The organism is Ruegeria sp. AL1 (genome assembly GCF_056540905.1).
The window spans coordinates 55,502-108,108 of sequence record NZ_JBQFXP010000007.1 but is presented as its reverse complement, the minus strand read 5'-3'; the positions used below and the strand labels follow the sequence as shown (position 1 = coordinate 108,108).

62 protein-coding genes (2 of these 62 running past the window's edge) are annotated in these 52,607 nt (G+C 59.6%); 33 read left to right on the top strand and 29 right to left on the bottom strand.

The features are described from left to right. The 3 genes from purH to ACRZ9X_RS12605 form a co-directional block, all read right to left on the bottom strand. Nucleotides 1-1,551 carry the 5' portion of a bifunctional phosphoribosylaminoimidazolecarboxamide formyltransferase/IMP cyclohydrolase gene (purH, locus tag ACRZ9X_RS12615; protein ID WP_480519328.1) on the bottom strand. The gene continues 39 nt to the left of window position 1, outside the view, so only the first 1,551 of its 1,590 coding nucleotides appear in the window; the start codon lies at nt 1,549-1,551; its stop codon lies off the left edge, out of view. 22 nt (nt 1,552-1,573) lie between these two features. Further along, on the bottom strand, nt 1,574-3,313 hold the full coding sequence (locus ACRZ9X_RS12610; protein WP_480519326.1) for a heparinase II/III family protein: 1,740 nt from the start codon (nt 3,311-3,313) through the stop codon (nt 1,574-1,576). Between the two features lie 88 nt (nt 3,314-3,401). Then, complete coding sequence (locus tag ACRZ9X_RS12605; RefSeq protein ID WP_480519324.1) at nt 3,402-4,658, bottom strand: RsmB/NOP family class I SAM-dependent RNA methyltransferase; 1,257 nt, start codon at nt 4,656-4,658, stop codon at nt 3,402-3,404. A gap of 89 nt (nt 4,659-4,747) precedes the next feature. On the opposite strand from ACRZ9X_RS12605, the gene ACRZ9X_RS12600 reads away from it, so the two are divergent. After that, complete coding sequence (locus ACRZ9X_RS12600; RefSeq protein ID WP_480519322.1) at nt 4,748-4,930, top strand: DUF1674 domain-containing protein; 183 nt, start codon at nt 4,748-4,750, stop codon at nt 4,928-4,930. Here the strand turns inward: ACRZ9X_RS12600 and ACRZ9X_RS12595 are convergent, their stop codons facing one another. Further along, nucleotides 4,931-5,791, bottom strand: a complete 861-nt coding sequence (locus tag ACRZ9X_RS12595; protein ID WP_480519320.1) for a LysR family transcriptional regulator — start codon at nt 5,789-5,791, stop codon at nt 4,931-4,933. A gap of 99 nt (nt 5,792-5,890) precedes the next feature. Here ACRZ9X_RS12595 and tmpA point away from each other — a divergent pair, with 99 nt between their 5' ends. The 4 genes from tmpA to ACRZ9X_RS12575 all read left to right on the top strand — a co-directional run bounded on the left by tmpA (nt 5,891) and on the right by ACRZ9X_RS12575 (nt 8,841). Beyond that, the gene (tmpA, locus tag ACRZ9X_RS12590) at nt 5,891-7,027 is read left to right on the top strand and encodes a 2-trimethylaminoethylphosphonate dioxygenase (protein WP_480519318.1); all 1,137 of its coding nucleotides are present in this window, start codon (nt 5,891-5,893) and stop codon (nt 7,025-7,027) included. Next, nucleotides 7,024-7,614: a (R)-1-hydroxy-2-trimethylaminoethylphosphonate oxygenase gene (gene tmpB, locus ACRZ9X_RS12585; protein ID WP_480519316.1), complete on the top strand. Its 591-nt coding sequence runs from the start codon at nt 7,024-7,026 to the stop codon at nt 7,612-7,614. The genes tmpA and tmpB overlap by 4 nt, the downstream gene beginning before the upstream one ends. Beyond that, nucleotides 7,611-8,279, top strand: a complete 669-nt coding sequence (locus ACRZ9X_RS12580) for an ureidoglycolate lyase (protein WP_480519314.1) — start codon at nt 7,611-7,613, stop codon at nt 8,277-8,279. Before tmpB ends, ACRZ9X_RS12580 begins: the two co-directional genes overlap by 4 nt. 94 nt (nt 8,280-8,373) lie before the next feature. Beyond that, nucleotides 8,374-8,841, top strand: a complete 468-nt coding sequence (locus ACRZ9X_RS12575; protein ID WP_480519312.1) for a hypothetical protein — start codon at nt 8,374-8,376, stop codon at nt 8,839-8,841. Here the strand turns inward: ACRZ9X_RS12575 and ACRZ9X_RS12570 are convergent. Then, on the bottom strand, nt 8,838-9,521 hold the full coding sequence (locus ACRZ9X_RS12570) for a DUF2306 domain-containing protein (protein ID WP_480519310.1): 684 nt from the start codon (nt 9,519-9,521) through the stop codon (nt 8,838-8,840). The genes ACRZ9X_RS12575 and ACRZ9X_RS12570 overlap by 4 nt on opposite strands. Before the next feature lie 545 nt (nt 9,522-10,066). Continuing rightward, nucleotides 10,067-10,876 carry a 4-hydroxy-tetrahydrodipicolinate reductase gene (dapB, locus tag ACRZ9X_RS12565; protein WP_480519308.1) on the bottom strand — a complete coding sequence of 270 codons (810 nt, stop codon included), beginning with the start codon at nt 10,874-10,876 and terminating at the stop codon, nt 10,067-10,069. Between the two features lie 92 nt (nt 10,877-10,968). On the opposite strand from dapB, the gene rbfA reads away from it, so the two are divergent. From rbfA to ACRZ9X_RS12530, 7 genes are all read left to right on the top strand, one after another. After that, nucleotides 10,969-11,364: a 30S ribosome-binding factor RbfA gene (gene rbfA / locus ACRZ9X_RS12560; protein WP_170453633.1), complete on the top strand. Its 396-nt coding sequence runs from the start codon at nt 10,969-10,971 to the stop codon at nt 11,362-11,364. Then, nucleotides 11,361-12,095: a phosphodiester glycosidase family protein gene (locus ACRZ9X_RS12555; RefSeq protein WP_480519307.1), complete on the top strand. Its 735-nt coding sequence runs from the start codon at nt 11,361-11,363 to the stop codon at nt 12,093-12,095. Before rbfA ends, ACRZ9X_RS12555 begins: the two co-directional genes overlap by 4 nt. Nucleotides 12,096-12,155: 60 nt before the next feature. Continuing rightward, complete coding sequence (truB, locus tag ACRZ9X_RS12550; RefSeq protein ID WP_480519305.1) at nt 12,156-13,061, top strand: tRNA pseudouridine(55) synthase TruB; 906 nt, start codon at nt 12,156-12,158, stop codon at nt 13,059-13,061. A 21-nt stretch (nt 13,062-13,082) separates the two neighbouring features. Then, nucleotides 13,083-13,586, top strand: coding sequence for a DUF1643 domain-containing protein (locus ACRZ9X_RS12545; protein WP_480519303.1), 504 nt, complete (start codon nt 13,083-13,085; stop codon nt 13,584-13,586). 95 nt (nt 13,587-13,681) lie between these two features. Continuing rightward, nucleotides 13,682-14,698: a calcium-binding protein gene (locus ACRZ9X_RS12540; RefSeq protein WP_480519301.1), complete on the top strand. Its 1,017-nt coding sequence runs from the start codon at nt 13,682-13,684 to the stop codon at nt 14,696-14,698. A gap of 143 nt (nt 14,699-14,841) precedes the next feature. Beyond that, nucleotides 14,842-15,111 (top strand): 30S ribosomal protein S15, encoded by a 270-nt coding sequence (rpsO, locus tag ACRZ9X_RS12535; RefSeq protein WP_008757925.1) that lies wholly within the window; start codon nt 14,842-14,844, stop codon nt 15,109-15,111. Nucleotides 15,112-15,345: 234 nt separating this feature from the next. After that, a complete protein-coding gene (locus ACRZ9X_RS12530) occupies nt 15,346-16,878 on the top strand; it encodes an EF-hand domain-containing protein (protein ID WP_480519299.1) in 1,533 nt (510 codons plus the stop codon). Nucleotides 16,879-16,888: 10 nt separating this feature from the next. On the opposite strand, the gene ACRZ9X_RS12525 is transcribed toward ACRZ9X_RS12530, so the two are convergent. After that, complete coding sequence (locus ACRZ9X_RS12525) at nt 16,889-17,266, bottom strand: winged helix-turn-helix transcriptional regulator (RefSeq protein WP_480519297.1); 378 nt, start codon at nt 17,264-17,266, stop codon at nt 16,889-16,891. Between the two features lie 182 nt (nt 17,267-17,448). Here ACRZ9X_RS12525 and ACRZ9X_RS12520 point away from each other — a divergent pair, with 182 nt between their 5' ends. Next, a complete protein-coding gene (locus ACRZ9X_RS12520; protein WP_480519295.1) occupies nt 17,449-18,219 on the top strand; it encodes a nuclear transport factor 2 family protein in 771 nt (256 codons plus the stop codon). Nucleotides 18,220-18,305: 86 nt separating this feature from the next. Beyond that, on the top strand, nt 18,306-19,124 hold the full coding sequence (locus tag ACRZ9X_RS12515) for a DUF2189 domain-containing protein (protein WP_480519293.1): 819 nt from the start codon (nt 18,306-18,308) through the stop codon (nt 19,122-19,124). Nucleotides 19,125-19,294: 170 nt separating this feature from the next. Here the strand turns inward: ACRZ9X_RS12515 and ACRZ9X_RS12510 are convergent, their stop codons facing one another. Further along, nucleotides 19,295-20,896 carry a BCCT family transporter gene (locus ACRZ9X_RS12510; protein WP_480519291.1) on the bottom strand — a complete coding sequence of 534 codons (1,602 nt, stop codon included), beginning with the start codon at nt 20,894-20,896 and terminating at the stop codon, nt 19,295-19,297. 325 nt (nt 20,897-21,221) lie between these two features. Here ACRZ9X_RS12510 and ACRZ9X_RS12505 point away from each other — a divergent pair, with 325 nt between their 5' ends. From ACRZ9X_RS12505 to ACRZ9X_RS12490, 4 genes are all read left to right on the top strand, one after another. Next, the gene (locus tag ACRZ9X_RS12505) at nt 21,222-22,100 is read left to right on the top strand and encodes a hypothetical protein (RefSeq protein WP_480519289.1); all 879 of its coding nucleotides are present in this window, start codon (nt 21,222-21,224) and stop codon (nt 22,098-22,100) included. A gap of 231 nt (nt 22,101-22,331) precedes the next feature. Then, entirely contained in the window at nt 22,332-24,482 is a 2,151-nt protein-coding gene (gene pnp, locus ACRZ9X_RS12500) for a polyribonucleotide nucleotidyltransferase (RefSeq protein WP_480519287.1), read from the top strand. Nucleotides 24,483-24,593: 111 nt separating this feature from the next. Then, nucleotides 24,594-25,097, top strand: coding sequence for a hypothetical protein (locus tag ACRZ9X_RS12495; protein ID WP_480519285.1), 504 nt, complete (start codon nt 24,594-24,596; stop codon nt 25,095-25,097). 11 nt (nt 25,098-25,108) lie between these two features. Continuing rightward, complete coding sequence (locus tag ACRZ9X_RS12490; RefSeq protein ID WP_480519283.1) at nt 25,109-25,471, top strand: hypothetical protein; 363 nt, start codon at nt 25,109-25,111, stop codon at nt 25,469-25,471. A 3-nt stretch (nt 25,472-25,474) separates the two neighbouring features. On the opposite strand, the gene ACRZ9X_RS12485 is transcribed toward ACRZ9X_RS12490, so the two are convergent. After that, nucleotides 25,475-26,110 (bottom strand): DUF1326 domain-containing protein, encoded by a 636-nt coding sequence (locus ACRZ9X_RS12485; RefSeq protein ID WP_480519282.1) that lies wholly within the window; start codon nt 26,108-26,110, stop codon nt 25,475-25,477. Nucleotides 26,111-26,429: 319 nt separating this feature from the next. Between ACRZ9X_RS12485 and ACRZ9X_RS12480 the strand changes: the two genes are divergently transcribed. Beyond that, entirely contained in the window at nt 26,430-26,588 is a 159-nt protein-coding gene (locus ACRZ9X_RS12480; protein ID WP_480519280.1) for a chlorhexidine efflux transporter, read from the top strand. A 6-nt stretch (nt 26,589-26,594) separates the two neighbouring features. Then, nucleotides 26,595-26,990, top strand: coding sequence for a chlorhexidine efflux transporter (locus ACRZ9X_RS12475; protein ID WP_480519279.1), 396 nt, complete (start codon nt 26,595-26,597; stop codon nt 26,988-26,990). On the opposite strand, the gene ACRZ9X_RS12470 is transcribed toward ACRZ9X_RS12475, so the two are convergent. Beyond that, nucleotides 26,960-27,610 carry a peroxiredoxin gene (locus ACRZ9X_RS12470; protein ID WP_480519277.1) on the bottom strand — a complete coding sequence of 217 codons (651 nt, stop codon included), beginning with the start codon at nt 27,608-27,610 and terminating at the stop codon, nt 26,960-26,962. The genes ACRZ9X_RS12475 and ACRZ9X_RS12470 overlap by 31 nt on opposite strands. A 213-nt stretch (nt 27,611-27,823) precedes the next feature. On the opposite strand from ACRZ9X_RS12470, the gene ACRZ9X_RS12465 reads away from it, so the two are divergent. Continuing rightward, on the top strand, nt 27,824-29,263 hold the full coding sequence (locus tag ACRZ9X_RS12465; protein ID WP_480519275.1) for an aldehyde dehydrogenase family protein: 1,440 nt from the start codon (nt 27,824-27,826) through the stop codon (nt 29,261-29,263). Between the two features lie 52 nt (nt 29,264-29,315). Here the strand turns inward: ACRZ9X_RS12465 and ACRZ9X_RS12460 are convergent, their stop codons facing one another. Continuing rightward, on the bottom strand, nt 29,316-30,158 hold the full coding sequence (locus ACRZ9X_RS12460; RefSeq protein WP_480519273.1) for a methylated-DNA--[protein]-cysteine S-methyltransferase: 843 nt from the start codon (nt 30,156-30,158) through the stop codon (nt 29,316-29,318). Nucleotides 30,159-30,277: 119 nt separating this feature from the next. On the opposite strand from ACRZ9X_RS12460, the gene nth reads away from it, so the two are divergent. Beyond that, complete coding sequence (nth, locus tag ACRZ9X_RS12455) at nt 30,278-30,922, top strand: endonuclease III (RefSeq protein ID WP_480519271.1); 645 nt, start codon at nt 30,278-30,280, stop codon at nt 30,920-30,922. Further along, nucleotides 30,919-31,908, top strand: coding sequence for an adenosine kinase (locus ACRZ9X_RS12450; RefSeq protein ID WP_480519269.1), 990 nt, complete (start codon nt 30,919-30,921; stop codon nt 31,906-31,908). The genes nth and ACRZ9X_RS12450 overlap by 4 nt, the downstream gene beginning before the upstream one ends. 5 nt (nt 31,909-31,913) lie before the next feature. Here ACRZ9X_RS12450 and ACRZ9X_RS12445 read toward each other — a convergent pair whose 3' ends face one another. The 3 genes from ACRZ9X_RS12445 to ACRZ9X_RS12435 form a co-directional block, all read right to left on the bottom strand. Further along, complete coding sequence (locus ACRZ9X_RS12445) at nt 31,914-32,753, bottom strand: DUF547 domain-containing protein (RefSeq protein WP_480519268.1); 840 nt, start codon at nt 32,751-32,753, stop codon at nt 31,914-31,916. Further along, a complete protein-coding gene (locus ACRZ9X_RS12440) occupies nt 32,750-34,123 on the bottom strand; it encodes a radical SAM protein (RefSeq protein WP_480519266.1) in 1,374 nt (457 codons plus the stop codon). Before ACRZ9X_RS12440 ends, ACRZ9X_RS12445 begins: the two co-directional genes overlap by 4 nt. A gap of 78 nt (nt 34,124-34,201) precedes the next feature. Beyond that, nucleotides 34,202-34,687, bottom strand: a complete 486-nt coding sequence (locus ACRZ9X_RS12435; protein WP_480519264.1) for an RNA pyrophosphohydrolase — start codon at nt 34,685-34,687, stop codon at nt 34,202-34,204. 131 nt (nt 34,688-34,818) lie between these two features. On the opposite strand from ACRZ9X_RS12435, the gene ACRZ9X_RS12430 reads away from it, so the two are divergent. Next, nucleotides 34,819-36,846: an FAD-dependent oxidoreductase gene (locus ACRZ9X_RS12430; RefSeq protein ID WP_480519262.1), complete on the top strand. Its 2,028-nt coding sequence runs from the start codon at nt 34,819-34,821 to the stop codon at nt 36,844-36,846. A 47-nt stretch (nt 36,847-36,893) separates the two neighbouring features. On the opposite strand, the gene ACRZ9X_RS12425 is transcribed toward ACRZ9X_RS12430, so the two are convergent. Further along, complete coding sequence (locus ACRZ9X_RS12425; RefSeq protein WP_480519260.1) at nt 36,894-37,334, bottom strand: DUF4399 domain-containing protein; 441 nt, start codon at nt 37,332-37,334, stop codon at nt 36,894-36,896. A gap of 229 nt (nt 37,335-37,563) precedes the next feature. On the opposite strand from ACRZ9X_RS12425, the gene ACRZ9X_RS12420 reads away from it, so the two are divergent. Beyond that, nucleotides 37,564-38,469: a LysR family transcriptional regulator gene (locus ACRZ9X_RS12420; RefSeq protein WP_480519258.1), complete on the top strand. Its 906-nt coding sequence runs from the start codon at nt 37,564-37,566 to the stop codon at nt 38,467-38,469. A 113-nt stretch (nt 38,470-38,582) separates the two neighbouring features. On the opposite strand, the gene ACRZ9X_RS12415 is transcribed toward ACRZ9X_RS12420, so the two are convergent. The 4 genes from ACRZ9X_RS12415 to ACRZ9X_RS12400 are packed head-to-tail and all read right to left on the bottom strand — an operon-like array spanning nt 38,583 to nt 41,494. Beyond that, entirely contained in the window at nt 38,583-39,485 is a 903-nt protein-coding gene (locus tag ACRZ9X_RS12415; protein WP_480519256.1) for an OmpA family protein, read from the bottom strand. Further along, nucleotides 39,482-40,072, bottom strand: coding sequence for a peroxidase-related enzyme (locus tag ACRZ9X_RS12410; RefSeq protein WP_480519254.1), 591 nt, complete (start codon nt 40,070-40,072; stop codon nt 39,482-39,484). Before ACRZ9X_RS12410 ends, ACRZ9X_RS12415 begins: the two co-directional genes overlap by 4 nt. After that, the gene (locus tag ACRZ9X_RS12405; protein ID WP_480519252.1) at nt 40,065-40,775 is read right to left on the bottom strand and encodes a GNAT family N-acetyltransferase; all 711 of its coding nucleotides are present in this window, start codon (nt 40,773-40,775) and stop codon (nt 40,065-40,067) included. Before ACRZ9X_RS12405 ends, ACRZ9X_RS12410 begins: the two co-directional genes overlap by 8 nt. Continuing rightward, nucleotides 40,772-41,494: a competence/damage-inducible protein A gene (locus tag ACRZ9X_RS12400; protein ID WP_480519250.1), complete on the bottom strand. Its 723-nt coding sequence runs from the start codon at nt 41,492-41,494 to the stop codon at nt 40,772-40,774. Before ACRZ9X_RS12400 ends, ACRZ9X_RS12405 begins: the two co-directional genes overlap by 4 nt. Nucleotides 41,495-41,545: 51 nt before the next feature. On the opposite strand from ACRZ9X_RS12400, the gene sfsA reads away from it, so the two are divergent. After that, nucleotides 41,546-42,253, top strand: a complete 708-nt coding sequence (sfsA, locus tag ACRZ9X_RS12395; protein ID WP_480519248.1) for a DNA/RNA nuclease SfsA — start codon at nt 41,546-41,548, stop codon at nt 42,251-42,253. Between the two features lie 6 nt (nt 42,254-42,259). Here sfsA and ACRZ9X_RS12390 read toward each other — a convergent pair whose 3' ends face one another. After that, nucleotides 42,260-42,625, bottom strand: a complete 366-nt coding sequence (locus tag ACRZ9X_RS12390) for a hypothetical protein (protein WP_480519246.1) — start codon at nt 42,623-42,625, stop codon at nt 42,260-42,262. A 204-nt stretch (nt 42,626-42,829) separates the two neighbouring features. Here ACRZ9X_RS12390 and map point away from each other — a divergent pair, with 204 nt between their 5' ends. After that, a complete protein-coding gene (map, locus tag ACRZ9X_RS12385) occupies nt 42,830-43,642 on the top strand; it encodes a type I methionyl aminopeptidase (RefSeq protein ID WP_480519244.1) in 813 nt (270 codons plus the stop codon). On the opposite strand, the gene ACRZ9X_RS12380 is transcribed toward map, so the two are convergent. Genes ACRZ9X_RS12380 through ACRZ9X_RS12365 form a run of 4 tightly spaced genes read right to left on the bottom strand, consistent with a single transcriptional unit; the run spans nt 43,630 to nt 46,243 of the window. Next, a complete protein-coding gene (locus ACRZ9X_RS12380) occupies nt 43,630-43,815 on the bottom strand; it encodes a hypothetical protein (protein ID WP_480519242.1) in 186 nt (61 codons plus the stop codon). The genes map and ACRZ9X_RS12380 overlap by 13 nt on opposite strands. 25 nt (nt 43,816-43,840) lie before the next feature. Beyond that, nucleotides 43,841-44,476 (bottom strand): HAD family hydrolase, encoded by a 636-nt coding sequence (locus ACRZ9X_RS12375; protein ID WP_480519240.1) that lies wholly within the window; start codon nt 44,474-44,476, stop codon nt 43,841-43,843. A 1-nt stretch (nt 44,477) separates the two neighbouring features. After that, complete coding sequence (gene rsmD, locus ACRZ9X_RS12370; protein WP_480519238.1) at nt 44,478-45,035, bottom strand: 16S rRNA (guanine(966)-N(2))-methyltransferase RsmD; 558 nt, start codon at nt 45,033-45,035, stop codon at nt 44,478-44,480. Further along, complete coding sequence (locus ACRZ9X_RS12365) at nt 45,032-46,243, bottom strand: NAD(P)/FAD-dependent oxidoreductase (protein ID WP_480519236.1); 1,212 nt, start codon at nt 46,241-46,243, stop codon at nt 45,032-45,034. Before ACRZ9X_RS12365 ends, rsmD begins: the two co-directional genes overlap by 4 nt. A 99-nt stretch (nt 46,244-46,342) precedes the next feature. Between ACRZ9X_RS12365 and ACRZ9X_RS12360 the strand changes: the two genes are divergently transcribed. The 4 genes from ACRZ9X_RS12360 (at nt 46,343) to ACRZ9X_RS12345 (ending at nt 47,872) form a co-directional block, all read left to right on the top strand. Next, nucleotides 46,343-46,828 (top strand): redoxin family protein, encoded by a 486-nt coding sequence (locus ACRZ9X_RS12360; protein ID WP_480519234.1) that lies wholly within the window; start codon nt 46,343-46,345, stop codon nt 46,826-46,828. Nucleotides 46,829-46,929: 101 nt separating this feature from the next. Beyond that, nucleotides 46,930-47,175, top strand: coding sequence for a glycine zipper 2TM domain-containing protein (locus tag ACRZ9X_RS12355; protein ID WP_480519232.1), 246 nt, complete (start codon nt 46,930-46,932; stop codon nt 47,173-47,175). A gap of 10 nt (nt 47,176-47,185) precedes the next feature. Further along, nucleotides 47,186-47,533, top strand: a complete 348-nt coding sequence (locus ACRZ9X_RS12350) for an EF-hand domain-containing protein (protein WP_480519230.1) — start codon at nt 47,186-47,188, stop codon at nt 47,531-47,533. Nucleotides 47,534-47,563: 30 nt separating this feature from the next. Further along, the gene (locus ACRZ9X_RS12345) at nt 47,564-47,872 is read left to right on the top strand and encodes a hypothetical protein (RefSeq protein WP_480519228.1); all 309 of its coding nucleotides are present in this window, start codon (nt 47,564-47,566) and stop codon (nt 47,870-47,872) included. On the opposite strand, the gene ACRZ9X_RS12340 is transcribed toward ACRZ9X_RS12345, so the two are convergent. Genes ACRZ9X_RS12340 through ACRZ9X_RS12325 form a run of 4 tightly spaced genes read right to left on the bottom strand, consistent with a single transcriptional unit; the run spans nt 47,869 to nt 50,611 of the window. Then, on the bottom strand, nt 47,869-48,162 hold the full coding sequence (locus ACRZ9X_RS12340; RefSeq protein ID WP_480519226.1) for a 4a-hydroxytetrahydrobiopterin dehydratase: 294 nt from the start codon (nt 48,160-48,162) through the stop codon (nt 47,869-47,871). The two genes, ACRZ9X_RS12345 and ACRZ9X_RS12340, sit on opposite strands and share 4 nt — an antisense overlap. Next, the gene (locus tag ACRZ9X_RS12335) at nt 48,159-49,346 is read right to left on the bottom strand and encodes a GNAT family N-acetyltransferase (protein WP_480519224.1); all 1,188 of its coding nucleotides are present in this window, start codon (nt 49,344-49,346) and stop codon (nt 48,159-48,161) included. The genes ACRZ9X_RS12340 and ACRZ9X_RS12335 overlap by 4 nt, the downstream gene beginning before the upstream one ends. 45 nt (nt 49,347-49,391) lie before the next feature. After that, nucleotides 49,392-50,159 (bottom strand): glycerophosphodiester phosphodiesterase family protein, encoded by a 768-nt coding sequence (locus ACRZ9X_RS12330; RefSeq protein ID WP_480519222.1) that lies wholly within the window; start codon nt 50,157-50,159, stop codon nt 49,392-49,394. Then, nucleotides 50,156-50,611, bottom strand: a complete 456-nt coding sequence (locus ACRZ9X_RS12325) for a RidA family protein (protein WP_480519220.1) — start codon at nt 50,609-50,611, stop codon at nt 50,156-50,158. Before ACRZ9X_RS12325 ends, ACRZ9X_RS12330 begins: the two co-directional genes overlap by 4 nt. Nucleotides 50,612-50,936: 325 nt before the next feature. Here ACRZ9X_RS12325 and ACRZ9X_RS12320 point away from each other — a divergent pair, with 325 nt between their 5' ends. Both ACRZ9X_RS12320 and ACRZ9X_RS12315 read left to right on the top strand, forming a co-directional pair. Continuing rightward, nucleotides 50,937-51,722 carry an MlaA family lipoprotein gene (locus ACRZ9X_RS12320; RefSeq protein WP_480519218.1) on the top strand — a complete coding sequence of 262 codons (786 nt, stop codon included), beginning with the start codon at nt 50,937-50,939 and terminating at the stop codon, nt 51,720-51,722. Next, nucleotides 51,712-52,314 carry an MlaC/ttg2D family ABC transporter substrate-binding protein gene (locus tag ACRZ9X_RS12315; RefSeq protein WP_480519216.1) on the top strand — a complete coding sequence of 201 codons (603 nt, stop codon included), beginning with the start codon at nt 51,712-51,714 and terminating at the stop codon, nt 52,312-52,314. Before ACRZ9X_RS12320 ends, ACRZ9X_RS12315 begins: the two co-directional genes overlap by 11 nt. Nucleotides 52,315-52,530: 216 nt before the next feature. Here the strand turns inward: ACRZ9X_RS12315 and fliP are convergent, their stop codons facing one another. Beyond that, nucleotides 52,531-52,607, bottom strand: the final stretch of a protein-coding gene (fliP, locus tag ACRZ9X_RS12310) for a flagellar type III secretion system pore protein FliP (RefSeq protein WP_480519214.1). It continues 655 nt past the right edge of the window; 77 of the gene's 732 nt are visible here — the last part of the coding sequence; its start codon lies beyond the right edge, outside the window; it ends in the stop codon at nt 52,531-52,533.

Sequence of the window (52,607 nt, the reverse complement as noted above, 5' to 3'; positions counted from 1 at the left end):
CAGACCGGCCTCGTCCGCCGCTGCGATCACTTCGTCGTCGCGCATGGAGCCACCGGGCTGGATGACGCAGGTTGCACCCGCCTGTGCCGCCTCCATCAACCCGTCAGGGAAGGGGAAGAACGCGTCCGACGCCACCGCCGAACCGATGGTCAGCGGTTGCGACAGGTTCAGCGAGTCAGCCATGCGCTCGGCCTTCTTGGCCGCGATCAGGGCCGAGTCGAAGCGGCTCATCTGCCCGGCACCGACGCCCACGGTTGCACCGTCTTTGACATAGACGATGGCGTTCGACTTGACGTGTTTCGCAACTTTCCACGCGAACAGAAGATCGCGCATCTGATCCTCGGTCGGGGCCTTCTTGGTGACAACCTTCAGATCGTCCATGCCCACAAAACCATTGTCCTTATCCTGAACCAGCAGACCTCCGGCGACCTGGCGCACGGTTTTGCCGCCCGCGGTCACATCGGGCAGGTCTTCTGTGGTCAGCAGACGCAGGTTCTTCTTGGCAGCAAAGATCGCCTTGGCCTCATCCGATGCGCCCGGAGCGATCACGACTTCTGTGAAAATCCCAGTGATCTCCTGCGCGGTTTCCGCATCCAGCGGCTGGTTCAATGCCACGATCCCACCAAAGGCCGAGGTGCGGTCACAGTCGAACGCGGCCTTATAGGCCTCAAGCAGCGTCGCGCCTTTGGCCACGCCGCAGGGGTTGGCGTGTTTGATGATGGCACAGGCGGCACCTTCCGCCGGGTCGAATTCGGCCACCAGTTCGAACGCGGCATCGGTGTCATTGATGTTGTTATAGCTCAACTCCTTGCCCTGATGCTGCACGGCAGTCGCCACGCCGGGGCGACCCGAGCCATCGGTGTAGAATGCCGCCGTCTGATGGCTGTTTTCGCCATAGCGCAGAGTCTGTTTCAGTTCACCAGCAAAGGCGCGGCGTTTCGGGGCCTCAAGCTCCAGCGCGCCGGCCAGCCAGTTCGACACGGCGGTGTCATAAGCGGCGGTGCGGGCATAGGCCTTTTGTGCCAGCTTGCGGCGGAATTTCGGGCAGGTCGCGCCGTTATGCTGGTCCATGTCGCCCAGCAGCTTGTCATAATCCTCGACATCCACGACCACGTTCACAAAGGCATGGTTCTTGGCCGCCGCGCGGATCATCGCCGGGCCGCCAATGTCGATATTCTCGACACATTCGTCATAGCCTGCACCTTTGGCCACGGTCGCCTCGAACGGATAGAGGTTCACCACCAACAGGTCGATCGCGCCGATCCCGTGCTCGGTCATCGCCGCCACATGCGTGTCGTTGTCCCGCAGCGCCAGCAGCCCGCCATGCACCATCGGGTGCAGCGTTTTCACCCGGCCATCCATCATCTCGGGGAAACCGGTGACCTCGCTGACATCCTTCACATCCAGCCCCGCATCGCGCAGCACGCGCGCCGTGCCGCCGGTCGACAGCAACTCGACCCCGCGTTCGGCCAAGGCCTTGCCCAGCTCGATCAGCCCGGTCTTGTCGGAAACGGAAAGCAACGCGCGGCGCACGGGGTGAAGGTCGGTCATGGGTCCAAAGGTCCTTTTGGCGTCAGTCGAAAACGGGCTCGTCCCGGTGCAGGTCGCGCACGGCATAGGCTGTATCCTGTGCCTTGCTCAGCGTCCACCGGGTGCGCGTCGCATACTCCATTGCGCGGCCAGATAGAACGATCTGTTTTGTCGCGCGTGGCTTCAGGCGGCCTTTTTCCAGATAAACGCTTGGTTCAACGGACAATCTGGCCGCGCCGTCATGACGGAAAACCCAGATTTCGCCGCTTTTTAGGGCCATCGACACCGCAGCTCCGCCGAGATCCAGCGCCGCGTCCACGTCGGGATGCAGGTGAAACCGGATGTCATAGCGCACGCCAGACAGGCCCGAAGCATCCATCGCCTTGTCAAACTGCTTTTTCGACTTGTCGGTGGACGTCAGCAAAATATCCTCGCCGATCAGTTCCCGCCCGTCAAAGCGCAGCTCGAAGGTGCGGGCATGGGTCAGGCCGAACACTTTGGCATAACCGTCATGCCCCGCCATGAACCGCGTGCCCTCAAAAGCGTCTTCGAAATCGGTCGGCACGTCTTTTGGGCCATCCACCAGAGCTTCAGAGGCCGAGCCTTTCATCGGCGGCGCAAGACGGGCGCTGGAGAACCCATCGACGCATAGAGTGGAATGCGACGGCGTGGCCCGACCGGCCCGGCGCCATTCCTGACCAAAACTTGCGCCTGATCCGCAATTCACGATCAAGGGCCGCCGCCCCGAGGTCAGCTCGAATGCAAGCGCCGAAGCGTGAGCGTTATATGAGGCAGCCCCTTTGGGCGGCAAACTGGCATCAACGATCACCGTTGTACGTGAGGCGGATAAACGGGCAAAGCCCATGGACAAGTCCGAATGCTGCCGCGGCTTCACACCGCTTTGCGCCAGCGCCTGATCCAGCCGCCCTTCCAGGCCGCGCCCGCCACCGTGGAAGCGGGCCAGCGCCCCATCGGCATGGCGCAGGTTGCGCAATGTCGGAGCGATCCGGCGGATCGCTTCGGTCTGCGCTGCCGGGGTCCCGCGCCCCACTTCGCTCAGCGCGGCCGAAGTCCAGGCAAGCAAGGTAAAGACCTCCAACAGCTCTTCGGGGTTACGGGTCGGAATACCACCTTCGGCATCCACCTGTTTCCCGCATTCATAGGCCAGGGCGCGCAGGGCCGGGTCGGCCAACTGCTCGCGCCCTTCCAGCGCCAGACCCGCCTGCACCAGACCGGCCAAAGCCTCGAACCGGGGCAGGCCCGGCGTGGCCGAAGGCCAGCGTTTTGAAAGAAACCACGTTTGTTGCGCCAAAGACCGGAAGAATGCCTTGCTTTGTGCCTCGTCCACGCCGCGCAACAGGAATAGTGCGTGGTTGATCCAGCGCATCACGCGGCGGCCGGTCAGATCGGGCACCCAGCCCGGACCCTGTCCGCGCCCATGGGCCTCGATCCAGCCCCAGACCCAGCGCTGCGCCTTTTCCCGCGCGCGCATATCACCCACCGCCGCCAGATCGTCGAGCCAGGCAAAACCATGGCGTTCATCATCGAAATCCGCGCTTGGGGCGGCGACGTCCCACAGCTCAGTGTCTTCTGCCTCGACCAGAAAGCCAGAGAACAACAAGTTTCCAGCGACCAGTTGCCGGCCGCGCGCAAATGAGCCCACCGTGCGAGGCTCCGGCTGCCCCACAAAGCCCGACACCGCCTTCTGGCGCTGGCTGAGCCGCGCATAAAAGCGGTTTTGAAACCGCGACCAGCGGTTGGCCATTGTGTCCGAATCTGACATGACGCTTGCGACTCTGCCCCTCACGCTCTGCTGGCGTTTGAACCAACGATAGACAGGTCCGAACGTCAAGTCATCGAAAAGCGTCGCCTCAGCCTGATTTGTTCAGGCGGGCGATATAGAATCCGTCCATGCCGCCTTGCTCAGGCCAATAATCGGGCCGCAGGCGCAACCCGCCTTCCTCGGTGATCCAGCCCGCGTCAACCCCGGCAACGCTCAGCGCCACCCGGTCGATGGTCATGTCCTTGTGCTGCTCCAGCGCGTCTTCGATCTGAACCTCGCCCTCGTCCGGCAGCAATGAGCATGTGCAATAGACCAGCCGCCCGCCCGGTTTCAGCAGACCCCATGCATGGGCCAACATGCGCGCCTGCAGATCGATCAACCCGCCGAATTCCGAACCGTCCTTGGCAAAGGGCAAATCGGGATGACGCCGGATCGTGCCTGTGGCCGAGCATGGAGCGTCCAGAAGGATGGCATCATACCGGCCCTGATGGTCCAGCGCGTCCCCCGCGATCACCTTGGCCTTCAGCCCCGTGCGCCCAAGGTTCTCGCGCACACGCTCCAGCCGTGTGTCCGAAATGTCCAGCGCTGTCACATCGGCCCCCATTGCAGCCAGCTGCAGGGTCTTTCCACCGGGTGCTGCACAGATGTCCAGAATGTGCTCGCCCTTTGTCGGCGCCAGAACCTGAACCGGCAGAGCCGCCGCCGCATCCTGAACCCACCAATCGCCGCGATCATAGCCGGGCAACGCCGAAACCTGCCCCGCATCACGCAGGCGCATGGACCCAGTCGGCAAGGCCTCACCGGGGCCGTTTGCACCGGGCTTTACCGTGATATCCAGCGGTGCCCCATCGAAATGCGCCCGTTCCATGCCCGCAACGGCCTCGGCGCCCCAGGCCATGATGAGCGGCTCTCGCAGCCAGTCCGGCAGGCGCGGCACGCGCATTTTAGGCCAGGCATCGGGGCCTTCGGCGGCAACTTTTCGCAAAACCGCGTTTACCAGCCCTTTCAAACGGCCATGCTTGCGCGAGCGGCCAACGATTTCGACCATCGAATTCACCACGCCATGCGCGGCCTCTCCGTGGCACAGCTCGACCGCGCCCAGGCGCAATGCGTTGTGGACGGCCAGGGCGGGGATACGCTTGAGATGGTTGTCCAGCAGCCGGTCGGCTCGTTCCATCCCGCGCAGGGTTTCCAGCGTCAGACGTTGGGCCCGGGCACGGTCCTCGGGGTCCAGCCGGTCCAGAGCGCCCGCAGCAAGGCATTCGGACAAAAGCCGTCCTTCGCCCAGAATCTGATCCAGAAGATAGATCGCGCTGCGCCGCGCGGCTGTAGCGTTATCGGACATGTAATCGCCTTTGCTGTGACCCTCGTCCGCATTGCCTTGAGCGGACGAGGGCGTATATCAAGGCGCGGAACGGAAAGGAACCCGATGTCATGAGCGACCAGCGCAAAGACCTGCCCCCCGCTGCCCAGCGCGCCCTGGCCGAAGCCGAAGAGCGTCGCAGGAAGGCCGAGGCGGAAGCCAAGGCACAGCCCAAAGAGCTGGGCGGGCGCGACGGCCCGGATCCGGCCCGTTACGGCGATTGGGAGAAAAAGGGTATCGCCATCGACTTCTAATCAGCCCGCGCCTTGCAACGCCTGCAGGAAATCGTCAATCAACGCCCGCTGGCGTTTTGATCGCACCCGATCCTCGGGCCATGTCAGCCAATAGCCGTCTTTGGTTTTCAGCTCTGGCAGGTCCAGCTTGCATAAACGTCCTGACTGCAGGCTCCCTGCCGCCAGCGGGACCGAGCCCAAAACGATCCCCAACCCATCCCGGGCTGCCGTGATCGCGTGGCCAATGGAATCAAAACTGATGCGACCCGGTGGCAAGTCCCCGATTCCGGCGACCTGCGCCCAATCCTGCCAACCGGGCCGCTCGCCTCGCAGATCAATGACCGGCGCGCCCCATTCGACACCCGGCGCGGCCATCGGTGCCAACACTTCGGGCGCGATCAGTTTCGCCTTGCGACCGGGCCATGATCCGCGACCATAGCGAAGCTGCAACCATGTCCGCTCTTCCTCCAGAGACGACCGGCGGGCCACGGAATCGGTCATCACCCGAACTTTGGGCCGCATCTCGAGGAACGCGGGCAGAGCGGGCAGAACCAGCGCGTGGATTTGCGACGACAACCCAGCCACCCGCAACTCGCGGGGGGATTTGCCGAACAGGTCCTCGGTATTTCGCTCCAGTGCCTGCAGGCTGTCCTGCACCAGCGGCAGGTAACTTTCGCCCTCGATGGTCAGCGACACCCCGCGCGCCTCACGCACGAACAGCGATCGGCCCAGCCACGCCTCAAGATTGCCGATCCTCTGACTGACCGCTGCCTGCGTCAGGCCAAATTCGCGCGCGGCGGCCGAGAAGCCACCCAACCGGCCTGCGGCTTCGAACACACGCAGCCAGTCCAGCGGCGGCAATCCAATCTGTTTCTTAGACATTAGATTTTCCAACCCTCAGTCGCAATAAGGATTAATTGTCGTAATGCCATGAACCGCGTATCTCCTCAACCATAGCTCGCGCTGAACAGGAGAACCCCAATGCTGCGCCAAGCCACCCATGATTCGTCGGTCGTGACTGTTGAATTCACCGGCGGCACCCGATCCCGGTTTCACGCCATCTGGCTGCGCGACAACGCGCTGGACCCTGAGACCCGCGCGCCGGGCAATGGTCAGCGTCTGATCACCATCGGCGACATCCCCGCCGATACCGCGATCCGCGCCGCCGAGGTTACCAATGGCGATCTACAGGTCACTTTCCAGCCCGAAGACAAGACCGTCACCTTCCCCGCCGACTGGCTGGCCTCGCACAGCTACGACCGTGATCACAATGCGGATATCGGGCGCATCGCCCCCGGGATCACCACATGGGCGCACGGCATCGACGCGCCCAGCGGCGACTGGGCTCAGGTTCACGTCGACCCCGCCGCCAAACGCAACTGGCTGGCCGCCGTCGCCGAATACGGTTTTGCCAAGCTGACAGGCGGCCCGACTGAACCGGAATCGCTGCTGCGGGTGGCGGACCTGTTCGGCTATGTCCGCGAGACCAACTATGGCCCCTATTTCGAGGTGCGCACGGAAGTGAACCCGACCAACCTCGCCTATACCGGGCTGGGTTTGCAGGCCCATACCGACAACCCCTATCGCGACCCGGTGCCGACGCTGCAGATCCTCTACTGTCTTGAGAACAGCGCCGAGGGCGGTGACTCCATCGTGGTCGACGGGTTCCGCGCTGCCGAAAAGCTGCGCGATCAGAACCCCGAGGGCTTCGCCCTGCTGGCAGGCTATCCCGCGCGGTTCGAATACAAGGGCTCGGACGGGGTCTGCCTGCGCGCACGCCGCCCGATGATCGAACTGTCCCCTGATGGCGAGTTGATCGGCATCCGCTTCAACAATCGCTCGACCGCGCCGCTGGTCGACATCCCGTTCGACAAGATGGAGGCCTATTATGCCGCCTATCGTCAGTTGGCCGAGATCATCGACGACCCGGCGATGGGCGTGTCGTTCAAACTTGAACCCGGCGAAAGCTTTATCGTCGACAACACCCGCGTCCTGCACGCCCGTCTTGGGTACTCGGGCGCAGGGTCGCGCTGGCTACAGGGATGTTATGCGGACAAAGACGGGTTACTGTCCACACTGGCGGCGATGGAGATGACACAACCGGAGGCGGCGGAATGAAACCCGATTTCTCGACCCTGACCCGCGACAATATAGTGGCCTTCATCGGCGATATCTTTGCCCGCCGGGGCGGTGAGGAATATCTGGGCGAACCGGTCACCATGGCCCAGCACATGCTGCAAGGCGCGACCATCGCCGAACAGAACGGCATGCCCGAGGAAATCATCGTCGGCGCGCTGCTGCATGACATCGGCCACTTCACCTCGGAATTCGGCACCTACCACCCCGACGACACCGAGGATCGGCACCACGAGGACGCGGGGGCCGAGGTGCTGGAGCAGTTCTTTCCCTCTGTCATCACCGATTGCTGCCGATACCATGTGGCGGCCAAGCGCTATCTCTGCGCCACCAAGCCAGACTATTTCAACCGCTTATCAGCCGCCTCGGTCCACACGCTGGAACTGCAGGGCGGCCCGATGAGCGCCAAAGAAGTCGCCGCCTTCGAGGCCAACCCGAACCTGAAAGAGATCATTCAGGTGCGATATCTGGATGAGGCTGGCAAGCGCGCGGATATGCAAACCCCTGATTTCGCTCATTTCGCCCCGATGGTGCAGCGTATGGTCGATAAACATATGGAGGTCGCATGAACGCCCCCGAATACATCTTTGAAGCCAGCACCAAGCCCTCGCTGCCCTGGCACGAGGTTCCCCTGATCCGGGCCACCGACGAATCCGTCAAAGGCTATGGCTGTCTGGTCGACGACCCCGAAGGGTTCGAGATCGAGATCACCCGTTGGCCACAACAGGGCTGGCGGCCCATCGATGACGGCACCGGCGACGAAGGCGGCTGGGTCGAGGGCACCTTTCACGGCGAATGGAAGGGCGACGTGCTCTATGGCCGGAACGAGGCGGTCGGCGGCCACTATGTTCTGGGCTGGTCCACCGACCCGCAGCAGGCGCAGGCAGACCGGCAAACCGCACCCCGCGATCAGGTCTTGCTGTGGCACATGAACTACCATCCGGATGGGGGTCAGATGTTCTGGCCGCTGGACAAAAAGCCCTTTATCATCCCCGCCGCTCTGCCGGGTGACAATCTGACACCGGAAAAGGTGGTGGCCTTCTGGTGCGACGGCTCCAAAGGTCTCTACATCCATCCCGGCATCTGGCACGAGGGGATTTTCCCGGTCGAAGACACTCAACGGTTCCTTGACCGTCAGGGCGCGGTTCACGCCCGTGTCAGCGCCGATATCGGCAAGGAATTCGGCGTCTACCTGTCTTGCCCGCTGCGCGCGAACAAGGTCAGGGACCTATAAGGACACGCCCTTCGGGGGAGCGTTTTCAGATTCCCTTAACCTTTGCTGCAAACTGCTGCGATACTCTCCTTTGGCGTGTGCAACGGAGGCGCAGATGGCATTGGACCAACGGAAACTGGTCCAACTGGGAACCGCAGCCAGGGCAAGCGCGGTGTTGCCACGGATTGCCCTTGGCGCAACCGGCAAGAATGACGCGTTCGAAGCGCAGTTTGCCGACACGCTTGATCGCCTGCGCGCGGCCTATGCTGCGTTTGGTTTCGCCGAATCCCAGCCTCTGTCAATCTCCACCGGTGATACGAAAAATAACGGCGGCCTGCGGCACGACTTTGATCAAGATGCTCTGCCGACGAATGGTTTCATCATCCAACCTCTAGACTGGACCGAAATCGGTGAGATCATCTTCGGCGGCGAGGTCGCGCTATTGGGCATATCAATCGGCGCCGAGCGGCTGACCTATGCGCGCACAGGGCAGTTCCCGACATGGGATCAAAGGTTGGGCGCACTGTTCGCGTTGGCTGCGCAGGAGCGCAAGGAACCGCCCGGATTAGCCGCATTTTGCTAAGCGCGGCTGGTCAGTTCACCCTGATGGGCCCTGCGCTTGCGCGCGACCCACAACTGCACCGCCAGCAGATAGGGAACAAAGAACGCGAAATTCTGCACCAGATCGAACGGGCCCGAGAAATCGGGCGCGGACCCCAGCCCTCCGGTCAGCAGATACCACAGCGTGTAGTGCAGCCGATACAGCCACGATCCCAGCGCCAGCCAGAACAACCGCAGACCCCACGCCCAATGGCCCGTGCGATCCCGGATCAGCGCCATTCGCGCAACCATCAGGGCCGATGTGAACAGACACAGACCATAGAGAAAGAAAGCCGCCGACATCACCGGCCCACCGATTGTGCCGCGCAAAGGGATATAGGTCATACCCGCCAGCCCGGTGATCAAAGCCAGGGTCACCAGCACTTTGCCCAACAGTCGGTGAAACCCGATGAATTTACACCTCAGCCCTTTCAGCAGTTGCAAAGGAACCAGCACCAGCATCACCGTACCGGCAAAGATGTGCAGCATCATCGCCGCATTGCCGACGCCTTGCCCCTTTTGAAACAGATAGCTGCGTTGCGCGGCATCTTCGGACAACCCGACACCGATCATGCCGAACCCGTGAACGACAAAGGGCAGCAGCGTCACATAGAACACTGCCAGCAACATCCCAGGAACGACGCGCGATTTTTCAGTCTCCATGTGCCGAGCCTAGAGCCAAAAAAGAGGAGGTCCACGGTTTTAGAACGAGACTTACTGTTTGGCGTCAAAAAGAGCTTTCTGCTACGCTCCGACCGTCTGAGATCGGGCCTCCTATAGAATGCTCGGTCTCAACCTATACATTGGAAAAACATGAAATAAGGAAAAACATGCTAACGTTGTTTTTGTTCATGTTTGGTTTCGTTTTCATCATGGCCCTAACATCGTGGGCTTCCATGATTTTTCTGACTTCGGTTTTTCCGATATTCAAATTTAAGGACGAGTTTATTGACTTCTGGATCAGAACAAGAGGCTCACCGCCATCACGCAGACGATTGCTTCTGAACGCCCATGGGGCATGCAATATGTGGTTTAGGAACGAAATATGCGATGATCTAAACGTGCCAAATGGGATTCGAATCGTACCGAATTCCAACTACATCCACTTTTTCATGATACAGTTTGCATCGCTTTTTGCAGCGGTATTTTTTTGGATCGTGATGTTCATTCTTTTTGTACTTGCGCGCACCTACATCTAGCTGCAGCCCCTACAATCCCAACACATCCACCATGTCATACTGACCCGGAGCTTTCCCCTGCCCCCACAGCGCGGCTTTCAAAGCACCGCGGGCAAATATGGCGCGGTCACTGGCCAGATGGCGCAGGACGATGCGCTCTCCGGGCGCGGCGAACAAAACGTCGTGTTCGCCCACGATGTCTCCGCCACGAATGGCGTGGAACCCGATATCGCCGCGCTTGCGGGCACCGGTGATGCCGTCACGCCCCCGGTCGGCCACATCCGCCAGATTGACCCCGCGTCCTTCGGCGGCGGCTTCACCCAGCATCAAGGCGGTGCCCGAGGGCGCATCGACCTTGTGGTGGTGGTGGCCTTCGATCACTTCGATGTCGAAATCGTCGTCCAACGCAGCGGCGACCTTCTTGGTCAGCTGCACCAAAAGGTTGACGCCGAGGCTCATGTTGCCCGCACGCACGATCACCGCATGACGCGCGGCGGGTTCCAGCGCGGCGATCTGTTCGTCCGTTATGCCGGTGGTGCCGATCACATGGACACAGCGCGCCTGCGCCGCCAGTGCGGCGAATTCCAGTGTTGCCTCGGGCGCGGTGAAATCAATCACTGCCTGCGCCTGCGCAAAGGCCTCTAACGGGTCGTCCGTAACGATGACGCCCAGCGCCGCACCGCCCATAGCTGTGCCCACATCCTGACCGACCCAGTCATGACCTTTACGTTCAACCACGCCGACCAGACGCGCCTGATCGCTGTCGGTCACGGTCTTGATCAGCATCTGCCCCATTCGGCCCGAAGCCCCTGTGATGACGATCCCCGGAATATGGGTCATTGCGCTGGTCCTTTTCGTTAAGTCGGCTCAAAGCCTCCTACCCCGTTCGCGCCCGCTTGGCAAAGGCCAGCTTTGCGCTTAGATCGGGGATTATGGCAAAGAACAAATTCCACGATGGCCCCGGCCCGTCCCAACGGCAACTGCGTGTCGGCGAACTGATCCGCCGCACCCTGTCCGAGGTTCTGGCGCGCGGAGATGTCCATGACCCCGACCTGAACCGCATGTCGATCACCGTGGGTGAGGTGCGCACCTCGCCCGATCTGAAAATCGCCACCGCCTATGTGCTGCCTTTGGGCGGCAAGGGGCAGGAGGATGTGATCGAACTGCTGGCCCGCAACAAGGGAGAGCTGCGGCGCGTGATCGGCAAGAAGCTGAACCTGAAATTCTCACCCGATCTGCGGTTTCGGCTAGATGACACGTTCGACCGTCTGGATGACACCCGCCGCATGTTCGAGCAGGACGCGGTGCGCCGCGATCTGGACGAGTGATCCGGGCATTTGCCACGATAGGCGTAGTCCTGTGGGCCGTGCAGGCTGGTGCGGTGACTTGCGAGAAGGTCACCCATGAAGACAAGCGCTACACCGTCTGCGAGGTGGATGCATCGGAAGATCTGCGCCTGTTCCTGAACGACGCGAACGGAGATGTGCTGGGCCACTTTTCCAGCGTGAACGAAGTGTTGGCCGCGCAGGGCAAACGTCTGGCCTTTGCGATGAACGCGGGCATGTATCACGACGACCGCTCGCCTGTCGGCCATTATGTCGAGAACGGGCAAGAGCAGATGCGCGTGATCGCCAACCCCGGCCCCGGCAATTTCGGTCTGCTGCCCAACGGTGTGTTCTGCATCCGTGATGGCCGCGCTGATGTGTTCGAAACGCTTGCCTTTGTCGATCAGGCGCCAGACTGCCGTTTCGCCACCCAATCCGGTCCGATGCTGGTGATCGATGGGGAATTGCACCCGCGCTTTTTGCCCGACTCGACGTCGCTTTTTATCCGCAACGGGGTGGGCACCAGTGCCGATGGCACCCGCGCGGTGTTTGCGATTTCGGATGACTACGTCACCTTCCACGAATTCGGCAGGCTGTTTCTCGATGTGCTGCAAACGCCGAATGCGCTGTTCTTCGATGGTAATATCTCGCGGATGTATGAGCGGGCCAGCAATCGCTCGGATATCGGTTTCTCGCTGGGGCCGATCGTGGGTGTGGTCGAAGACGCACCCTGAAATTGACAGCGCCTGAGCGATCCGCTAACTCGCGCGCCTTGGCACGAATCTGGGTGAACTATGGGACGCAAACGCAAGGGCCGCGACATCTCGGGCTGGCTGGTGGTGGATAAGCCTGCGGGCATGACCTCGACCGCTGTGGTGAACAAAGTTCGGTGGGCAATGGACGCCAAGAAAGCGGGCCATGCAGGCACGCTGGACCCCGAGGCGACCGGCGTTCTTGCAGTGGCTTTGGGCGAGGCGACCAAGACGGTTCCCTATATCACCGATGCCCTGAAAGCCTACACCTTCACTGTGCGTCTGGGTCAGGCCACCAACACCGACGATGCCGAGGGCGAGGTAATTGCGTCCAGCGTTCTGCGCCCGTCGGATGAGGACATCAAACAGGCGCTCAGCCCGTTTCTGGGTGAGATCATGCAGGTCCCGCCCAAGTTCTCCGCCGTGAAGATCGACGGTCAACGCGCCTACAAACTGGCTCGCGATGGCGAGGATGTGGAACTGTCCGCGCGGCCTTTGTGGGTTGAGGAACTGGTGCTGGTCGACCGCCCCGACGCCGATCACGTCGTGCTGGAAATGACCTGTGGTAAAGGTGGCTATGTGCGGTCCATCGCCCGTGATCTGGGTGCAGCGTTGGGCTGCCACGGTCACGTCAAGGAACTGCGCCGCATCTGGTCGGGCCCGTTTGAGGCCGAGGATGGGCTGAGCATCGAGCAAATCGATGAGATGGCCAAAACCACCGCGCTGGACGCCTATCTGCACCCGCTGGAAACCGGCCTGTCGGACCTGCCCGAGCTGAAATGCACCCCAGAAGGGGCCACACGTCTGCGCAACGGAAACCCCGGTATGGTTCTGGCCTCGGACGTGGAGTATGGCGACGAGGCATGGGCCTCACTGGACGGCAAGGCCGTGGCTGTTGGTATCTACAAATCCGGCGAATTGCATCCCAGCCGGGTGTTCGTTTCCTGAGCCGCATGTTAGGCGGTGGACATGATCACCCGAACCCACACCAAGGGCGACGCGCCCTCGACCGCCGTCTATTCCGATTGCGAGAAGTATCGCTATAGCCTCACCCGTGTCTGGGATGCGGCGGGGCGTAAGGCTTTGTTCGTCATGCTGAACCCCTCGACCGCGACCGAGGTGCAGAATGACCCCACGGTCGAACGCTGCGAACGCCGCGCGCGGGCGCTGGGGTTCGGAGCCTTTCAGGTCACCAATATCTTTGCCTGGCGCGACACCGATCCGCGCAAGATGCGTGCCACCGCCGACCCGGTCGGCCCCGCCAACGACGCGGCCATTCTGGACGGCGTCAAATGGGCCGATCAGGTCATCGCTGCCTGGGGCACCCATGGCGCGCATCTGGATCGCGGCCCGGCCGTCGAGGCGTTGCTGCGCAGTGCCGGGCAACCTCTGTTCCATCTGGGGCTGACCAAGGCAGGTCACCCCAAGCATCCACTGTACATTGCATATACCCAACGCCCTGAACCGTGGTGATAAAGGGTTAACCAAGGACTCAACTTGTCTTTGACCAAACCCCTGATCTAATGGAATATTTTACCCTCGAAACAGCGCGTTCACGGAGGGAGTCCATGTTTCTGATCGGAGTGCTGAGCCTTGCAGCCGTTGGCGGGGCCGCTTACGCCATTGGTGACGTGTTTGCCGCGGATGAAGAGGTTGAGGATGACCCCGTGTCAGAGGACACTCCCGAGGATTTGCCAAAGGGGGATTTTCTGGACGTCGATGAAAACACTGATGACCCTGCGCCAACTGATGTTCCGGAACCATTCACGGGCACCATCGTTTCGGAATTCGAAGGCCACCTTGTCGTCGCCGGGGACGAGACGCCGGATGTTTTGACCGGGCAGGATGGCAACGATCAAATCCACGGGTATGGCGGCGATGACACGGTCATCGGCGGCGACGGAGATGATGTTCTGCATGGCGGGACCGGATCCGACCTGATGTCGGGGGAGCAGGGCGACGACGTTCTGCACGGCGGGGCGGATGATGACGTGCTGCACGGCGGCGACGGCGATGATAAGCTTTACGGCCACTTTGGTGCCGATCAGTTGCAGGGTGGCGACGGCGAAGATGCGCTGTATGGCGGTCAGGACGATGACATATTGTCCGGCGGCACCGGCGATGATGCCCTGCAAGGTGGCAGCGGACACGATGTATTGGATGGCGGCGCAGGCAATGATGCGCTGTTTGGTGGGGATGGCGATGACCTGCTGTTTGGCCACGACGGCGATGACTCGTTCGATTTCCTCAATGGTGGCAAGGGCGATGACACGATCCACGCCGAGAGCGGTGATATTGTCACCGGGGGGGATGGGAACGACCAGATCATATTGACGCCTGAGGAAGAGGACGCGCCTGTGAAGGTGATGGATTTCCAATCGGGTCAGGACAAGTTGCTGCTGCAGTGGGAGGGCGAGCCTGATCCCGAAATCAACTTTGAGACAGATACCGAGAATGAAGACCTGAAACATGTGATCGTTGACGGGCAAACCGTCGCCACGCTGTTTAAGGCAGATGACGTGTCGCTCGAAGACATCGAGCTGATCTCGACGGCTGATCTGACACAGCTTGCCACTCTGCGCTGACGCTGCAGAATCTCTTTGCCATTTGCACGGAATGCGCCTATACGCGCGCATCCGTTCCGGAATCGGTGCGGTTTTCTCCATGGGCCTGTGCTGGACGACATCCCGGCCTGCGCCATCAACTCTAACCTTTAAAGGAGACCCCGATGTCGATTACTGCCGCTGAAAAAGCACGCGTCATGAAAGAATTCGCAACCAAGGACGGCGACACCGGTTCGCCCGAAGTCCAGGTTGCCATCCTGACCTCGCGCATCACCACCCTGACCGAGCACTTCAAGACCCACAAGAAAGACAACCACGGTCGTCGTGGTCTGCTGAAGATGGTTGCCCAGCGCCGTAAGCTGCTGGACTATCTGAAGGGCAAGGAAGAGGCCCGGTACCAGGACCTGATCAAAAAGCTGGGCATCCGCCGCTAAGCGCGTTTTGTCCGGATTGTACAAGCTCTGAGAGCCACTTTGTGCAATTTGTACGTTTTTACGCCCGCCATTTTGGCGGGCGTTTTTCGTTTTCTGGGGTCCCGGTTCGATAAACACAGCAGCGACCGGTGCCCACAGACTGCGCCCCGACGACGTTAACCTTTCATTAACGATTGCCCTGCCACCATCGGGTGCTATCCATTACCCAAGTGTTGATTTCAGGACATTGATTTTATGAAGCTTAACAGATTCCTATGCGCCCTGTTGTTGGTCGGGGCGGGGCAGATCGCGTCGGCACAGTCGGAACCCACACCCGAACCGGGGCCGAACCTGACGCGGCAGATGATCGAGCGGATCACCCTGAACCCCACCGCCTTCACGGAAGAGGCGATCCGGCAGTTGTTCCAATACGCGCCCGATGGAGAACTGACCCGAGACGCCATCGCGGTGCACGAGGCGATGCAGACAGCGCGGCAGCGGGCCAATGCCTTGGGTCGTGTATTGGCGTTCGATCTGGATGGCGACATGGAGGTGTCGACAGCCGAGGTCGAACGGCAGTTGCCCTATCTGAACCAAGGACAGTCGGTGGCGCTGCAGACCCTGCTGGCAACCGCAGATCGCAACCGCGACGGCAGCTTGTCGCTGACCGAGCTTTGGCAAGACGCGATGTCACGCGAGGCGCGGATGCGGCCGGACCGGAAACGGATGGAAGAGCTTTTGCAGTTTGACGCCAATCAGGACGGTAAGGTCACCCCGGACGAGATCGCACAGACCGTCGAAAAGATTGCAGCCAACGAAGTGTCACCGAACGTCACCCCGCCGAAATCCCTGCGCCAACCCGTCGCCGGACGGGTGTGCGACTTTCCCGAACCTTCGGCAGAGGCCGAAATCCTGCTGCTCGGCGGGTATGAGGGCTATGCGGTTTCCAACATGGCGATGTCGGGGCTGGACCGAGAGACCTCGGCGGCGGTCATTCATATCGAAGACGGCGAGGCGCCGCTTTATATCCTAGCGACAGCATTCGACTCGATCGTCTGGAAGGTCACCGGCGACACGGACCGGGTGGAACGGTTTGTCGCCCCCGGCACCGCCCGGGGTGTCGGCGTTGCCGGGCTTGCGCCCGAGGTCGTTCACTTCGAACCCGGGCGCAACTGTTTGCCCAAGTATTTCAAGGACCGCGACTCGGGCGAGGCGATTGCTGCCAAAGGGCGTGTCTCATCCAAGCTGAAGCGCAATGTGGATCATATGTTCGGGGCCTATACGCTGGGCGAGATTCACCTGCCCTCGGGCGCACATAAGGGCATCACGGGCGGCGGCGCCAAGGCGAACGGGCTGACCATCATCAAGAACAACCGGCGTTACCTTGTGACCGATGACGGGGTGCAGGTGCTGGACCCACCAAAAGACCAGCAGGTTGGGGATCTGGAGCGCAAACTGCAGAAGCTGTTGCTGCGCCACTACAAGGGCGGGGTTCTGGAATTTGCCGAAGGCGAGGTTGTGGCCTCGCATCAGGCCGAGCCCTATGACGTGCTGCCGCAACAGGCGGGATTGCTGCAACTGGCCCGACAAGGCGCGCTGAGCCAGACGCCCGATGGCTATTTCAAGATCGACAAGCCGATCCCACGGTTTCCGGCGGGTCTGAACGGCGGGCATTCGGTTCGCTTCATCCTGTCGACCGGCGTACCGATGCCGGGCGGTTCACCCGGGCATTCGACCGTGATCCGCGAGGAAGACGGGACCTGCGTCGCGGGGCACAGGTGCCCCTGAGCCGGAGGATTCAGTCGGGGTGGGCGCGCTCATACTCCATACGCGCGGTTTTGACCTGATCCATCTGCTCGTGCGACCAGTAGACCAGCGGCTTGAGTAGCTGCAGCAGGTCACGGCCCAGAGGCGTCAGCGCATAGGACACCGCGACCGGCGGGCCGGGATCGACGGTGCGGGTCAGATAGCCATCGCGCTGCAGCCCGCGCAGGTTTTCGGTCAGCACCCGCTGGGTGACGTCGCCGATGCAGCGCTTGATCTCTCCGAACCGTTTCGGTTCGTCCTCAAGCGCCAGAATGATGATCATCCGCCATTTGCCGGTGACGTTCGACAGAACGGACCGGATTGAGCAGTTTGACGCTTCGGCCTTGCTGTTGACGCCGATGGGAAGCATGGGGACCTCTGGTTCGATATGGATACCTGAGGCGATCATAGTACCATTATACAACGGCGCAAAGCACTGTTTTGCATGGTAGTATCCTGCAAGTAACCATGTAATTTTAAAGTGCGTAATTGTAATGTGGTGCGTTTTTAATACTTACTGTCACCACAACACGAATCATCAGGAATTGACCCATGACCCCCAAAGAGCTTGTCCTCGCCCTGTTCTCGGCCGCCTTTGTCGAGCATGACCCCGAAGCCGCGCGCCAGATCGTGAGTGCCGACTATATCCAGCACAACCCGCAGGTGCCCACCGGGGCCGAAGGTCTGATGGGTCTGATCCCGCTGGTTGCACAGTCGGGCATGACCGCCACCACCCATCGCGTGATCACCGAGGGTAACATGGTTGTGCTGCACAACACCTATGACAATGCGGATGCGTTCGGGGCCTCTTCGCTGGCGGCGTTTGACATCTTCCGGGTGGATGACGGGAAGGTTGTCGAACATTGGGACAACCTGCAGCCCATCCCCGAAACCACCGCGTCGGGGCGCGGTATGACGGACGGGCCCGTCGAGATCACCGATCTGGACAAGACGCAGGACAACAAGGCGCTGGTGCTGGGCTTTGTGCGCGATGTGCTGGGCGGTGCCGCGCCCGAGAATGTCGCGAATTACATGGACCCCGAGGTTTACATGCAGCACAACCCCTCGATCGACGACGGGCTGTCCGGCCTGATGGCCGGGATCGAGGCCTTTGCCGCGCAGGGTATGGTGATCACCAAGTTCGAGCCTCAGTTCGCGGTGGCCGAGGGCAATTTCGTCTTTGTGGCGACGGATGCGATTATGGGCGGTGAGCCTTGGGCCTTTTTCGATCTGTGGCGGGTCGAGGACGGCAAAATCGTCGAGCATTGGGATGTCGTCTCGCCCATTCCTGCCGAGATGGCGCATGGCAACGGCAAGTTCTGACGGCCGGGTGGGGCGGGCGCCGGTCGCGCCCGCCCCCTTGCCCTGATGCCTCGGCTGATGCAAAGTTTCATGCGGAGGAGTGTGTCATGGCAGCCAAAACCACAGGGTCCTCGCAACCGGACAATCTGACGCCGCAGCAGGGTACTGTGCCCGAGGTCAACACGGTGTCCGCGGAAGATATCAGGGCATCGCTGAAGGCCGGGTTTTCCGACTTTCTGGCGCGGCCCGTCATGAGCGGGTTTTTCGGTCTGTTCTATGCGCTGTTCGGCATCCTGTTTGTTTGGGCGCTGGTCTGGCTGGGCAAAATCTGGATGATCATTCCCGCCGTCATAGGCTTTCCGCTGGTCGCGCCCTTTGCGGCTGCCGGGCTTTATGAAATGTCGCGTCGGCTGCAAAGCGGGCAGAGCTTTGGCTGGTCGGACATTCTGGGTGTCATGGCCAATCAGCGCAAGCGCGAGCTGGGATGGATGGCCTTTGTCACCCTGTTCATTTTCTGGGTATGGATTTATCAGGTGCGGCTGTGGCTTGCGATTACCCTGCAGAATGCTTCATTCTCGGATATGAACGGGTTTTTGAACACCGTATTCTTCAGCCCACAGGGCTGGACCTTTCTGGCCATTGGTACCTGCGTCGGCGCGTTTCTGTCGGCTGTTTTGTTCGCGGTGACAGTGATCGCCATGCCGATGTTGCTGGACCGGGAAACCAATTTCGTCTCTGCCATGCTCACCTCGATCCGCGTCGTCGCCGAAAGCCCGGTGGTTATGCTGGGCTGGGCGGCCATTATCTCGGTCACGATGCTGCTGTCACTGGTTCCGGCGTTTCTGGGCCTGATCTTTACCCTGCCAATTCTTGGGCACACCACATGGCATCTGTATCAGCGGGCTGTTCCACCGGCCAAGGCGTGAAATGTCCGGTCGTCGCTTGTTCCAATGAGCGGTCGAATTTTGTCGTCGGCGCCTATCCGGTGTGGCTTGCACCGGTCCCACATTGACAACCGCTGCAAGCCATTCTTTTGGGTTCACGCATGTCAGCGACCGGACACATTAGACATTATCCTGTCGCTGACGGTGCTGCGTTACATCTTGGCCCGCTCTGATTTCAGCGCCAGCCACAGGCAATAGCACATCACCAGAACAACCAGCGTGAACGGGATGCCAGTCGAGACCGCAGCCCCCTGCAACGCGGCAAGACCGCCGCCCAGCAGCAGCGCGATAGCAACCAGACCTTCCAGCGTGCACCAGAACACGCGCTGGATCACCGGGGCGTCCATCTTGCCGCCAGCCGTGATCGTGTCGATCACCAGTGAGCCGGAATCGGACGAGGTGACAAAGAACACCACGATCAGCACTAGCGCGATGGGCGCGACGATGCCGTAGAGCGGCAGTTCTTTCAGGAAGCCGAACAGCGCGCCTTCGGGGGCATAGCTGTCGATCACCGTGGCGCGGACGCCTTCCGCTCCGCCTGCGTTCAGCATGTCGATGGCGGCACCGCCGAAGGTCGACATCCACAGCGCGCAAACTGCCGTAGGGGCCAACAGGGCGCAGAGAATGAACTCACGCACTGTGCGGCCCTTGGAGATACGGGCGATGAACATGCCGACAAAGGGCGACCACGCGATCCACCAGGCCCAGTAGAAGGTCGTCCAGCCGTGGAAATAGCTGGTGTCTTCTCGTCCGAATGGATTCGACAGCGCCGGAAGGTGCGTCACGTAATCTACCATCACGTTGAAATACCGCGCGATGGCGGTGCCGACGCCGGTGACGACGATGACAAAGATGAACAGACCCACGGCCATGATCATGTTGATCTCGCTCAGCCGTTTGACGCCCGCATCCATGCCCAGCAGGACCGAGCCCAGCGCGATCAGGGTGATGCCGATAATAAGCAGGACGGTCACGGTCGGGCTGGGTTCGATGCCGAACACCTCATTAAGCCCGGCGGCGACCTGCTGTGCGCCAAGACCCAGCGATGTGGTCAGACCAAAGAGCGTGGCAAAGACTGCCAGCGTGTCGATCATGTGGCCCCACCAGCCCCAGACGCGTTCGCCCAGAATGGGATAGAACGCAGACCGCAAGGTCAGCGGCAGGTCAAGATTATAGGCAAAGATCGCAAGGCTGAGGCCAACGGCGGCATAAACTGCCCAGCCTTCGAGGCCCCAATGGTGGATGGTCCCGACGATGCCTGCATATTCATTGCCCGGAACCGCGATGTCGATTCCCAGCGGCGCGGCGTTGCCGCCCTCGGCAAAGTTGTAATAGACCGGCTCCATAACGCCGAAGAACAGCAGTCCGATGCCGATACCGGCGGCGAACATCATCGCGATCCAACCGGCATAGGAATAGTCGGGCTTGGCGTCCTTGCCGCCGATCCGCACCTTACCCACTGGCAGGATGATCAGCACCAGACAGAACAGGGTGATCGCATCGACCGACAAGACCAGGAACCAGTCAAACGTGCTGGTCAGCCAGGGCCGGAGCCAGCCAAAGAAGGTTGCCGCGGCCTCCTGATTGGCCAATGCGATCAGGACGAACGCAAAGATCAGGATGCTTGAGATCAAAAAGACCGGGTTGTGGATATCCAGACCGAAGGGCCGGACGTTATCCTGCCCAAGCTCATATTCGGTCTCGAAGTCATAAATCCGGGGATCCGGATCCAGCATTTTCTTGGTTTGTGCCATTCGTCTGCCCTTCTGTTCGCTAAGTGCAAACGCCAAGGTATTAGACCAGCGGACGGAGAGGAGAGTGTTGTCCCTTGGCGCATTTCCGTCACTTCCACCGCAGGTTCAGTGGTAAAAGCCTATACCGGCACGGAAATTTCACAAAATATATTCCATAAAAATAATGTTAGCGTCACGGATTTACCTGTGACTGCCTGTATTCGACACGCTGCCCGTTCGCTGGGTCACTGAGGTTTCGCCCCGAAAGACTGCGGCGTGTTGACATTCCGAATGGGTTAAGATGTGACTGCCCGCACAACCAAGAGTTTATCGGCCCGCTATTTTCATGACCCTTGTCTTTAGTTCACTGTTGCTGTCGCTGGGCGTCGCTTTGCGCATGATTTTGCCCGTCATCGTCGTGAGCATTGCTTCCACATTCGTCTGGACCTTGCTCAGCATCCCGACGGCAGGGCTCGCAAGTCATTTCAGCGAACCGGTAACCGCGGCCGTCATCAGCCTGCTGGGCATACGAACGGCTCTTGCGCTCAATGGCGATCAGCGCCGCACCGAGATGAGCATCCTGCTTCTGAAGTCAATCCTTTACGGCATTTTCTTGTTTGTTCTCAACAGTGCTTTGCTTTGGTTAGGCACTGTTGCGACCGCTTTTTACGCGACTTGGCAACTCGGCAATGGACTGTCCCTATACACCATCAAAGAAGCTTCAGAATCCGCCCGGATCGGGTTCAGCTTACTTTGGCTTGGCAGCAACGCGATTTATGCTGTTGTGATCCTGACGGTCACAAACAGTGTCATGGCGGTCCCGCTGGCCAGTGCGGCGCGCGAAGCAAGCCACACAGCATCGGGCCAAGGGTTTTTTCACGGCGCCGGGCGCAGTTTTCTTCCCCTGTCCTGCGTGGTTTTCGTGTCCTTCTTCCTCCAGATCTACTTTGGGCTCTACGCGATGCTTTATGCCCTTTTCCCGCTCGCACTGACCTTCATTTCGCTCGTCGTCGCCCAGTCATTGCCAGATCTGGATTTGGACGTCCTTTTCAAAGGCCTTGCCGCATCGTTCGGTCTGCTTTGGCTGAATTCCTGGGTCTGGTCTGCCTCTGCCCTTGCGCTGCTCAAGTTCGATGGCCGACCCACCGAGCAGCAAAGACCTGCCCCATCTGCGGGCGCGGACCCCGCGTTAGACATTCGCGCACTGCGGAAATCCCGTGAATAGACGTGAGCTGGCAGAGCGATCTTCCCGCGCAACAGATTGCAGAGTTCCGGATCGGCGGCACATGTCAGACCTCTTTCCTTCCCGCGTATTCTGCTGTATGGGCCACCCATCTGAGACGTTGTGCCCTGACCCCGGCACTCGAACGGAAGATAAATGGGGTCGGCGGCAATGGGGCCGCCATGCAAACCGGAGACCCGCAGGGGCGGGAGTGCTCCGTTCTAGGATACGCATATGTTTGATGTAACGAAGAAATCAATGCAGTGGGGCGAAGAGACGCTGACACTGGAAACCGGCAAGGTTGCCCGTCAGGCCGACGGCAGCGTGATTGCCACGCTGGGCGAAACCAGCGTCATGGCAAACGTGACCTTTGCACGGGCGCAGAAACCCGGTCAGGACTTTTTCCCGCTGACCGTCCACTATCAGGAAAAATACTATGCCGCCGGTAAGGTTCCGGGCGGCTTCTTCAAGCGCGAAGCGCGCCCGACCGAGAAAGAGACGCTGACCGCGCGTCTGATCGACCGTCCGATCCGCCCGCTGTTTGTTGACGGCTTCAAAAACGAAGTTCTAGTCATGTGCACCGTGCTGAGCCACGATCTGGTCAACGATCCCGACATCGTTGCGATGATCGCGGCCTCTGCCGCGCTGACCATTTCCGGCGCGCCGTTCATGGGCCCGATCGCCGGTGCCCGCGTTGGTTTCGAGGATGGTGAATACGTTCTGAACCCGACCGTCGACGACATGCAGGACCTGCGCCTGAACCCTGAACAGCGTCTGGACCTGGTTGTTGCCGGGACCAAAGACGCCGTGATGATGGTGGAATCCGAAGCTTACGAGTTGTCCGAGGCGGAAATGCTGGGCGCGGTGAACTTTGCGCACGCGCAGATTCAGCCGGTGATCGACCTGATCATCAGCCTCGCTGAAGACGCCGCGAAAGAGCCGTTTGAATTCGAAGCGCCCGACTACTCTGACCTGTACGCTGCTGTTGCCGCCGCCGGTGAAGAGCAGATGCGCGCCGCCTTCGCGATCACCGACAAGCAAGAGCGCACCGCCGCTGTTGCCGCTGCCCGTGAAGCGATCAAAGAGGCTCTGACTGAAGAGCAGCTGGAAGACGGCAACCTCGGCTCCGCGATGAAAAAGCTGGAAGCAGGCATTCTGCGCGGCGACGTTGTTAAAGGCGGCAAGCGGATCGATGGTCGTTCGACCACCGATATCCGTTCGATCGTGGCAGAAACCTCGATGCTGCCGCGGACCCACGGTTCGGCGCTGTTCACCCGTGGTGAAACGCAGGCGCTGGCCGTGACCACGCTGGGCACCGGTGATGACGAACAGTTCATCGACGCGCTTCATGGCAACTTCAAATCGAACTTCCTGCTGCATTACAACTTCCCTCCGTATTCGGTTGGCGAAGTCGGCCGCGTTGGTGGCCCGGGCCGTCGTGAGATCGGCCACGGCAAGCTGGCATGGCGCGCCCTGCAGGCGGTTCTGCCTGCGGCGACCGACTTCCCCTACACGATCCGCATCGTGTCCGAGATCACTGAATCCAACGGATCAAGCTCGATGGCGTCGGTCTGCGGCGGTTCGCTGTCGATGATGGATGCGGGTGTTCCGCTGAAGGCACCGGTTGCCGGTGTGGCCATGGGCCTGATCCTGGAAGATGACGGTGAATACGCCATCCTGTCGGACATTCTGGGTGACGAAGACCACCTGGGCGACATGGACTTCAAGGTGGCGGGTACCGAAAACGGCATCACCTCGCTGCAGATGGACATCAAGGTCGCGGGCATCACGCCCGAGATCATGGAGAAAGCCCTGGCGCAAGCCAAGGACGGCCGGATGCACATTCTGGGTGAGATGGGCAAAGCCCTGTCCGAGACCAACGAATTCTCGGTCCACGCCCCGCGCATCGAGACCATGAACATCCCGACCGACAAGATCCGTGAAGTGATCGGCTCGGGCGGTAAGGTCATCCGCGAAATCGTCGAGGTTTCGGGTGCCAAGGTCGATATCAACGACGACGGCGTGATCAAGATCGCTTCGCCCGATGGTGAATCGATCAAGAAAGCCTATGAGATGATCCACTCGATCGTCGCCGAGCCGGAAGAAGGTCAGATCTACACCGGTAAAGTGGTCAAAATCGTCGACTTCGGTGCCTTCGTGAACTTCTTTGGCAAGCGCGACGGTCTGGTGCACGTGTCCCAGATCGAAAACCGCCGCCTGAACCATCCGTCGGATGTTCTGAAGGAAGGTCAGGAAGTAAAGGTCAAGCTGCTGGGCTTTGACGACCGGGGCAAGGTGCGCCTGTCGATGAAAGTCGTCGATCAGGAAACCGGTGAAGAGATCGTTCCCGAGAAGAAAGAAAAGAAAGAAGAAAGCGCAGAGTAATCTGCCATCACTTTCAAACAGAGCTGAAAGACCCCGGTCACTGCCGGGGTCTTTTTTATTGCCAGACATAAAACGCGAATAGTAAGCTATTTGAATTTAAAGGAGCCAATTATGAACGTATCTATTCGATGCCGCGCATCAGCAATCGCAGGTGTTTTGGCGGTTCTGGCAGCTTGTACAATCCAGACCGTTCCGTCCTTCGACGCCGAACTTGAAAGCAAACTGAACGAAACCCATGAAAAGACTCTGGCAGTTTTCAGCGGGTTAAGCAGTTGCCCCTCGAACTGCGCCTACAGTTCTTATTCCGCCAGATATGACGAACTGATCGGCGCTTTTGGGGCCGCTCGTGACAAGGCCTTGGCCCGCCCCACACCTCCGCTTGGAGTGAGACTGGCAAAATCCCCACTTTTGGAAAGCGTGTGCAGCAACAGCGCGCCGCAACAATGTCTGAACACGACCCCTGAAAAGCTGGAACTCGTGGTCGCGACTTTATCGGATCTTCGGGACACGCATCGATCCGGCCCTCTTCCGAAGGACAGCGAAGAGCTTTTCCTGACTGAATATCAAGCTGCAATTGAACCCACATTAATTATCGAAGCCGCATTGAAGAGATAAGGAGTATTCCCATGAAAGCCTCAGAAATTCTGGCCAATATTCTCGACTTACTCAAAGATGAATTGGGAAACGGTTTTACATCCATCCAGACTTTTGCAAAAAACCAATCCGAAAATATCGCGGAATTGGCCGTTGTCATCGCGCGGGAAAGGGTCTCGGGCGTATTGAGATCGAACAATCAAATGTTCCAGCGGTTCATTGATCGTTTGAAAAAGCACGTTGAACTCTTTGCTCGCGACTTGGCCATGCTGACCGTGCTGACGATCGAAAAAGCATGGAACCTGATCGTCGGCGAGGTTTGGGGCGCGATCAATTCGGCCATCAGCGGTGTCGGTCTTCCGCTTCAGCTTCCCGCACCGCCACAACAGCAATAACGCTCAGGCGGCGACGCCCGACGGTCCGTGCCTGAGCACATGCCACTGGCCAAAACTGTCGTTCAGATCCAGTTTGATCGCGGCATCTGCTTTGGTCGAAGCACTGCCGATTTCAGCCAGCGTGAATTCGATACCTCCGGGGATATCGATTCTCACCCGATGTTCACCGCCGCCATGCGGCGCCTGGATCGGACGCCCGGTCGAGGTCAGCACGTCGCCGATCACAACCTTGGCCTTGCGACCCTTGATATCTATCTCGAAATCGATAGGCTGGAACAAAGTGTCATGCACCGTTTCGCACATCGCGCGGAAAACGAACCAATGGGTCGCCATTTCCTCCGTCTCTTCCCCGTGGAGAACCCTTTCCAGCGCCTCGCGCTGCGCCTCTGACGCGCCTGGGTCAATAATTACCTGCATCTCGCCGCCGCCTTCGAAAATCGGCCCCGGCCAGGCATAGATCAACGCGGCTTTGGCTCCGGTCAGATCGGTATCCCCGAAATGCCCTTTGCGAATTTCCAGCACTTCGAAACCACGGCAGTTGCCATGCGTCGGTAATTCTTCAAACTGACAGGGGCAGGAGTAACCGCAATTGCAGTTCCCAAAACTCTCGCCTTCTACATACCAATCGGTAAATGCCATCGTCTTCTCCTGAAATGCACAGTTGAAAGCTCGATGTTTTTATACGCCCGCCTGTAAGACACTTGCCCTGTGAACTTTAGCACAGATCATGGAATCTACGAAATCTGGGCCGGGTATCGCCTCTCGCAGACAACCTCCGTGGCCACTCCATGGCGATGCACGCACGTCCGACAAACACCCAATACTGTGCCCAACTTCATAGCCACCCACAAAAATTTCCTGAAAGATGCCCTCAAAGGAAAGATCGGACACACCAAAACACTCCGCCTTGTCTGTCCCATTACAATTGCGGTCGAGGCACTGCGGCAAAGGGATAATGATGACCTCCAGATCGATGAAAGAACGGATCATCCAGACCTTCAGTTTCGAGCAGATCGGACTCGCATTTGTATCCCCTGCCTACGCCTATCTAAGGGGCTCCTTGATGAAAGAGGGGTTTGCAATCATCGCGCTGCTCTTGACTACGATCCTGATCTGATCGCCTGTGTTCAACACGATTTTTGACCTGCTCGAACGGGCCAAAACCTGTCGCCTGGCTTGCAAACAACCCCACGGCCTGTGCGCCCTGCCCGCAGCGCTGCATGAAACTTCGGCTGTAATGATCACCTGTCCGCCGTTGATGTATGTAGGTTGCCAATCCCTTGGATCAGCGCTTACCCTGAATTTCGGGCTGACATTGACCTATACGGCTTATACCGACCTGTTTCACATCACGTGTGACCGTGTCCGGCCAGTCAAAACACCCGAGACACAGAACAAGCCGCACTTCATCTGGCCAAAAATATCCTCGGGGGGAATCGCGCCTCTGGCGCGATGGGGGGCAGACAGCCCCCCAGACGGGCCTGCCACTCAAACCGGCGCTTTGGTTTTACGCAAATAGGGAAAGATCGTCTCGAATTCGCCGAACTTCTCTTTGGCGTCTTCGTTGGAAACCGCAGGCGGGATGATCACATCCTCTCCGGGAATCCAGTTGGCCGGGGTAGCCACGCCCTTCGCCGACATCTGCAACCCATCCAACGCGCGCAGAATCTCGGCAAAGTTCCGGCCAACGGTCATCGGATAGGTCATCGACAGTTTCAACTGCTTGTCCGGCCCGATGATGAACACAGACCGAACCGTGGCGCTGTCCGCCGGCGTGCGGCCGTCGGGCAGATAAGCCTCGGCCGGCAACATGTCGAACGCCTTGGACACGGCCAGACCGTCATCGGCGATGATGGGAAAGCCGGGATTGGCGTTGCCATAGGCCTCGATATCTTTCTTCCACTTCTTGTGATCCTCAACCCCGTCGACCGAGACCCCGATCACCTTGGTGTTGCGTGCAGCCCATTCGTCGTTCAACTGGGCAACAGCCGAAAACTCGGTGGTGCAGACAGGGGTGAAATCCTTGGGGTGCGAGAACAGGATGGCCCAGCTGTCGCCGATCCAGTCATGGAACTGAACTGTTCCCTGATCGGTTTCTGCGGTGAAATTCGGGACGGTATCATTGATGCGCAAACCCATGGGGCATCTCCTCTGTTGGTTTTTTGAACCGAGTCGGTTGCAGCAAATCTAATCACTTTGACGGCAGGTTAAAGCACTGAGTCTTGACGTGAGGGAAATTCAGATATCGCGATACGTGATCAGAGCTTTTCCTTGCCCCTCTGCCCGTGCAATGACAGAGTGGCTGATAAACCGACCAATCGGTCGAATCTATGCTGTACCGGAGGAACTGTCATGATCGAGAAACGCGATTTCTATATCAACGGCCAATGGGTCGCGCCGGCTGAGCCCCGCGATTTCGAAGTCATCGACCCTTCGACCGAAGAGCCTTGCGCCGTGATTTCATTGGGCGGGGCATCTGATACAGATTCAGCCGTCGCAGCGGCCAAAGCAGCCCTGCCCGGCTGGATGGCGACACCGGTCGCGGATCGCATCGCGCTGGTGGAAAAACTCATCGAGGTCTACAAGACCCGCGTCGAAGATCTGGCGCAAGCGATGTCGCATGAGATGGGCGCGCCCATCGACATGTCGCGCACCCAACAGGTGGGCGCAGGGATATGGCACCTCAAAAACTTCACCCGAGCCGCCAAGGCGTTTCAGTTTGATCGTCCTTTGGGTGATCACGCCCCGAATGACCGGATCATCTATGAAGCCGTCGGTGTGGCCGCCCTGATCACCCCTTGGAACTGGCCGATGAACCAGATCACGCTCAAGGTCGGCGCGGCTGCAATTGCGGGCTGCACCATGGTGCTGAAACCCTCGGAACAAAGCCCGCTGAACGCGATGATCTTTGCTGAGATGATGGATGAGGCAGGCTTCCCACCGGGTGTTTTCAATTTGATCAACGGAGACGGCGCAGGCGTCGGAACGAGCCTATCGGCGCATCCCGATGTGGATATGATCAGCTTTACCGGCTCGACGCGTGCGGGCACGGCGATTTCCAAGAATGCCGCCGATACGCTGAAGAAGGTGCATCTGGAACTGGGCGGCAAAGGCGCGAATGTGGTCTTTGCCGATGCGGATGAAAAGGCCGTGAAACGCGGCGTGCTGCACATGATGAACAACACCGGCCAAAGTTGTAACGCGCCCAGCCGGATGCTGGTGCAGCGTTCGATCTATGACAGGGCGGTCGAGACGGCGGCAGAGGTGGCGAACAAGGTATCGATCGGCCCAGCCAGCCAGGAAGGGCGTCATATCGGACCAGTGGTGAACGAGGTACAGTGGACCAAAATTCAGGACCTGATCCAAAAAGGCATTGACGAAGGCGCGCGTCTGGTCGCGGGCGGCACCGGTCGGCCCGAAGGTTTGAACAAGGGTTACTACGTGCGCCCGACCGTGTTCGCCGACGCCAACAACCAAATGACAATCGCGCGTGAGGAGATCTTTGGCCCCGTTCTGACGATGATCCCCTTTGATACCGAGGACGAGGCTATCGAGATCGCCAATGACACGCCTTACGGACTGACCAACTATGTCCAGACGCAGGACGGCGCCCGCGCCAACCGCATGGCGCGCGCGTTGCGCTCGGGTATGGTCGAGATGAACGGCCAGTCGCGCAGCGCGGGATCTCCGTTTGGCGGCATGAAGCAATCCGGCAACGGGCGCGAGGGCGGCGTTTTTGGACTGGAAGATTTCCTTGAGGTCAAGGCCGTCGGCGGCTGGGTTGCCGAGTAAACGCCCGCTGTGATCCAGTGGTGAGGCACCTTGCGGTGCCTCGCTCTGGTTTTCAGGCATCTGCCTGAGCTGCTTCATAAGCCAGCATGGCGCGTTTGACGGGCAGCCCCCAGTGATAGCCACCCAAACCGCCGGATTTCCGCAAGGCCCTGTGGCAGGGGATCAGCCAGCTGACCGGGTTGCGGCCCACGGCGGTACCGACGGCGCGTACCGCCTGCGGCGAGCCCACGCGTTGCGCAATCTGGGAATAGGTGGTCACCTGACCCGAGGGGATATGCATCAGCGCCTCCCACACCTTGATCTGAAGGGGTGAGCCGATCAGATGCAGCGGTGTCTCGGACCGGTCTGCGCCAAACGCGCTTTGCACCCAGGGGTGCAGGCGCGCGGAGTTTTCCACAAACTCCGCTTTCGGCCAGCGTGAGACCATATCTTCCATCGCAGCATCCGCGCCGGTTTCAGCCCCGAAGGCGATGCCGCAAATGCCCTTGTCGGTGCCCATCACCAAAGCAGGGCCAAAGGGGCAGTCGAACCAGCCCCAATAAATCGTCAGCCCTTCGCCTTTGCGGGCGTATTCGCCGGGGCTCATGGATTCCCATTTCAGGAAAAGATCGTGCAGGCGTCCACTTCCGGACAGACCGACGTTGTGTGCCGTCTCAAGCGTCGTGAACCGTTCCCGCAGCAGCGCCTTGGCGTGGCCCAGCGTCAGATATTGCTGATAGCGTTTCGGTGACACACCGGTCCAGCGCGAGAACAGGCGTTGGAAATGGGCGGGGCTCATGTCCATCTGGCGGGCCAGTTCGTCAAGGCTCAGCCCCTCGCCGCCCTGATCGATCAGGTCGATGGCCCGGCGCATGACGTTATAGTGGTATCCGCTTTCCGGCGTCTGGACATTCATGGCTTTCACCTCGGTTCGTTTCCAAAAACAATAGCCTGCGCGCCACGGACCTGCGACCCGGAACTTGCGCATTGGCTTTGGGCTTGTGTCAGGGCCTTACGGGCGGCATTAAGGCGCGGATGGCAAAGCAACTCGATTACCACACGATCCGCGAGATCTTTACGCGTTTTCAGGACGCCGACCCCGAACCCAAGGGCGAGTTGGAGCATGTGAACGTTTATACTCTGGTCGTTGCCGTGGCGCTGTCGGCGCAGGCCACCGATGCTGGCGTCAACAAGGCCACGCGCGAATTGTTCAAAATTGCGGATACTCCGCAAAAGATGCTGGATCTGGGCGAAGAGGGCCTGACCGAACATATCAAGACCATTGGCCTGTTCCGCCAGAAGGCCAAGAACGTGATTAAACTCAGCCGCATTCTGGTTGAAGACTATGGCGGCGAGGTGCCCAATTCCCGCGCCGCGCTGCAATCGCTGCCCGGTGTCGGTCGGAAGACGGCCAATGTGGTGCTGAATATGTGGTGGCGGCAACCGGCGCAAGCGGTGGATACCCATATCTTCCGCGTTGGCAACCGCACCGGCATCTGCCCCGGCAAGGACGTGGATGCGGTCGAACGCGCCATCGAAGACAACATTCCCGCCGACTTTCAACTCCATGCGCATCACTGGCTGATCCTGCATGGGCGGTACCATTGCAAGGCGCGCAAGCCGCAATGCCCGACCTGCATCATCCGTGATCTCTGTCAATTCGAGGACAAGACCTTATGAAGACCTACCAACTCACCGGTATCGGAAATGCCGTTGTGGACGTAATTTCGCAGGCCGATGACAGTTTCCTGGAACTGATGGGCATCGAAAAAGGCATCATGCAGCTGATCGAGCAGGAGCGTGGCGAGGTGCTGTACGCCTCGATGGAGGGTCGGGTGCAGACACCCGGCGGCTCGGTCGCGAACACGATTGCGGGCGCAGGTGCACTGGGTCTGGATGCGGCCTTTATCGGGCGCGTACATGATGACGCTTTGGGCCGGTTCTATGCGGATGCGATGAACGAGGATGGGGTCGATTTCGTGAACCCTCCGGTCCCGGGGGGCGAGCTGCCGACCTCGCGGTCGATGATCTTTGTCTCGCCCGATGGCGAGCGGTCGATGAATACCTATCTGGGGATTTCGTCCGAGCTGTCCTCGCAGGACGTGTCGTCCGATGTGGCGGGTAACAGCCAGATCATGTTCCTCGAAGGCTACCTGTTCGACAAGGAAAAGGGCAAAGCCGCGTTTCTTGAAGCGGCCCGGAACTGTCACGCGGGCGGCGGCAAGGCGGGGATCGCGATTTCAGATCCGTTCTGTGTGGAACGCCACCGGGTCGATTTCCTGCTGTTGATCGAGAACGAACTGGATTTCGTGATCGGCAATGAGGACGAGATCAAGTCGCTGTTCGAAACCGACGATCTTGAGGACGCGCTGTCCAAGACCGCCGCAATTTGTCCTTTGGTGGTCTGTACCCGCTCGGGAGACGGCGTGACCGTTCTGCATGACGGGCAGCGGTTCGACGTGCCAGTTGAAAAAGTTGTGCCGGTGGACGCCACCGGGGCGGGCGATCAATTTGCCGCCGGATTCCTGTTTGGCATGGCGACGGGTCGCGACTATGAGACCTGCGCAAAAATCGGCAATGTCTGCGCGCGCGAGGTGATCAGCCATATCGGACCGCGCCCCGAGGCGAACATGCAGGAATTGCTGCGCGCCGAAGGGTTGCTTTAAACCGTTCAGGACCCGGTCGCCGCGTCGTTCAGCGCCCAGTCGTATTTGTAGGCGCTGACGCGCGTGGCCTGCTGCAGCCGTGCTTTCAGATCTGGCTCGGCAACGGATTCGATATACGCCAATACGGCTTTCTCGTTTGCTCCGAAATCCTCGCGGAACCAGATGTAGATCTTCGACAGGATCAGGCCGCCATTGTCATTGAACCGCACCCCACGCGGGTCGTTGATATAGGCATGTTCGGCCGCCGCCATGTCGCGTTCCAGCGTTTTGGCCTGCCATGCGCGGTCCATCAGATTGGGGCACCCGACAGCGGCACAGTTGAGCGCATAGTGAATACGTGGTTCGTTGAAGGTGGGGCGGATGATCCGATGTTCGATGTCATTCAGTGTCAGTGACTGCCCTGCAACCGTCACCAGCGGTCGGTTCCACGGCCCGATGGACAGAGGCCCATCCTTGATGTCTCGGATCGAGGCGACGGGGTAAGCCTCAAGGACCACGTCCACCGTCACGGCATTATACATGTTGATCCAATACGCCAGTTGCTGATCTCGCGTCAGGTTTGCCGGGTCCACGGCCTGCAAATCAGTCAGATACCCGTCCAGCCGCGCATTGTCCGCCTGCGTCACCTGTCCGTAAGCCACCCGGTTCACACCTTGCGCGTCCGCAGCGACATAGCGGGAAAGGAACGTGGTCCAGTCGCGATGATCGACGCGTTCGCCGGGGGGTGGGGCCGTGCGGGTCAGTGCCGTGTCGGGCAACGGTGCAGCCTCGGGCAAGGCCAGACGTTCGACGCTGGCGCAGGCCGCAAGCAACGGCAACATCAGCAGGATCAGAAGACGTCTCATGAAGCATCCTTTCGGGATTGGCGCAGGGCGCGCATCTGCCCTTTCAGCCGTTTCATCGGAGCCAGCGCCGGGTCGCTCAGATCCGGCAGATCCGGGCCGCCGGACATGCGCGGCACGGCGGCGTTCCACCAGCTTGGGCCCGTTGGTCCGTCAACGCGGTCCGGGTTGGCCAGATGCATGTCGCGCTGCGCATTGTGCACGCACATGGACAGCGGCCCGTCAGATGTCGCAACCATGAAGACACAAGACGCGCAGCGATCCTCGTCCAGCGCGTCAGCCCCCATGAAGTTGTGGATGAACACCGCCTGACGACGCAAAGGCCCGCGCAGCAGACCCACGCCCAGACGCAAGGCGCACCCTGCCAGATGCAACCCTGCGCGCAGTGCCAGCATAGGGTTGCGCAGCGCCATCCGTCGTACACTGTCACGTATCACCAGGTGCCCGTCCGTAGCACGGTCGGCCCGCTCCATCGCGGCCATCACCCGATGCACCAAAGACGCGTTCGAAAGCACTGAAACAGCCCGCCCACCTGCGGTGACAACGCTGGCATAGCGGTTGCATTTCGAATGGCCGACGGCGGCAGTGTCGAAATGCAGAGCGGTCCCATACCCTTCCTCGACCGCTCGTGCCACGCTGTCTTGCGTGATGATGTCAGGTCGTTCCCGCAGCACACCCCGCCCCGTATCGGCCTGCATCTGGAACGAGACAAAGGCGACCTCGGGCCGGTCCCGCAGGTATCGCGCCAGTGCAGGAAGGTCATCAAAATTGCCGGCAAAGACGGTGGTGTTGAACAGGATGCGCAGTCCCAAGCCCCGCGCCTTGCGGATGTAGGCGCGGCGGACGGTGTTCAGTTCGACCTCGCTGCTGAAGCCCTTGCGGTCTTGTGTCATGTCTACGTGAAAGGCGACATCATCCAGCCCTGCTGCTGCAAGTCGGGTCAAAAACGCCCGGCTGGCACGAATACCGTTGGTCATCAGGCAGGACCGCATTCCCAATCTGCGGATTTCCCGGCACAACGCCTCAAGATCCTCGACCTTGCGCAGGGTTGGATCGCCGCCTGTCAGCTGAACCGAAACACCGGAACCATAGTGACCGCGAATTGTCGCCAGACGCGCGAACAGGACCGAGAGGGGGGGATCAAATGTCATCTCGGCCCTGTCCGAGAGATAACAGAGCGTGCAATCCAGATTACACCGCTGCGTCACCTCAAGCGCAACGCAGGCCATGGGATAAAACCGACCCGCCGTTTGTCCCGCACCATATTCACCACTCCTGTGTAACCCCTCGCGCAGCGGCGCGCGGCGGTCGGAACCGGTGAATTTGCGCCCGGCTGGGGCGATAGCGGGATGGGCTTGCGTGGCGTCTCTCATGCGGACCAAGCTAGAGACACGAGCAGACGCGAACCACGCCCCCTCACGCCAAGTTGTCAGATCATGAGGACAGGGTGATCAGGCCAGATGTCCCTTGAACGCGGCAACGACCTTTTCGTAGACGTCGCGCTTGAACGGCACGATTTCCGCGGTCAGGCGCGACGGATCCTGCCACTTCCATTCGGTAAACTCGGGGTGATCGGTAGCAATGTTGATCTGATCGTCCCGACCTGTAAAGCGCATCAAAAACCATTTCTGTTCCTGCCCGCGATACCGGCCCTTCCAGATTTTCGGCACGATGTCGTGAGGCAGGTCGTAAGGCAGCCAGCCGTCGGTCTCGGCGATGATCTCGACCAGATCAGCGGTGACGCCGGTTTCCTCCCACAGCTCGCGCAGGGCAGCATCGCGCGGATCTTCGCCCTTGTCGACGCCGCCTTGAGGCATTTGCCATGCGTCCTTGTGGCGATCATTTCGCTGGCCGACGAATATCTGACCCTGCGCATTCATCAGCATCAGCCCGACGCAGGGGCGATAGGGCAGTTTGGCGATCTGGTCGGGGGTCATGCGCGGCCTCTTGGGTTGTTCGGCCCCTCTGTATCAAGCGCCACCCCGGCGGCAAAGGGGATGACGTTAGGTTTCACGTGACAAAGGTAACGCGCGCGTCAATCTTGGCCGAAATTCAGGGAGAGTTCGCCATGACCGCGTACCCAAACATGCTGGCCCCGCTGGATCTGGGCTTTACCACGCTGAAAAACCGCGTGCTGATGGGCTCGATGCATACCGGGCTGGAAGAAACCGGCGACTGGAACCGGGTGGCCGAGTTCTATGCCGACCGGGCGCGCGGCGGTGTGGCGCTGATGGTAACGGGCGGGATTGGTCCGAACCTTGAAGGCTCGGTGCTGCCGGGGGCGGCGATGATGACGAATGAAACCGAGGTCGCGAACCACTCTGTCGTGACGAAGCGGGTGCATGAGGCGGGCGGCAAGATCGCGATGCAGATCCTGCACGCCGGTCGCTATGCCTATGGGCCGAAATGCGTGGCACCCAGCCCGGTGAAGTCGCCAATCTCGCCCTTTCCTCCGCATGAGCTGGACGAAGAGGGTATCGAGAAACAGATCAGCGACATCGTGAATGCGGCCCGGCTGGCGCAACAGTCGGGCTATGACGGCGTCGAGATCATGGGGTCCGAGGGGTACTTCCTGAACCAGTTCTTGGTGACCCACACCAACAAACGCGAGGACCGCTGGGGCGGGTCTTATGAGAACCGGATGCGTCTGCCCATCGAAGTGGTGCGTCGAACGCGCGAAGCGGTGGGCACCGATTTCATCATCATCTACCGGCTGTCGATGATTGATCTGGTGCCCAATGGCTCGACCCATGAAGAGGTTGTGGAACTGGCGCAGCGGATCGAGGCCGCGGGGGCCACGATCATCAACACCGGCATCGGCTGGCACGAGGCGCGGATTCCGACGATTGCAACATCCGTGCCACGTGCGGCGTTTGCGTGGGTGACGAAAAAGCTGATGGGCAAGGTGGGCATTCCGATCATCACCTCCAACCGCATCAACACGCCCGAGGTCGCCGAAGAGGTGTTATCGACCGGCTGCGCCGATATGGTGTCTCTGGCCCGCCCGATGCTGGCGGATGCGGATTTCGTGAACAAGGCCATCTCGGGTGAGGCGGCGCAGATCGCGCCATGCATTGCCTGCAATCAGGCCTGTCTGGATCATACGTTCAGCGGCAAGCTGACGTCTTGCCTTGTTAACCCGCGCGCCTGCCATGAGACCGAGTTGGTGATCACCAAGGCCGAGGTTGCCAAGACTGTTGCCATCGTTGGGGCTGGCCCTGCGGGTCTGTCCACCGCGATGACCGCCGCCCAGCGCGGCCATGACGTGACCCTGTTCGACCGCGCTGCTGAAATTGGCGGGCAGCTGAACATGGCCAAACAGGTGCCGGGGAAAGAGGAATTCTGGGGCCTTGTCGACTGGTACCGCACCATGATGGTCGATCTGGGGGTTAAGGTGGAACTGAACCGCGAGGTCACTGCCGATGACCTGAGCGGTTTTGACGAGGTGGTCATCGCCACCGGCGTCACCCCCCGCGATCCGCAGATTTCGGGGCAGGACCGCAATAATGTGCTCAGTTATATTGACGTGCTGCGCCACAAGGCCGACGTGGGCAAATCCGTGGCCGTGATCGGCGCAGGTGGCATCGGGTTTGACGTGTCCGAATTCCTTCTTGAAGACGGTCACAGCGTCACCACTGACCTGCCTGCATGGATGAAAGAATGGGGCGTAACCGACCCGGAGCAGCACCGCGCAGGTTTGGCACCGGAAGGACCCCAACCCGCAACTCCAGCGCGGCAGGTCTCGTTGCTGCAACGCAAGGCGCAACGCCACGGCAAAGGTTTGGGCAAAACAACCGGCTGGATTCATCGTGCGACGCTGAAGATGAAAGACGTCAATTTCGTTGGCGGCGTGAATTATGAACGCATCGATGACGACGGCCTGCATGTCAGCTTTGGCGAGGATCGCTCTGACCCCACCGTAATCCCTGCAGACACGATTGTATTGTGCGCGGGGCAAGTCTCGGACCGGTCACTGGTGGACGAGCTGAGCGCCCGCGGTATTGCGTGCCACGTGATCGGCGGCGCGGATGTTGCGGCAGAACTGGACGCCAAGCGCGCGATCAATCAGGGCACGCGGCTGGCGGCCAGCCTGTAACTGCACCGCCTCAAAAGGGCATCTTGCTCAGGTGCCCTGTCGCGCTGCTATTCGATCGTGATCGTAATCACTTCGGATAAAATCGGCGTTGCATGAGGCACATGCCCGGCGTCACCCAGAACCAGTTGCAGCGTATGCTCACCCGGCGTCATTTCCAGGGTCACTTCGGTCTGACCCCCGCCAAAATGGATATGGTTGTCATCAGCGGGCAAGCCATAGGCCAGTTCATCTGCACCATCCTCGCCCTGCCCCAAAGGCGGGCGATCGATCAAAAGGTGATGGTGGCCGGTGTTTTCAACCTCGGTTCCGGCAGGTGCCACGCCCATTCCATTCAGACCAAAGACGATTGTCACCGGTGATTTGACAGTGTCGCCATCCGCCAGATTCGCAAAATACAGCTTGGTATCCGGGTTGGATGGCGTTGTCCCCCCGGCCAGCGCAATAGTGGCTGACAGTAAAATGACGGTCGCGGCGAAAAAGGCTTTCATGATCTCCTCCCTGGTCACAAAATTGCCATTCTGATGATAGCACGTATCGTCAGAAGGTCAGAAAACCCATCAATCACAGGCGATGCCGTCTTCGCGAGCCAGAGCCTCGGCGCGTTTCCCAGATGCAAACGATCCGAATCAAAACCCTGATATTATCCCATATCTGCCCCGTTCTCGCCCAGATTGATCGCAATATTGAGACAACGAACAGAAGACCTGGGGAACGAGAATGGACCGATTGACCGAAATGGAGGCCTTTTCCAACGTGGTGGACCAAGGTGGTTTCACTGACGCGGCCAAGAAAATGGGTATCTCCAAATCGGCCGTATCCAAGCACGTGTCGAGCCTTGAGGCCCGGCTGGGCGCACGTCTGCTGAACCGGACAACGCGCCGGGTGTCACCGACCGAGATTGGATTGGCCTATTATGACCGCGCCCGGCGTGTTCTGAATGACGCGGGCGAAGCGGATGCGCTGGTCACATCGATGCAATCCGATCCCTCTGGTCTGCTGCGGATCAGTGTGGCGACGGATTTCGGCGTGAACCATCTGTCGCCGGTACTGTCGGATTTCCTGTCTGCCTATCCCGAAATTACCGTGAACATGGTTCTCAACAACCGCTTTGTAGAGCTGATTTCAGAAGGGTTCGACGTGGCAGTTCGCATCGGCGAGCTGGAAGACAGCACACTGAGAGCCCGCAAACTGACCGAAACAGTCAAGCGCATGGTTGCCGCGCCCAGCTATATCGAACAGTTCGGCCGGCCACAGAAAATCGACGATCTGAACGAGCACAAGCTGCTGCACTATTCCAGCCAGTCTTCGGGCAATGTCTGGAAACTGACCGCGCCGTCGGGCGAAAAGCGCCAGGTGCGCACAGCAGGTTGGCTTAGTGTCAATGACGGGCAGTCCTTGCTGAACGCCGCCATCTCGGGGCTTGGGATCGCCTATCTGCCCAGCTATCTGTATGCGGATGCGCTGAAAACGGGTGAGGTGGTGGATGCCATGCCTTCACTGCCGGACGAAGTTCAGGGCATCTATGCCGTGTATCCTCCGGGACGCTTTACACAACCGAAGGTCCGCGCCTTCATCGACTTCCTCGTCCATTCCTACGCCGAAAAAGGCCCGATGGATTGGTAGAATTCTCCCTGCGGTAACTGACCGGCCCGTGTTTCTTAGCACGGGCCTTTTTTTATCCGCATATCGGATTTTCGGGCACGACCGTTCCAACCGCTTCATTCACGTGTGGGCGGTCAGTTCACCAGCAGAACCGCTTCCACACGCCGGTTGAGCTCACGACCCTCGGGCGTTGCGTTGGAAGTGATCGGCGCAAGATATCCCGCGCCCTGCGCTTCGATCCGGTCAGAAGAGATACCATGTTCCTCAATCAGGCGGTTACGTACGGCCTCGGCGCGCCGCATACTGACGTTGATGTTCGCCTGTAAAGCGCCGGTATCATCTGTGTGTCCGACAAAAGCCAGACGCACATCGGGATTATCCGTCAGATAACCGGATAAAAGGCCCAGTGATGCGAAGGGGCCCTCGCCCAATGTGGTCTCGCCAGAGCTAAAATGCAGATCGCCCAGAATGACATGCCCGTCGCTTTGAAGATCGACCAACAGGCCGCCCGAACTTTCCACCGTCTCTTCGACAACAATTGGCGGAGCGGGGGGCGCATCGACCGGGGTGACCCGGATCATCTGCACATAGCCGTCCGGTTCATTGCGGCTGACCAGCAAACTCAGGACCTCGTCGCCACGGGCAGCGGCCAAAAACCGATAATCGTTGATGGCGACATACATGTCGGGTGTGGGTACTACTTCGGTGTCAAAGCGGAAATCGAAGCCACCGCAGGCCCGAGCCTCACATTCGAACGAAATATCAAAGCCTTGCGCCTGAATCTGGTCGCGCAACGGGGTCAAAATCTGCAAGGTCGTACTTGATCCCGTCTGCAACCGCCATGTCAGACGCTCAACACGACCTTCTGCTGTCCGATAGGGAACGGTGCCGTCAGAAAACACACCCGTTGGCAGATCGTAGCTGTCCAAGGGGCTGATACGCTCTGACACCTGCCGGGCACCTGTCGGAAACGTCAGATCCTGAGCCAGCAGCGGCCCGGGCACAAACAAAAGTAAGAGGGACAGGACACGGGTCATCTAAACTGGGCGTGATACTCGGGATTGGGCACCATCGCTGTCGCACTGGCCACGCGATTGGTCATGTTGAAAAAACCGGTGACGTTGGTGATGTCCCAGATGTCCCGATCCGTAAATCCCACATCGCGCAACCGCTGGCGGTCCGGCTCTTCTATCGTTGCGCTGCCAGTTGTCATCCGGGCCGCAAAATCCAGCATCGCGCGTTGACGGTCATCCAACGGGGCAACGCGGAAGTTCATGACCAGCATTTCCCCCAGCTGCGGGTCACCGGACAATTGCCGCACCGCCGCGCCATGGGCAACAAGGCAATAAAAACACTTGTTGATTGACGACACGACCACCGCAATCATCTCGCGCTCAAGTTTGCTCAGACCGCTGTCCGCCAGCATCAGATCGTTATACATCGCCGTAAAAGTGTTCAGCTTTTCGATGTCGAACGCGTGGGCCCGCAACACATTGGGCACCATGCCCAGCTTTTTCACGCAAATGTCGAAGTATTTCTGTGTCTCAGGCGGCAAAGGGTCGACCGCGGGCAAATCGAGGGCTGTGGGCTGGTCCTGAAATGTCACGTCACTCTCCTCAGACATGCTGACGATAGTGGTATTCGTCGGCAATCTCCATCCCGAGCGACTGGTAAAGCGCGTTTGCCCCCACATTCGCTTTGGTGCAGATCGCGCTAAGGGTCTGGCCGCCATTGTCCAGCGCCCAAAAGGCCGCGGCGCGCATCGCCCATTGACCCAGACCCTTGCGCCGGTGATCCGGCAGAATTTCCAACGCGTGAACCATGGCAATCTGATCGTGCATGGCCACAAACCCAGCCCCGGCAGGTTGGTCCTGATGACGGATCAGCAACCCCGTTTTCGGACCCGGTGCACGGTGCATCACCGCCTGTCGCGCGGGCCCAATTCCGCCTCGCGCCCAGATCTCGCGCATGATCGACAGCGGATCCCAGACATTGAAAACCGTGACCCGCGGCAATGGAATATCCGTCAGATGTTCGACCGGGCAGGCATAGATATTGACCGGATCCAGAACCTGATATCCGCGCGCCTGCAATCGGGCGTCCAGCGCCTCGTCACCAGGTCTGAGGCAAAAGATCTGGTTTTGCCCCATGGCCTGCATCGCCGCTTCGGCGACCTCGATATCCGCCTCGGTCGCAGGGCCCAGCGCATTGGCCGCCGACACGCGGGATCCGCCGCCTTCGCCCTGACGCAGTTGAAACGGACCCACCTGCTGATAGCGCGCAGCAGGCCAAGTACCGTCCACAATGTCGGGCCAGTTGAAACTCACAGATCAAGATCTTTCGCAAGTCGGGTGGTGGCAGCATCGATCCGAGCACCGTCAGTGCCCCGCACCACGACATTGGCCCCGAAGACGCCGTTGATCTGGAACGGGTAGCATCCGACCGAGAGATCGTCGAAATCCTCGGCCAGCGCGGACAGGGTCGCTGCGATGTCGCCTTCACCCCGGTTCACGCGCAGGGTCTGCGACAAAAGCGGACTGCCACCGGTCAAGCCGGGCAGAACACTCGCCACCATGGCTTGAAAGACCGAAGGAACACCGGCCATGACATGGACATTCTTGATGGTAAACCCGGGTGCGGTCGAAACCGGATTGTCGATCAATGTGGCCCCGTCCGGAATGCGCGCCATGCGCAGGCGGGCGGCGTTCAGTTCCAGACCCGAGTTGTCGTAATGCGCTTCAAGCAACGCGCGCGCATCTTCGCGGACGTCAATCGGCGTCTCAAAGGCACGCGCAATGCAATCGGCGGTGATATCGTCATGGGTTGGACCTATGCCGCCGCTGGTAAAGACATGGTCATGCGCGTCCGCCAAAGCCCTGACCGCAGCCTCAATTGCAGGGGCTTCATCGCTGACGATGCGGACCTCTTTCAGATCGATGCCCTGCTTGGTCAGTTCTCCGGCCAGATAATGCATGTTTGCGTCGCGCGTGCGGCCCGAAAGGATCTCATCCCCGATCACCAGCATCGCGGCGGTTGGATTGGACATGACGCATACCCCCTGTTGATCGGCTCTTAGGGCAGGTATAGGCCTTAGGCTATGCGATTTGAAACCCCCCTTGTCCCCGCCCGCCTGATCCGCCGCTATAAACGCTTTCTGGCCGATTGCACGTTGGAGGACGGGCGCGAGGTCACCGCGCATTGCGCCAATCCGGGCTCGATGATGGGATTGGCGGAACCGGGTGAGAAAATCTGGCTTGAGCCCAATGATGATCCGAAGAAAAAGCTGAAATACGGCTGGCGGCTGGTCGATCATGAGAACGGGCATTTCACCGGGGTCGATACCTCTCTGCCGAACCGGGCGCTGCGGGCGGCGCTGATGGCGCGCGACATCCCGGAACTGGCCGCCTATGAAACCGTCCGCCCCGAGGTGAAATACGGCGAGAACAGCCGCATCGATTTCCTGTTGACCCAACCGGGTTTGCCCGATGCCTATGTCGAGGTCAAAAGCGTGACGCTCTCGCGCCAGCCCGGTCTGGCCGAGTTTCCCGACAGCGTGACGGCGCGTGGCACCAAGCATCTGGGTGAGTTAACCGCCATGGTGGGACAAGGGCACCGGGCCATCATGCTTTATCTCGTACAGCGCACTGATTGCGACCGCTTTGCATTGGCGGCAGATATCGACCCGGCTTACGCCGCAGCGTTCGAAAGCGCACAAGCCGCCGGTGTCGAGAGGGTGGTGTGCGGAACCCGGATTACACCCGAAGGCATCTGGGCAGAGTCTGGCCGTCAATGGAAGATTATTTGACAGCGCTTAATTCAAAAACCGAAATTCCCCCAGAAAAACCCCGGATTTCGGGCTTTGACCCCGGTATTTCCCATCTTCTTTTTGTCCAACCACAGCGCAAAGCTCTCTGCCTTGTTGGAAATTCGCCCAGCGGCTGCAAATCTTGTCGCCGTCCAGCCACCAGGTCCCGGTATCGCGGCCCAGACGGGGAATGGTAACCTCGAACGTCCGGTCGGGATGAAACTGGGCGGTACCCGAGTAGTGAAACCGTTCGAACGCGATTTTTCTGTCCGTGGTCAGCTCTGTCGCAAGTTCGGGGCCAGTCAGCAATTTCACCTCGTCCCGACAGCCGGTCAGAACCAGAACCATCACCAATACGGACCATCTGAACATCTGACTGCTTTCGCTTTTCCTGCCGGGTGAGGATTCGGTGCTGCTGCAGGTTATCCTGAACGTGACGATGTGGATGCTTGAATTTTCTCTGCTCAACGCCATTTGAACGGTTGAAAGACACCGCGACTTAACACCCTCTGGTACTTTCTGCGCAAGCAGCGTAAAAGGCATGCTGCGCACAAATTTTTTTGGAGCCATGCGTCGATGAAAGAACATCGTGGCCGCCTGACCAAGGACGGTATCCGCATTTATGAGCAAAGCGACTTTGCCGGCATGCACGCGGCAGGGGCGCTGGCCGCGCGGATACTGGATGACATTGCTGAACATGTGTTTGTGGGTCAGACCACGGGTGCGCTCGACGGGATGATCACACAAATGGTCGAGGATGCGGGCGCAACTTCGGCCACAATCGGCTACAAGGGCTATCAGCACGCCAGTTGCATCAGCGTGAACCATGTGGTCTGCCACGGCATCCCCGGCGACAAAAAACTGAAAGAGGGCGATATTCTGAATATCGACGTCACTGTCATCGTCGATGGCTGGTTCGGGGATACCTCGCGCATGTATGTGGCGGGTAAGCTGCCGCGCAAGGCGGAACGTCTGATCCAGGTCACCCATGACGCCCTGTTCAAGGGCATTGAGATGGTCAAGCCCGGCAACACTTTCGGTGATATCGGCCACGCCATTCAGGCCTTTGTCGAAGCACACCGGATGAGCGTCGTTCGTGACTTCTGCGGCCACGGGCTGGGTCGCGTGTTCCATGCGCCGCCGAATGTCCTTCACTACGGGCGTCCGGGCACTGGTGCTGTGCTGGAAGAAGGCATGTTCTTCACCATCGAACCGATGGTCAATCTGGGCCGCCCCGAGACAAAGACGCTGGCCGATGACTGGACCGCCGTGACCCGCGACAAGTCATTGTCGGCGCAGTTTGAACATTCGGTGGGTGTGACGGCGGACGGGGTCGAGATCTTCACCCTGTCACCGGGCGGCAAATACCACCCGACCTATTCGTCCTGATCTGCGCCCTGATCGCGCATCAGCTTCAGCAACAATGTCTCATCCCGCCACGGGATCACCGCGTCATGGATGAAGACCGGCGCGCGCATCGGTTTCGGCTGCGGCCCGGTGGTCGAGTCGGCATCCGTGTCTTGTGAAAACGCCCAGAACGCAGGTGCAATTGCTCGGTCCATTCCCGGACCCTAGCATGTTTCGGGCTCAGAGTCCCAACAGCTCGGGCAGTTGTGACATCTGCGTGAAAACCTCGGCGCCCAGAGCGGACAGGTGTGCGCCATCATCATGCGCCGCATAGGCCAGACAGCGCATATTGGCCCGGATGGCAGCGGTGACGCCGCTTATGCTGTCTTCGATCACAACCGGCGTCTTTGCGCCAAAATGCTGCGCAGCGGTCAGAAACAGGGTTGGGTCGGGTTTGGCGGTGCCCAGCACCTGAGCCGAGAACATCACGTCGCTGAACCGCTCCCACAGACCGTTCTGGCCCAGCGTGATCTGCATTTTCTCGGGTCGGCCGTTTGAGGCCACGCAATATGCGGTGCCGCTGGCATCCAAATGGTCCAACACCTCGCGAATGCCCGGGACCAGAGGCGTTCCCGCCTGCAGCGCCGCGTACACCTCGGCATAAATCTGTTCGACCCAGTCGTCCGGCAGATCAGCTCCAAGTTTGCGCGCCTGTTGGTGGGCACCGCTCATGGTGCCGCCCACGAACAGGTTCATGCATTCGGTCAGCGAGACCTGCAGGCCATAGCCCGCAAGATTGTCGACCAGCACCTGATTGGTCAGCCCTTCGCTGTCCACCAGAACGCCGTCACAATCGAAAATGACCAGATCGTGCATCTCAGCCTCCTGCCCGCCACATCAATGAGATATGCGTGTCGCCATATTTGCGCGCATCCTGCAGGGTGAACCCGTCGGGCGCGGCCATCGGTGCGTTTTCCTCCCACACGATCAGGGCATCGTCGGCCAGCCAGCCGCCCTGCGTGACAGCGGCCAAGGCCTTTTGACCCAAAGCCTTGCCATAGGGCGGGTCCAGAAGGACCAGATCATAGGGCACGCCGGGGTTGTCCCCCAAACGGGTGGCGTCGCGGCGGATCAGATCGGTGTGGTCGGTGCTGCGTGTCAGGTCAATATTCTGGCGGATCAGACCCTGCGCCACGCGCCCGTCATCGACAAAGGTGACATGGGCCGCGCCACGCGACAGCGCCTCAAGCCCCAGCGCTCCGGTGCCGGCAAACAGGTCCAGAACGCGCAGGCCATCGAAATCAACTTGATGGGTCAACACGTTGAACAGGCTTTCCCGCACTCGATCTGTGGTCGGGCGCAGATGCGCGCCCGCGTCTCCCTTGCCGACCGAGGCCAATGCGCGGCCGCGGAATTCTCCCGCGATGATCCTCACGCCTTGAGCAGCGGTTTCAGGTCCGCCTGCGCGTCGGCAATAATGGCGGGATCTGCCGTTTTGCCCGCATCGATCAGGCGCTTGCCGATCATGTAAGAGCGCGGGTCATTCATCGCGTCCACCGCGATCAGCTGATCACCTTTGTAGTACCAGTAGGACACGGTCGCGCCCTCACCCTTGCGGGTTACGACACGATCATAGCCGGTGTTCAGGCCTGCGATCTGCAGCTTGACGCCATACTGGTCCGACCAGAACCACGGCGTCGCGGTATAGTCTTTGGCAGCGCCCAGCATGTTCTGGGCCACAATCTCGGCCTGATCGATAGCGTTGGGCACGCTTTCCAGACGAATCCGCCCCTCACCATGCGGGAACGAAGCGCAATCGCCCGCCGCCCAGATCGAAGGGTCAGACGTCCGGCCATGGGCATCGGTCTTGATCCCGTTGTCCAGTTCCAGCCCTGCCATCTCAGCCAGTTGAGTCGACGGCGCGATGCCCACGCCAACCACGACGAAATCGACCTCCAGTTCGGTGCCGTCAGTCAGGATCGCACCGGTGACCTTGCCATCCTCACCAATCAACCGATCCAGCCCGACGCCTTCGCGGATATCGGCTCCGTATTCGGTATGTAGCGCGCGGAAATAGTCGCTGGTTTCGGGCGCGGCGACACGTTGCAGGATACGGTCGGCCATCTCGACCAAGGTCACCTTGACCCCGCGCTTGGCACAAACAGCGGCGGCCTCAAGCCCGATATAGCCACCGCCCACGATCAGCGCGCGGGCACCGTCGATCACGCGGGGTTCCATCTCGTCGATATGGGCCAGATCGCGCACCACATGCACGCCTGCGAGATCGCCGCCGATTGCAGCAGGCAGCCGACGCGGGTCTGACCCTGTGGTCAGTGCCAGTTCATCATAGGCGATGACCTCATCGCCCAGCGAAACCGTCTTGGCTTGCGGATCAATTCCCGTCACGCGCTGGCCCAGACGCAGGGTGATGTTGTTGTCGGCATAAAAGCTCTCGGGCCGCAGAAACAGACGCTCAAGCTCCATCTCGCCCAGCAGATAGGCCTTAGACAAGGGCGGGCGCTGATAGGGCAGATGCGGCTCGGCCCCGATCAGGGTGATCTGACCGTCAAACCCGTCTTTGCGCAGCCGTGCCACCAGCGATGCACCGGCCTGCCCGGCTCCGATCACGACAATATGGCTCATCTGTCCCTCACCCTGCAGAATTCCCGTGGTCACTTTGTTTCGAACACCTATATTGCGGCTAAGCCCGACTCTGCAAATCCAAACGACAGGAGCATAAAAATGATTTCAACAGGTGACACGCTGCCCGATGCCACGCTCATCCAGATGGGTGCGGATGGTCCGGAAGAGGTTCGGGTTTCGGAAAAGACGCAAGGCCGCAAGGTCGTCATCTTTGCGGTGCCAGGCGCATTCACCGGCACCTGTACCACCGCACATGTTCCCAGCTTCATCCGCACCAAGGACCAATTCGACGCCAAAGGTGTCGATGAAATCATGTGCCTGTCCGTCAACGACCCCTTTGTCATGAGCGCCTGGGGCGACTCAACCGGCGCGACCGCCGCTGGCCTGACGATGGTGTCCGATCCGGCGTCGGAGTTTACCAAAGCCATCGGTATGGATTTCGACGCGCCGCCCGTCGGCCTGATCGCACGCTCCAAGCGCTATGCGATGCTGATCGAAGACGGCAAGATCACGGCACTGAACCTTGAAGAAAGCCCCGGCGCCTGCGAGATTTCGGCAGGTGAGGGCCTGCTGGATGTCATCTGAATTCAAGCAGCCCCGGTACCATCGGGTCCGCCGCTTCTGATTTAACTTGATACACCTCCCCGATGCGCAAATACTCGGCGCATAAATTCAAGGAGGTTTTGATGAAGCTGAAGGCATTTACCCTTCTTTTGGCTGCAGCGGGTGCCGTTGCAGCCTGCGGCCCGGCCCCGACCCCCCAACAACAGGCAGCACGACAGCATGAAATCGCCTGCCTGAGTGGTACTTTGGGTGGCGCTCTGATCGGGGGCGCTTTGGGCAATCAGTTCGGCGGCGGATCGGGAAGAACCATCCTGACTGCGGCAGGGGCCACAGTCGGCGGCCTCGAAGGCCAGCGATACGCATGCTGAGGAGAACCCAATGAAATTCTGGACGATGATCGTGACTGCCTTTCTGCTGGCCGGTGCGGCCTCGGCTGAAACTGTTGCGGACTTGCATGAAAACGAACTGAAAGCCATCGACACAAATAATGACGGGTTTTTATCGAAGGATGAATTCAACGCCTTTTCGGACTATGCTTTTCAGGAAATGGATGACGACAAGAACGGCACCTTGGGTCAGGACGAAACAAAGCCGTTCATGGATATCAAGCAATTTCAGGGTGTTGACGAGAATGGTGACAACCTTATTTCAAAAGCCGAATATGATGCTCAGATGCAGAGCGATTTCGAAGCTGCAGATCAGGATGGCAATGGCCGGCTAGACTAGCACCCGGCCGCAACAAAAGCGGGGGAGCGTATGCAAAAGTGGATCGGATTGGGGGCATTGGTTGCCCTGGCGGCTTGTGACGTACCTGAGGCCCCGATTGTCACGGGCCCGGATGGGCAGCCCAAGATTCAGATCAGCACCGATGGCCTGACCTGCTATCAAAACAGTTGCCTACGGATCGATCCGTTCAACCGAACTGTCAACTCTGTCGGGAACCGGACGATTCGCATTTCGGGCAACATAGATGTCAGCGGCGGCACTGTATCGCCCGAAGATTTCAACCAGATGTATCGCAGAGCCCGTCTGGCGGGTGGGGTAACCGAGAGCGAACGGCGCTAGACAAGACCGTCCATCTTGCGGGCCAGTTTCGCATCCAGCGCGGACAGCCCACCTACGTCATGGGTCGATAAGGTTACTTCGACCGTCCGATACACGTTGGACCACTCGGGGTGGTGGTTCCACTTCTCGGCAAAGATCGCCACCTGGGTCATCCAACCAAAAGCATGCACGAAGTCGTCGAAGACAAATGTCTTGGTGATCGCATCTCGGTCCTTGACCATGGTCCAGCCGGTTTTGAACAGCGGGTCCAAAAGGGGCCCGCGCGTCTCGGTCGACAATAGCTCGGTCATTGCTGTTCCTCCGGGTTCGATTTTCTGAACGGGCCGTAATCCGTCAGAATCTCGATTTCTTCTCCCACCGCATGTGCCTCGGCGTCCAGATATTTTCTGATAGCATCCGCAAAACCCGGATCGCCGACCCAATGCAGGCTGTGCGTCCGTGTCGGCAAATATCCGCGCGCCAGCTTGTGTTCCCCCTGCGCGCCCGCTTCGACCCGGGCCAGCCCATGAGCGATGGCAAAATCGATCGCCCTATAATAGCACAATTCGAAATGCAGGCAGGCGTGGTGTTCGACACAGCCCCAATACCGCCCGAACAGCGTCTCACGTCCGATAAAATTCAGCGCTCCGGCAATCGGGTACCCGTTTCTCTCGGCCAGAACCAATGCCATGTCGTCAGCCATGGTGTCCTGAGCGATGTCGAAAAAATGCCGGGTCAGATAGGGAGACCCCCATTTGCGTGCACCCGTGTCCTGATAAAAGCGCCAAAAGGCATCCCAATGCTCGGGACACAGATCTTTACCGGTAAGCGTGCGAATTTCACCGCCAAACCCGTTGGCCTGCGCCCGCTCTTTCCGGATGTTCTTGCGTTTGCGCGAAGACAACGCCGCCAGAAACCCATCAAAGTCCGCATAGCTGTCGTTCAACCAATGGAATTGCTGCGAATGCCGCGCCATTAGGCCCATCTGCTCGCCCGCAATCGCCTCATCCTCGGTGCAGAAAGTCACGTGCACCGAAGACACCTGATTTTCCGCCGCCAGTTGCACCGCCCCCTGAACCAGAGCTGAAATTCCGACCGCATCATATCCCGGACGCACCAGAAATCGCCGACCCGTCGCCGGAGTAAAGGGTACAGCGATCTGCAACTTGGGGTAATAGCGCCCACCGGCGTTCTCATAGGCATGCGCCCAGCTATGGTCAAAGATGTATTCACCCTGCGAATGCGACTTGGCATACATCGGAGCTGCGCCAATCAGCATTCCGTCCAGATAGGCGGTCAGATATTGTGGTTGCCAGCCAGTTCCCCGCCCAACCGAACCGCTTTGTTCCAGCGCCAGCAAAAACCGGTGTGTGGTGAACGGATCAAGCGGACGGCCACCTTCGGCGGCTTCGGGGCAGGCGCAGCTGTCCCATTCGGTCGCTGAAATCTGCGACAGGGAATTCAGTATCCGAACCTCGATTTGCGCCTGATCCATGTGCCCTCCGCGTCTGATCTTTATCTGTGACGGCTGAGGATGGGTTCAACCCGGATGCGCGGCAAGGTAGCCTTCAAAGGTCACATTATCGGCAACCCGGCGGGCTTCTGCCTCTTGTTCAGGCGACCGGATTGTCCAGCACAGGATCGGAACGCCCTGCGCTTTCAATTCGGCTACGCGGGGGCGGTCCAGGTCGTGAACCTCATGACTGATGAAGCTTGCTCCGACCCTGTCAAAATCTGGAATCTCGCGCAGGTGGTCACATACGGCCTGCGGCAACAGCTCAGCTTTGGGCTGATAGGAACAGGTTACCAATCCGCGCGGCAGATAAGGCGCAAGCCGCGCCAGTTCCGCGATTGAATTCGGATTAAACGACATCAACGCCACTGGCCCGTCATAGCCTTGCAATGCGCGCACCGTATCTTGCTCCAGGCGACCGATATCCGTGCCCATCGCGCCATCCTGATCCTTGAGCTCGATCAGCAGAGGCACCGCCCCGGCAACCAGTTCAAGAACTTCGTCCAGGGTCGGGATGCCGTCATCCGCGTGCAGCAACGCGGTTTCGGACGCCTGCGCCGCCGTGACCTGCCGGATCGGGCCGGGCTGTCCGGTCAGTCGGGTCATGTCATAGTCGTGAAACACCATTGCCCGGTTGTCGGAGGTCAGTTGCAGATCAATCTCGATCCCGTATCCGGCGGCCACAGCCGCGCGGACAGCCGCCCGGCTGTTTTCCGGGCGGTTGTCAGACAGATCATGCAGCGCCCGATGCGCTATCGGGGCCTGTAAAAAGGCGCGGGGCAAGGCGGGTGTCATTGGACCTCGAAGATACCTTCGATTTCCACAGCCACACCAAACGGCAATGCAGCAGCGCTGACAGCAGAGCGCGAATGACGACCAGCCTCGCCCAAAGCCTCGACCAGGAAATCGGATGCGCCGTTGATCACTTGCGGCTGCTCGGCGAAATCGGCAGTCGAGTTCACGAAACCGGTCAGCTTGATCACGCGCACCAGCTTGTCAATGTCACCGCCACAAGCGGCCCGAACCTGTGCCAGCAGGTTGATCGCGCACACTTTGGCGGCGGCTGCGCCGGCCTCGGCATCCATGTCATCGCCCAGCTTCCCGGTGATCAGATCATCGTCTTTCGATATCTGGCCCGAGACATAGACGATATTGCCCACCCGCACGAAAGGCACGTAGTTGGCCGCGGGTGCCGGTGCATCCGGCAACGTGATCCCCAGGGTTTCCAGTTTTGCTGCGATGCTCATGTTGTGATCCTTACCTTTGTTCGACTCGGACGGACGCTAACCGGGAAGACGCGCAACGAAAAGCATGAAACCGCCAATTTGTTTCTGCCTGCAGTCCGGGCACATCTCCTGTCATTCCGAACTGTTGAACTTGTGTCACTTTACGCAAGCCTGTCCGGCAGGTTAAACGCAAGCTGTTTCAAATTGGTTGTGAAACATCTATGTGACGGAAAGTTAGGCTGTGTCATACAGTCAAAGTTAGTTTTGATGAATTGTTCGGGGTCGCCGTTACCGAACGACGTGGAGTACCAAGACCGTGTTCAGCAAAGTCCGATTGAAGCCCCTCATGATCCTGTCGCTGGTGGCGACTCTTGGGGCCTGCGCGAAACAGCCTGCCGACGAAGCTGCACGGGGCGAAACGTTCGATCCTTATGAAAATACCAACCGGTCGATTCACCAGTTCAACCTGGGTGTGGACCGGTTTCTGTTTCGCCCGGCCTCGAAAGGCTATGTCAAGATCGTGCCCGACCCGATGGTCACCAGTTTCAGCCACTTTGCCGAGAACCTGACATTGCCCGGACAGGCGCTGGACTATCTGCTGCAGGGCAACCTGAAACAATCAGGAAATGCACTGCTGCGCTTTGCTATCAATATGACCGTCGGCGGCGTCGGCCTGTCTGATCCGGCCAGCGAACTGAACCTGCCGCCGGTGGATACGGATTTCGGCGAGACCCTCCATGTCTGGGGTTTTGGCGAGGGCGCATATATCGAGCTGCCCTTTTACGGCCCCTCCACAACGCGCGATGCCGTCGGTGTCGTGTTCAACCTGTTCTCGAACCCGATCAACTTCAGCCCGACTCGGCCGGTGGACAATATCGGTGTCTATGCCGAAGTTGTGCGGCGCATGGGTGATCGCGGACGCTTTTCGGATACGGTCGACTCGATCTTGTATGAAAGCGCCGACAGTTACCGGCAGGCGCAATCGATTTACCTGCAAAACCGTCGCTTTGAACTGGCACGCGATGACGAGGATGCCTATCTAGACCTGTATGATGACCCCTATGCCGAGATTGGGACCGACCCAACCAGGGACCCCTTTCTAGACCCTTACGAGGACCCCTATGCCGAGTAATCATCTGAATAGACGCCACTTTGTCGCCACCGGGATTGCCGGGGTGATGTTGTCGGCACTGCCTGCCTCTGCTCAAACCGAAGCCAGCGCAAAAGCACTGGTTGTCAGTGTGGTGGACGATATCAACCGCGTCATTGCCTCGGGCAAGTCCGAGAATGCGATGCTGCGCGATTTCGAAAAGATTTTCGTTCAATATGCCGATGTTCCAATCATGGCGCGTTATGTGCTTGGTGCCGATGGGCGGTCCGCCAGTCAGGCACAAATCCGGCAGTTCACCAGCGCGTTTCAGGGCTATATCGCCAACAAATACGGCCGGCGCTTCCGCGAGTTCATTGGCGGGCAAGTCACCGTTCGCAATGCGCGTAAGATCAAGGCCGGGTACGAAGTACGCACATCGGTAAAGCTGCAAGGTTCTTCACCTTTTGAAGTGACATTTCTGGTCTCGGACAAGTCGGGACGTGATCGGTTCTTCAACATGTTCATCGAAGGTGTGAACATGCTGCTGACCGAGCGCACCGAAGTCGGTGCCATGCTGGACGCGCGCGGCGGCGATCTGAATCGCCTCATCAGGGACATGAACAAGATCGGTTGATCGACCTTCACATGTCAGGCGGTTCCGGCAAATGATGCCTCAAACTGCCTGACATGTGATCAGGACAGCTCATCTTTTTTGGGCAGAAGTGCCCGTCACCGCATGCTGCTCATCAAGATGGTGCCTTGGCCACCACAGATGGCGCACGGCAAAGCCTGTCGAAGTCAATCACTACGTTCAACCAGGCCTTCAGGTCCGGTCACAATGTGCACGTAGCTACGGCACATAGCTGCGCACCAGGGCGCTTGCGATCAACGCCCATCCATCCGCAATAACGAAGAACGCCAGCTTGA

What these genes read in the sequence shown, in the direction of transcription:
- ACRZ9X_RS12360 (WP_480519234.1), top strand. Translation starts at nt 46,343, where the DNA reads ATGATTTCAACAGGTGACACGCTGCCCGATGCCACGCTCATCCAGATG.
- ACRZ9X_RS12335 (WP_480519224.1), bottom strand. Translation starts at nt 49,346, where the DNA reads ATGGATCAGGCGCAAATCGAGGTTCGGATACTGAATTCCCTGTCGCAG.
- ACRZ9X_RS12375 (WP_480519240.1), bottom strand. Translation starts at nt 44,476, where the DNA reads ATGCACGATCTGGTCATTTTCGATTGTGACGGCGTTCTGGTGGACAGC.
- ACRZ9X_RS12425 (WP_480519260.1), bottom strand. Translation starts at nt 37,334, where the DNA reads ATGAAAGCCTTTTTCGCCGCGACCGTCATTTTACTGTCAGCCACTATT.
- nth (WP_480519271.1), top strand. Translation starts at nt 30,278, where the DNA reads ATGGCAAAGCAACTCGATTACCACACGATCCGCGAGATCTTTACGCGT.
- ACRZ9X_RS12315 (WP_480519216.1), top strand. Translation starts at nt 51,712, where the DNA reads ATGCCGAGTAATCATCTGAATAGACGCCACTTTGTCGCCACCGGGATT.
- rbfA (WP_170453633.1), top strand. Translation starts at nt 10,969, where the DNA reads ATGGCAAAGAACAAATTCCACGATGGCCCCGGCCCGTCCCAACGGCAA.
- dapB (WP_480519308.1), bottom strand. Translation starts at nt 10,876, where the DNA reads ATGACCCATATTCCGGGGATCGTCATCACAGGGGCTTCGGGCCGAATG.
- ACRZ9X_RS12540 (WP_480519301.1), top strand. Translation starts at nt 13,682, where the DNA reads ATGTTTCTGATCGGAGTGCTGAGCCTTGCAGCCGTTGGCGGGGCCGCT.
- ACRZ9X_RS12445 (WP_480519268.1), bottom strand. Translation starts at nt 32,753, where the DNA reads ATGAGACGTCTTCTGATCCTGCTGATGTTGCCGTTGCTTGCGGCCTGC.
- tmpB (WP_480519316.1), top strand. Translation starts at nt 7,024, where the DNA reads ATGAAACCCGATTTCTCGACCCTGACCCGCGACAATATAGTGGCCTTC.
- ACRZ9X_RS12325 (WP_480519220.1), bottom strand. Translation starts at nt 50,611, where the DNA reads ATGAGCATCGCAGCAAAACTGGAAACCCTGGGGATCACGTTGCCGGAT.
- ACRZ9X_RS12490 (WP_480519283.1), top strand. Translation starts at nt 25,109, where the DNA reads ATGAAAGCCTCAGAAATTCTGGCCAATATTCTCGACTTACTCAAAGAT.
- ACRZ9X_RS12350 (WP_480519230.1), top strand. Translation starts at nt 47,186, where the DNA reads ATGAAATTCTGGACGATGATCGTGACTGCCTTTCTGCTGGCCGGTGCG.
- tmpA (WP_480519318.1), top strand. Translation starts at nt 5,891, where the DNA reads ATGCTGCGCCAAGCCACCCATGATTCGTCGGTCGTGACTGTTGAATTC.
- ACRZ9X_RS12545 (WP_480519303.1), top strand. Translation starts at nt 13,083, where the DNA reads ATGATCACCCGAACCCACACCAAGGGCGACGCGCCCTCGACCGCCGTC.
- ACRZ9X_RS12520 (WP_480519295.1), top strand. Translation starts at nt 17,449, where the DNA reads ATGACCCCCAAAGAGCTTGTCCTCGCCCTGTTCTCGGCCGCCTTTGTC.
- ACRZ9X_RS12530 (WP_480519299.1), top strand. Translation starts at nt 15,346, where the DNA reads ATGAAGCTTAACAGATTCCTATGCGCCCTGTTGTTGGTCGGGGCGGGG.
- ACRZ9X_RS12480 (WP_480519280.1), top strand. Translation starts at nt 26,430, where the DNA reads ATGACCTCCAGATCGATGAAAGAACGGATCATCCAGACCTTCAGTTTC.
- ACRZ9X_RS12355 (WP_480519232.1), top strand. Translation starts at nt 46,930, where the DNA reads ATGAAGCTGAAGGCATTTACCCTTCTTTTGGCTGCAGCGGGTGCCGTT.
- ACRZ9X_RS12320 (WP_480519218.1), top strand. Translation starts at nt 50,937, where the DNA reads ATGATCCTGTCGCTGGTGGCGACTCTTGGGGCCTGCGCGAAACAGCCT.
- ACRZ9X_RS12595 (WP_480519320.1), bottom strand. Translation starts at nt 5,791, where the DNA reads ATGTCTAAGAAACAGATTGGATTGCCGCCGCTGGACTGGCTGCGTGTG.
- map (WP_480519244.1), top strand. Translation starts at nt 42,830, where the DNA reads ATGAAAGAACATCGTGGCCGCCTGACCAAGGACGGTATCCGCATTTAT.
- sfsA (WP_480519248.1), top strand. Translation starts at nt 41,546, where the DNA reads ATGCGATTTGAAACCCCCCTTGTCCCCGCCCGCCTGATCCGCCGCTAT.
- ACRZ9X_RS12415 (WP_480519256.1), bottom strand. Translation starts at nt 39,485, where the DNA reads ATGACCCGTGTCCTGTCCCTCTTACTTTTGTTTGTGCCCGGGCCGCTG.
- ACRZ9X_RS12430 (WP_480519262.1), top strand. Translation starts at nt 34,819, where the DNA reads ATGACCGCGTACCCAAACATGCTGGCCCCGCTGGATCTGGGCTTTACC.
- ACRZ9X_RS12390 (WP_480519246.1), bottom strand. Translation starts at nt 42,625, where the DNA reads ATGTTCAGATGGTCCGTATTGGTGATGGTTCTGGTTCTGACCGGCTGT.
- truB (WP_480519305.1), top strand. Translation starts at nt 12,156, where the DNA reads ATGGGACGCAAACGCAAGGGCCGCGACATCTCGGGCTGGCTGGTGGTG.
- ACRZ9X_RS12450 (WP_480519269.1), top strand. Translation starts at nt 30,919, where the DNA reads ATGAAGACCTACCAACTCACCGGTATCGGAAATGCCGTTGTGGACGTA.
- ACRZ9X_RS12605 (WP_480519324.1), bottom strand. Translation starts at nt 4,658, where the DNA reads ATGTCCGATAACGCTACAGCCGCGCGGCGCAGCGCGATCTATCTTCTG.
- ACRZ9X_RS12575 (WP_480519312.1), top strand. Translation starts at nt 8,374, where the DNA reads ATGGCATTGGACCAACGGAAACTGGTCCAACTGGGAACCGCAGCCAGG.
- ACRZ9X_RS12485 (WP_480519282.1), bottom strand. Translation starts at nt 26,110, where the DNA reads ATGGCATTTACCGATTGGTATGTAGAAGGCGAGAGTTTTGGGAACTGC.
- ACRZ9X_RS12570 (WP_480519310.1), bottom strand. Translation starts at nt 9,521, where the DNA reads ATGGAGACTGAAAAATCGCGCGTCGTTCCTGGGATGTTGCTGGCAGTG.
- ACRZ9X_RS12505 (WP_480519289.1), top strand. Translation starts at nt 21,222, where the DNA reads ATGACCCTTGTCTTTAGTTCACTGTTGCTGTCGCTGGGCGTCGCTTTG.
- rpsO (WP_008757925.1), top strand. Translation starts at nt 14,842, where the DNA reads ATGTCGATTACTGCCGCTGAAAAAGCACGCGTCATGAAAGAATTCGCA.
- ACRZ9X_RS12510 (WP_480519291.1), bottom strand. Translation starts at nt 20,896, where the DNA reads ATGGCACAAACCAAGAAAATGCTGGATCCGGATCCCCGGATTTATGAC.
- ACRZ9X_RS12440 (WP_480519266.1), bottom strand. Translation starts at nt 34,123, where the DNA reads ATGAGAGACGCCACGCAAGCCCATCCCGCTATCGCCCCAGCCGGGCGC.
- ACRZ9X_RS12465 (WP_480519275.1), top strand. Translation starts at nt 27,824, where the DNA reads ATGATCGAGAAACGCGATTTCTATATCAACGGCCAATGGGTCGCGCCG.
- ACRZ9X_RS12470 (WP_480519277.1), bottom strand. Translation starts at nt 27,610, where the DNA reads ATGGGTTTGCGCATCAATGATACCGTCCCGAATTTCACCGCAGAAACC.
- ACRZ9X_RS12365 (WP_480519236.1), bottom strand. Translation starts at nt 46,243, where the DNA reads ATGAGCCATATTGTCGTGATCGGAGCCGGGCAGGCCGGTGCATCGCTG.
- ACRZ9X_RS12345 (WP_480519228.1), top strand. Translation starts at nt 47,564, where the DNA reads ATGCAAAAGTGGATCGGATTGGGGGCATTGGTTGCCCTGGCGGCTTGT.
- ACRZ9X_RS12495 (WP_480519285.1), top strand. Translation starts at nt 24,594, where the DNA reads ATGAACGTATCTATTCGATGCCGCGCATCAGCAATCGCAGGTGTTTTG.
- ACRZ9X_RS12420 (WP_480519258.1), top strand. Translation starts at nt 37,564, where the DNA reads ATGGACCGATTGACCGAAATGGAGGCCTTTTCCAACGTGGTGGACCAA.
- ACRZ9X_RS12330 (WP_480519222.1), bottom strand. Translation starts at nt 50,159, where the DNA reads ATGACACCCGCCTTGCCCCGCGCCTTTTTACAGGCCCCGATAGCGCAT.
- ACRZ9X_RS12435 (WP_480519264.1), bottom strand. Translation starts at nt 34,687, where the DNA reads ATGACCCCCGACCAGATCGCCAAACTGCCCTATCGCCCCTGCGTCGGG.
- ACRZ9X_RS12410 (WP_480519254.1), bottom strand. Translation starts at nt 40,072, where the DNA reads ATGTCTGAGGAGAGTGACGTGACATTTCAGGACCAGCCCACAGCCCTC.
- ACRZ9X_RS12580 (WP_480519314.1), top strand. Translation starts at nt 7,611, where the DNA reads ATGAACGCCCCCGAATACATCTTTGAAGCCAGCACCAAGCCCTCGCTG.
- ACRZ9X_RS12610 (WP_480519326.1), bottom strand. Translation starts at nt 3,313, where the DNA reads ATGTCAGATTCGGACACAATGGCCAACCGCTGGTCGCGGTTTCAAAAC.
- ACRZ9X_RS12400 (WP_480519250.1), bottom strand. Translation starts at nt 41,494, where the DNA reads ATGTCCAATCCAACCGCCGCGATGCTGGTGATCGGGGATGAGATCCTT.
- ACRZ9X_RS12460 (WP_480519273.1), bottom strand. Translation starts at nt 30,158, where the DNA reads ATGAATGTCCAGACGCCGGAAAGCGGATACCACTATAACGTCATGCGC.
- ACRZ9X_RS12340 (WP_480519226.1), bottom strand. Translation starts at nt 48,162, where the DNA reads ATGACCGAGCTATTGTCGACCGAGACGCGCGGGCCCCTTTTGGACCCG.
- ACRZ9X_RS12380 (WP_480519242.1), bottom strand. Translation starts at nt 43,815, where the DNA reads ATGGACCGAGCAATTGCACCTGCGTTCTGGGCGTTTTCACAAGACACG.
- ACRZ9X_RS12525 (WP_480519297.1), bottom strand. Translation starts at nt 17,266, where the DNA reads ATGCTTCCCATCGGCGTCAACAGCAAGGCCGAAGCGTCAAACTGCTCA.
- ACRZ9X_RS12600 (WP_480519322.1), top strand. Translation starts at nt 4,748, where the DNA reads ATGAGCGACCAGCGCAAAGACCTGCCCCCCGCTGCCCAGCGCGCCCTG.
- pnp (WP_480519287.1), top strand. Translation starts at nt 22,332, where the DNA reads ATGTTTGATGTAACGAAGAAATCAATGCAGTGGGGCGAAGAGACGCTG.
- ACRZ9X_RS12515 (WP_480519293.1), top strand. Translation starts at nt 18,306, where the DNA reads ATGGCAGCCAAAACCACAGGGTCCTCGCAACCGGACAATCTGACGCCG.